Origin of the sequence: Terracoccus sp. 273MFTsu3.1, from assembly GCF_000383675.1 — a bacterium.
Taxonomy (GTDB): Bacteria; Actinomycetota; Actinomycetes; order Actinomycetales; family Dermatophilaceae; genus Terrabacter.
This window is the reverse complement of the sequence record NZ_KB911825.1, coordinates 286,857-343,922: the sequence shown is the minus strand read 5'-3', so window position 1 is coordinate 343,922 and position 57,066 is coordinate 286,857. Positions and strand designations below refer to the sequence as shown.

The 57,066-nt window shown below is 72.4% G+C and carries 48 protein-coding genes and 2 tRNA genes (2 of these 50 running past the window's edge); 33 read left to right on the top strand and 17 right to left on the bottom strand.

The genetic code is table 11. The annotated features are described in order from the left end of the window. Positions 1–443 carry the 3' portion of a penicillin acylase family protein gene (locus H283_RS0118355; RefSeq protein ID WP_051103687.1) on the top strand. Its footprint begins 2,089 nt before the window's first position, so the window shows 443 of its 2,532 coding nt (coding positions 2,090–2,532); its start codon lies off the left edge, out of view; it ends in the stop codon at positions 441–443. A 167-nt stretch (positions 444–610) separates the two neighbouring features. On the opposite strand, the gene H283_RS0118350 is transcribed toward H283_RS0118355, so the two are convergent. Next, entirely contained in the window at positions 611–1,225 is a 615-nt protein-coding gene (locus H283_RS0118350; RefSeq protein ID WP_020144989.1) for a 5-formyltetrahydrofolate cyclo-ligase, read from the bottom strand. Between the two features lie 59 nt (positions 1,226–1,284). Between H283_RS0118350 and glp the strand changes: the two genes are divergently transcribed. From glp to H283_RS0118325, 5 genes are all read left to right on the top strand, one after another. Then, a complete protein-coding gene (gene glp, locus H283_RS0118345) occupies positions 1,285–3,927 on the top strand; it encodes a gephyrin-like molybdotransferase Glp (protein ID WP_020144988.1) in 2,643 nt (880 codons plus the stop codon). Continuing rightward, positions 3,927–4,430: a cyclic pyranopterin monophosphate synthase MoaC gene (moaC, locus tag H283_RS0118340; RefSeq protein ID WP_020144987.1), complete on the top strand. Its 504-nt coding sequence runs from the start codon at positions 3,927–3,929 to the stop codon at positions 4,428–4,430. The genes glp and moaC overlap by 1 nt, the downstream gene beginning before the upstream one ends. Then, positions 4,423–4,917, top strand: coding sequence for a molybdenum cofactor biosynthesis protein B (locus H283_RS0118335; protein WP_028785721.1), 495 nt, complete (start codon positions 4,423–4,425; stop codon positions 4,915–4,917). Before moaC ends, H283_RS0118335 begins: the two co-directional genes overlap by 8 nt. 75 nt (positions 4,918–4,992) lie before the next feature. After that, the gene (locus H283_RS0118330) at positions 4,993–5,625 is read left to right on the top strand and encodes a GNAT family N-acetyltransferase (RefSeq protein ID WP_020144985.1); all 633 of its coding nucleotides are present in this window, start codon (positions 4,993–4,995) and stop codon (positions 5,623–5,625) included. A gap of 70 nt (positions 5,626–5,695) precedes the next feature. Beyond that, on the top strand, positions 5,696–6,811 hold the full coding sequence (locus H283_RS0118325; RefSeq protein ID WP_156023296.1) for a hypothetical protein: 1,116 nt from the start codon (positions 5,696–5,698) through the stop codon (positions 6,809–6,811). A gap of 618 nt (positions 6,812–7,429) precedes the next feature. Here H283_RS0118325 and H283_RS0118320 read toward each other — a convergent pair. Then, the gene (locus H283_RS0118320; protein ID WP_231372321.1) at positions 7,430–8,647 is read right to left on the bottom strand and encodes an AI-2E family transporter; all 1,218 of its coding nucleotides are present in this window, start codon (positions 8,645–8,647) and stop codon (positions 7,430–7,432) included. Positions 8,648–8,836: 189 nt separating this feature from the next. Here H283_RS0118320 and H283_RS0118315 point away from each other — a divergent pair, with 189 nt between their 5' ends. After that, positions 8,837–9,709 (top strand): SDR family oxidoreductase, encoded by an 873-nt coding sequence (locus H283_RS0118315; RefSeq protein WP_020144983.1) that lies wholly within the window; start codon positions 8,837–8,839, stop codon positions 9,707–9,709. A gap of 60 nt (positions 9,710–9,769) precedes the next feature. Here the strand turns inward: H283_RS0118315 and H283_RS0118310 are convergent, their stop codons facing one another. From H283_RS0118310 to H283_RS0118295, 4 genes are all read right to left on the bottom strand, one after another. Continuing rightward, positions 9,770–10,927: an acetate/propionate family kinase gene (locus tag H283_RS0118310; protein ID WP_020144982.1), complete on the bottom strand. Its 1,158-nt coding sequence runs from the start codon at positions 10,925–10,927 to the stop codon at positions 9,770–9,772. Continuing rightward, positions 10,924–13,029, bottom strand: coding sequence for a phosphate acetyltransferase (pta, locus tag H283_RS0118305; protein WP_020144981.1), 2,106 nt, complete (start codon positions 13,027–13,029; stop codon positions 10,924–10,926). Before pta ends, H283_RS0118310 begins: the two co-directional genes overlap by 4 nt. Before the next feature lie 9 nt (positions 13,030–13,038). Beyond that, on the bottom strand, positions 13,039–13,554 hold the full coding sequence (locus H283_RS0118300; RefSeq protein WP_020144980.1) for an OsmC family protein: 516 nt from the start codon (positions 13,552–13,554) through the stop codon (positions 13,039–13,041). A gap of 211 nt (positions 13,555–13,765) precedes the next feature. Then, positions 13,766–14,596, bottom strand: a complete 831-nt coding sequence (locus tag H283_RS0118295; protein WP_020144979.1) for a DUF72 domain-containing protein — start codon at positions 14,594–14,596, stop codon at positions 13,766–13,768. Between the two features lie 407 nt (positions 14,597–15,003). On the opposite strand from H283_RS0118295, the gene H283_RS0118290 reads away from it, so the two are divergent. The 3 genes from H283_RS0118290 to H283_RS0118280 all read left to right on the top strand — a co-directional run bounded on the left by H283_RS0118290 (position 15,004) and on the right by H283_RS0118280 (position 16,819). Then, entirely contained in the window at positions 15,004–15,405 is a 402-nt protein-coding gene (locus H283_RS0118290) for an SHOCT domain-containing protein (RefSeq protein WP_020144978.1), read from the top strand. Between the two features lie 14 nt (positions 15,406–15,419). Then, positions 15,420–16,640: a peptidoglycan-binding protein gene (locus H283_RS0118285; RefSeq protein WP_020144977.1), complete on the top strand. Its 1,221-nt coding sequence runs from the start codon at positions 15,420–15,422 to the stop codon at positions 16,638–16,640. Positions 16,641–16,746: 106 nt separating this feature from the next. After that, positions 16,747–16,819 (top strand) — tRNA-Ala (locus H283_RS0118280). Between the two features lie 113 nt (positions 16,820–16,932). Here H283_RS0118280 and H283_RS0118275 read toward each other — a convergent pair. The 3 genes from H283_RS0118275 to H283_RS0118265 all read right to left on the bottom strand — a co-directional run bounded on the left by H283_RS0118275 (position 16,933) and on the right by H283_RS0118265 (position 21,350). Beyond that, positions 16,933–18,531: a phospholipase C gene (locus H283_RS0118275; protein ID WP_020144976.1), complete on the bottom strand. Its 1,599-nt coding sequence runs from the start codon at positions 18,529–18,531 to the stop codon at positions 16,933–16,935. Between the two features lie 281 nt (positions 18,532–18,812). Then, a complete protein-coding gene (locus H283_RS0118270) occupies positions 18,813–20,408 on the bottom strand; it encodes a dolichyl-phosphate-mannose--protein mannosyltransferase (RefSeq protein ID WP_020144975.1) in 1,596 nt (531 codons plus the stop codon). Positions 20,409–20,474: 66 nt separating this feature from the next. After that, a complete protein-coding gene (locus tag H283_RS0118265) occupies positions 20,475–21,350 on the bottom strand; it encodes a CPBP family intramembrane glutamic endopeptidase (protein WP_020144974.1) in 876 nt (291 codons plus the stop codon). A 64-nt stretch (positions 21,351–21,414) separates the two neighbouring features. On the opposite strand from H283_RS0118265, the gene H283_RS0118260 reads away from it, so the two are divergent. Together H283_RS0118260 and H283_RS0118255 are read left to right on the top strand one after the other, a co-directional pair. Further along, the gene (locus H283_RS0118260; protein WP_020144973.1) at positions 21,415–22,152 is read left to right on the top strand and encodes a dienelactone hydrolase family protein; all 738 of its coding nucleotides are present in this window, start codon (positions 21,415–21,417) and stop codon (positions 22,150–22,152) included. A gap of 58 nt (positions 22,153–22,210) precedes the next feature. Continuing rightward, on the top strand, positions 22,211–22,591 hold the full coding sequence (locus tag H283_RS0118255) for a hypothetical protein (protein ID WP_020144972.1): 381 nt from the start codon (positions 22,211–22,213) through the stop codon (positions 22,589–22,591). 383 nt (positions 22,592–22,974) lie between these two features. On the opposite strand, the gene H283_RS0118250 is transcribed toward H283_RS0118255, so the two are convergent. Both H283_RS0118250 and H283_RS0118245 read right to left on the bottom strand, forming a co-directional pair. Beyond that, entirely contained in the window at positions 22,975–23,583 is a 609-nt protein-coding gene (locus H283_RS0118250; RefSeq protein WP_020144971.1) for a DinB family protein, read from the bottom strand. Positions 23,584–23,597: 14 nt separating this feature from the next. Continuing rightward, the gene (locus tag H283_RS0118245; protein ID WP_020144970.1) at positions 23,598–24,176 is read right to left on the bottom strand and encodes a DinB family protein; all 579 of its coding nucleotides are present in this window, start codon (positions 24,174–24,176) and stop codon (positions 23,598–23,600) included. A 61-nt stretch (positions 24,177–24,237) separates the two neighbouring features. On the opposite strand from H283_RS0118245, the gene H283_RS0118240 reads away from it, so the two are divergent. After that, the gene (locus H283_RS0118240) at positions 24,238–25,203 is read left to right on the top strand and encodes a YafY family protein (RefSeq protein WP_028785716.1); all 966 of its coding nucleotides are present in this window, start codon (positions 24,238–24,240) and stop codon (positions 25,201–25,203) included. A gap of 69 nt (positions 25,204–25,272) precedes the next feature. On the opposite strand, the gene ppc is transcribed toward H283_RS0118240, so the two are convergent. Further along, on the bottom strand, positions 25,273–28,110 hold the full coding sequence (gene ppc, locus H283_RS0118235; RefSeq protein ID WP_020144968.1) for a phosphoenolpyruvate carboxylase: 2,838 nt from the start codon (positions 28,108–28,110) through the stop codon (positions 25,273–25,275). Between the two features lie 196 nt (positions 28,111–28,306). On the opposite strand from ppc, the gene rsmI reads away from it, so the two are divergent. After that, positions 28,307–29,137 carry a 16S rRNA (cytidine(1402)-2'-O)-methyltransferase gene (gene rsmI, locus H283_RS0118230; RefSeq protein WP_020144967.1) on the top strand — a complete coding sequence of 277 codons (831 nt, stop codon included), beginning with the start codon at positions 28,307–28,309 and terminating at the stop codon, positions 29,135–29,137. Between the two features lie 130 nt (positions 29,138–29,267). Beyond that, complete coding sequence (locus H283_RS0118225) at positions 29,268–29,693, top strand: OsmC family protein (RefSeq protein WP_020144966.1); 426 nt, start codon at positions 29,268–29,270, stop codon at positions 29,691–29,693. Between the two features lie 118 nt (positions 29,694–29,811). Here the strand turns inward: H283_RS0118225 and H283_RS0118220 are convergent, their stop codons facing one another. Continuing rightward, positions 29,812–30,243, bottom strand: coding sequence for an SRPBCC domain-containing protein (locus tag H283_RS0118220; RefSeq protein WP_020144965.1), 432 nt, complete (start codon positions 30,241–30,243; stop codon positions 29,812–29,814). 137 nt (positions 30,244–30,380) lie between these two features. On the opposite strand from H283_RS0118220, the gene metG reads away from it, so the two are divergent. From metG to H283_RS0118185, 7 genes are all read left to right on the top strand, one after another. Next, positions 30,381–32,297 (top strand): methionine--tRNA ligase, encoded by a 1,917-nt coding sequence (gene metG, locus H283_RS0118215; RefSeq protein ID WP_020144964.1) that lies wholly within the window; start codon positions 30,381–30,383, stop codon positions 32,295–32,297. After that, a complete protein-coding gene (locus H283_RS0118210; RefSeq protein WP_020144963.1) occupies positions 32,294–33,175 on the top strand; it encodes a TatD family hydrolase in 882 nt (293 codons plus the stop codon). Before metG ends, H283_RS0118210 begins: the two co-directional genes overlap by 4 nt. A 185-nt stretch (positions 33,176–33,360) precedes the next feature. Next, positions 33,361–34,506, top strand: a complete 1,146-nt coding sequence (locus tag H283_RS0118205) for a resuscitation-promoting factor (RefSeq protein ID WP_020144962.1) — start codon at positions 33,361–33,363, stop codon at positions 34,504–34,506. Between the two features lie 144 nt (positions 34,507–34,650). Then, the gene (gene rsmA / locus H283_RS25700) at positions 34,651–35,574 is read left to right on the top strand and encodes a 16S rRNA (adenine(1518)-N(6)/adenine(1519)-N(6))-dimethyltransferase RsmA (RefSeq protein ID WP_020144961.1); all 924 of its coding nucleotides are present in this window, start codon (positions 34,651–34,653) and stop codon (positions 35,572–35,574) included. Positions 35,575–35,604: 30 nt separating this feature from the next. Continuing rightward, complete coding sequence (locus H283_RS0118195; RefSeq protein ID WP_028785715.1) at positions 35,605–36,546, top strand: 4-(cytidine 5'-diphospho)-2-C-methyl-D-erythritol kinase; 942 nt, start codon at positions 35,605–35,607, stop codon at positions 36,544–36,546. A 144-nt stretch (positions 36,547–36,690) separates the two neighbouring features. Further along, positions 36,691–38,559 (top strand): ABC-F family ATP-binding cassette domain-containing protein, encoded by a 1,869-nt coding sequence (locus H283_RS0118190; RefSeq protein ID WP_020144959.1) that lies wholly within the window; start codon positions 36,691–36,693, stop codon positions 38,557–38,559. A gap of 62 nt (positions 38,560–38,621) precedes the next feature. Continuing rightward, positions 38,622–38,984: a VOC family protein gene (locus H283_RS0118185; protein ID WP_020144958.1), complete on the top strand. Its 363-nt coding sequence runs from the start codon at positions 38,622–38,624 to the stop codon at positions 38,982–38,984. Between the two features lie 14 nt (positions 38,985–38,998). Here H283_RS0118185 and H283_RS0118180 read toward each other — a convergent pair whose 3' ends face one another. Then, positions 38,999–39,532 carry a MarR family winged helix-turn-helix transcriptional regulator gene (locus tag H283_RS0118180; protein ID WP_028785714.1) on the bottom strand — a complete coding sequence of 178 codons (534 nt, stop codon included), beginning with the start codon at positions 39,530–39,532 and terminating at the stop codon, positions 38,999–39,001. Positions 39,533–39,587: 55 nt separating this feature from the next. Between H283_RS0118180 and H283_RS0118175 the strand changes: the two genes are divergently transcribed. Beyond that, on the top strand, positions 39,588–40,478 hold the full coding sequence (locus tag H283_RS0118175) for a methyltransferase domain-containing protein (protein WP_020144956.1): 891 nt from the start codon (positions 39,588–39,590) through the stop codon (positions 40,476–40,478). 12 nt (positions 40,479–40,490) lie between these two features. Here the strand turns inward: H283_RS0118175 and H283_RS0118170 are convergent, their stop codons facing one another. Continuing rightward, positions 40,491–41,972 (bottom strand): cryptochrome/photolyase family protein, encoded by a 1,482-nt coding sequence (locus H283_RS0118170; protein ID WP_020144955.1) that lies wholly within the window; start codon positions 41,970–41,972, stop codon positions 40,491–40,493. Between the two features lie 573 nt (positions 41,973–42,545). Here H283_RS0118170 and H283_RS0118165 point away from each other — a divergent pair. Further along, entirely contained in the window at positions 42,546–44,342 is a 1,797-nt protein-coding gene (locus tag H283_RS0118165) for a sigma-70 family RNA polymerase sigma factor (protein ID WP_196806018.1), read from the top strand. A gap of 166 nt (positions 44,343–44,508) precedes the next feature. Here the strand turns inward: H283_RS0118165 and H283_RS0118160 are convergent, their stop codons facing one another. Continuing rightward, on the bottom strand, positions 44,509–45,114 hold the full coding sequence (locus H283_RS0118160) for a TetR/AcrR family transcriptional regulator (RefSeq protein WP_020144953.1): 606 nt from the start codon (positions 45,112–45,114) through the stop codon (positions 44,509–44,511). Between the two features lie 396 nt (positions 45,115–45,510). Between H283_RS0118160 and H283_RS26875 the strand changes: the two genes are divergently transcribed. From H283_RS26875 to H283_RS0118135, 4 genes are all read left to right on the top strand, one after another. Next, on the top strand, positions 45,511–47,796 hold the full coding sequence (locus tag H283_RS26875; protein WP_020144951.1) for a sigma-70 family RNA polymerase sigma factor: 2,286 nt from the start codon (positions 45,511–45,513) through the stop codon (positions 47,794–47,796). Between the two features lie 53 nt (positions 47,797–47,849). Then, positions 47,850–47,928 (top strand) — tRNA-Gln (locus H283_RS0118145). Positions 47,929–48,319: 391 nt separating this feature from the next. Beyond that, positions 48,320–49,816, top strand: a complete 1,497-nt coding sequence (glmU, locus tag H283_RS0118140) for a bifunctional UDP-N-acetylglucosamine diphosphorylase/glucosamine-1-phosphate N-acetyltransferase GlmU (RefSeq protein WP_028785712.1) — start codon at positions 48,320–48,322, stop codon at positions 49,814–49,816. Next, positions 49,813–50,793: a ribose-phosphate diphosphokinase gene (locus H283_RS0118135; protein ID WP_020144949.1), complete on the top strand. Its 981-nt coding sequence runs from the start codon at positions 49,813–49,815 to the stop codon at positions 50,791–50,793. The genes glmU and H283_RS0118135 overlap by 4 nt, the downstream gene beginning before the upstream one ends. Positions 50,794–50,869: 76 nt before the next feature. On the opposite strand, the gene H283_RS0118130 is transcribed toward H283_RS0118135, so the two are convergent. Continuing rightward, on the bottom strand, positions 50,870–51,430 hold the full coding sequence (locus tag H283_RS0118130; RefSeq protein WP_020144948.1) for an ABATE domain-containing protein: 561 nt from the start codon (positions 51,428–51,430) through the stop codon (positions 50,870–50,872). Between the two features lie 139 nt (positions 51,431–51,569). On the opposite strand from H283_RS0118130, the gene H283_RS0118125 reads away from it, so the two are divergent. The 5 genes from H283_RS0118125 to mfd form a co-directional block, all read left to right on the top strand. Next, positions 51,570–52,586: a DMT family transporter gene (locus H283_RS0118125; RefSeq protein WP_231372320.1), complete on the top strand. Its 1,017-nt coding sequence runs from the start codon at positions 51,570–51,572 to the stop codon at positions 52,584–52,586. Positions 52,587–52,653: 67 nt separating this feature from the next. Then, entirely contained in the window at positions 52,654–53,787 is a 1,134-nt protein-coding gene (locus H283_RS0118115) for a metallophosphoesterase (RefSeq protein ID WP_043650105.1), read from the top strand. A gap of 287 nt (positions 53,788–54,074) precedes the next feature. After that, the gene (locus tag H283_RS0118110; RefSeq protein WP_020144945.1) at positions 54,075–54,758 is read left to right on the top strand and encodes a 50S ribosomal protein L25/general stress protein Ctc; all 684 of its coding nucleotides are present in this window, start codon (positions 54,075–54,077) and stop codon (positions 54,756–54,758) included. Positions 54,759–54,917: 159 nt separating this feature from the next. Beyond that, positions 54,918–55,511, top strand: coding sequence for an aminoacyl-tRNA hydrolase (gene pth / locus H283_RS0118105; protein ID WP_020144944.1), 594 nt, complete (start codon positions 54,918–54,920; stop codon positions 55,509–55,511). Between the two features lie 102 nt (positions 55,512–55,613). Further along, positions 55,614–57,066 carry the start of a transcription-repair coupling factor gene (gene mfd / locus H283_RS0118100; protein WP_020144943.1) on the top strand. It continues 2,228 nt past the right edge of the window, so the window shows 1,453 of its 3,681 coding nt (coding positions 1–1,453); it begins with the start codon at positions 55,614–55,616; its stop codon lies beyond the right edge, outside the window.

The window sequence follows — 57,066 nt, the reverse complement described above, 5'->3', positions numbered from 1 at the left end:
GTCTCGACCTCGCCCGCGAGCTCGGCAAGGTGCCCGCGACGTGGCGCTGGGGCCGACTGCACTCGCTCGACCTGACGCACCAGGTCATGGGCGCCGACGGCGTGCCCGAGCTCGTCCAGAACCTCTTCAACCGCAACGACATCGAGCTCGGCGGCGGCAACTCCATCGTCAACGCCAACGCGTGGAACGCCTCGAAGCCCGGCTACGACGTCACGAGCGGCCCGTCGATGCGCATGGTCGTCGACCTCGGCAACCTCGACGCGTCGCGCTGGGTCAACTCGACCGGCCAGTCGGGGCACGCCTACGACGACCACTACTCCGACCAGATCGACGCCTGGGCGGCCAACGAGACCTTCGGGTGGCCGTTCAGCGCGACCGCGGTGCGCGAGGCGACCGACGACGAGCTGACCCTCGTGCCGCCGTCGCCGACGTCGAACCCGTAGCCCTGCGGGCCACGGGCTGGCGGGCCCCGGGCCTTCGGGCCGGGTCAGGGGTCGGCCGGGTCAGGGCCGGGTCAGCGACGTCGGCCGCGCACGGATGGCGTATGCCGGGTGCTCGGGTCCCGCGGTCGGGCTCGGCTCCCGCGGTCGGGCTCGGCTATGTACGCGCGTCAGCGCAGCCGCACGACGCGTCCGGTCGTCGTGACGTAGCCGTCGACCGGGAGGTCGTGGGCGTCGGCCGGTAGGTCGGTGTCGCTCTGCTCGCCCTCGTGGAGCAGCGTCACGACGGGTGTGGCCGGGTCACGGTGGAGCAGGGCCCGGTCGTAGCAGCCGCCGCCCTGGCCGAGGCGCGTGCCGTGCTCGTCGACGGAGAGCCCGGGCGTGACGACGAGGTCGCACGTGGCGAGGGCGTCGGTGCCGAGCCAGCCCCGTCGCTCGTCGGCGTCCGGTGCGTGGCCGCCGTGGCCGGGGCGGCGCACGGTCGCGTGGTCGCCCGAGGCGCCCGGGACGGCATACCTCCACTCGAGCGAGAAGTCGTCGAGCACGACGGGCACGATGACCTCGTGGCCGGCCGCGAGGAGCGCCTCGACGAGGCGGCCGGTCGGCGGCTCGTCCGGGAGGGACTCGTAGACCGCGACCCGGGACGGGTCGGGCACGAAACGCAGCACGGCCTCGGCGATCGCCGCCGCGGCGGCGTCGCGCTCGGCCGGGGTGAGGCGCGCCGCGATCTCACGCCGCCGGGCCCGCGCGGCGTGACGCAGGTCACGCTTGCCCGGGCCGCTCACGGGGAGCACATTCCGCGCACTCGGGTGACGCACATGCGGCCCATCGTAAGGTGATGCCCATGAGTGACCAGGGGCTCCACGCGTCCGTCGCACTGATGCGCGACCGGGGCCTCGGTCCTGAGGCGATCAGGGTGTTCGAGCACTACTACGAGCAGTTGCAGGCGGGCGCGCTCGGCACGATCCCCGAGGAGTCGATCGAGCCCCTCGGTGAGGTGCAGACCCTCCGCGGTGTCCAGGTGTCCGACGAGGAGGCGCGCGAGGCGCTGTCGCGCACCGCCGTCATCAAGCTCAACGGTGGCCTCGGCACCGGGATGGGCATGACGGGGGCCAAGTCGGCGCTCGAGGTCAAGGACGGCCTGACCTTCCTCGACATCATCGCCCTGCAGGTGCTGGCCCTGCGTGAGCGCTGGGGCGTCGAGCTCCCGCTCGTGCTCATGAACTCCTTCCGCACCTCGGAGGAGTCGCTCAAGATCCTCGCGAAGTACCCCGACCTGCCGGTCGAGGGGCTGCCGCTCGACTTCATCCAGAACGCCGAGCCCAAGCTGCGCCCCGACGACCTCATGCCGGTGCAGTGGCCCGACGACCCCGAGCTCGAGTGGTGCCCGCCGGGCCACGGCGACATCTACGTCTCGCTCGTCACGTCCGGTGTGCTCGACTCCCTGCTGGAGAAGGGCATCCGTTACGCGTTCCTCTCCAACTCCGACAACCTCGGCGCGACGTGCGACCCCGACGTCGCCGCGTGGATGGTCGAGCACGGCCTGCCCTACGTCGCCGAGGTGTGCAAGCGCACGAAGAGCGACCGCAAGGGCGGTCACCTCGCGGTGCGCAAGTCCGACGGCCGGATCGTGCTGCGCGACACGGCGATGGTCGCCGAGGGGGAGGAGCGCTACTTCCGCGACATCAAGCGGCACAACACCTTCAACGCCAACAACGTGTGGATCAACCTCGAGGTCCTGCGCGAGCGGATGACGGCCAAGCAGGGCGTCCTCGGCCTGCCGATCATCGTCAACCACAAGAACGTCGACCCCGCCGACCCGAGCTCGCCCGAGGTCATCCAGATGGAGTCGGCGATGGGCACGGCGATCGAGGTGTTCGAGGGGTCCGAGGCGATCCTCGTGCCGCGCACCCGCTTCCGTCCGGTCAAGACGACGAACGACCTGCTCGTCATCCGGTCCGACTTCTTCACCCTCGACGAGGGCTACCACGTCGTCGCGACCGTCGACGGGCCCGAGCCCTACGTCGACCTCGACTCGGCCTACCGCTTCGTGTCGGGCTTCGAGCAGCGCTTCCCCAAGGGGGTGCCCTCGATGCGCGACTGCACGAGCCTGCGCGTCATCGGTGACCCCGTCTTCGGCCGCAACGTCCGCTGCGTCGGCGACGTGCTCATCGACGGCTACCGCCGGGTCCTCGACGACGCGGTGCTCGGCGAGCTGCCGACGCCGACGCCGGCGCCCGTCACGACGCCGGGCGACGTGCGCACGGTCGACGAGCACCTCAAGGCCATCCTCTCGACGCTCGAGCCGTCGCCGACCGAGTGGACGCCGCTCACCGAGGCCCTCGGCCTCGTCGTGGCCCGCGACGTCCGGGCCAAGGTCAACCTGCCGCACTTCGACAACTCGTCGATGGACGGGTATGCCGTCCGCGCCGAGTCGCTCGCATCCGCCGGTGAGTCGCCGGTGCGCCTGCGCATCGTCGGCGAGGTCGCCGCGGGTGCCAGCCCGACCTTCTCCGTGGGCGTCGGAGAGGCGGCCAGGATCATGACGGGCGCCCCGATCCCCGAGGGGGCCGACGCCGTCATCGCCGTCGAGGACACCGACGCGGCCGCGACGGGCGACGTGGAGTGTCGCGTGGCGGTGCCGCCGGGTCGGTTCATCCGTCCGCAGGGCGAGGACGTGTCGTCGGGCGCGGTCATCGTCTCGGCGGGCGAGGTCGTCGGCGCCCGCACCATCGCGCTGCTCGCGGCGTGCGGTCATGCTGAGGTCGAGGTCCACCGGCGGCCGCACGTCGTCGTGCTGTCGACGGGTGCCGAGCTCGTCGAGCCCGGAAAACCCTTGCAGCCCGGGCAGATCCACGACTCCAACTCCTCCATGCTCTGGGCGGCCGCCGTCGGCGCCGGAGCCTCGGCCGAGATCCGCGCCGCGGTCGGAGACTCCGACGAGGAGCTGCTCGCCGTGCTCGACGAGGTCGTCGCCGTGGCCGATGTCGTCATCACGAGCGGCGGTGTCTCGATGGGGGCCTACGACGTCGTCAAGAGCGCTCTCCGTGGTGAGGGCATCGACTTCGTCAAGGTGGCGATGCAGCCCGGCAAGCCGCAGGGCTACGGGCTGCTGACCGGGCCGGGTGGCAAGCAGGTGCCGCTCTTCGCCCTGCCCGGCAACCCGGTGTCGTCGTTCGTGTCGTTCGAGGTCTTCGTGCGCCCGGCGCTGCGCCGGCTCATGCGCCTGACCCCCGAGAAGCGACGCCTGCGGCCCGCCACGCTCATCTCCGGCGTCGAGTCCTTCGGCGGCCGGCGCCAGTTCGGTCGTGCCGTCGTGTCACGGTCGGCCGAGGGCACGCTCGTCGCCGTGCCCGTCGCGGGCCAGGGCTCGCACTTCGTCGCCGACCTCTCCCGGGCCAACGCGCTCTTCGTCGTTCCCGAGGACGTGACCGAGCTCGTCGCCGGCGAGGTCGTCGACGTCCTCGTCCTCGACAGGGAGGCCTGATGAGCGAGGCCACCGAGGACTTCGGAGCGCGCGAGGCGCCCGGCCTGACCCACGTGCGCGCCGACGGCAGCGCCCACATGGTCGACGTCTCGGCCAAGGCCGTGACCGCCCGCGAGGCCAGCGCGGCGGGACGCGTCCTGCTCAGTGCCGACGCCGTCGCAGCGTTGCGCTCGGGGACGGTCCCCAAGGGCGACGCCCTGGCGGTCGCCCGCATCGCCGGCATCCAGGCCGTCAAGCGCACGCCCGAGCTCATCCCGCTCGCGCACCCGATCGCCGTGCACGGTGTCGAGGTCGACGTGACGGTCGCCGACGACGGCGCCGACATCACGGCGACGGTGCGCACCGCCGACCGCACGGGCATCGAGATGGAGGCGCTCACCGCGGTGACGGTCGCCGCGCTCGCCCTCATCGACATGGTCAAGGCCGTCGACAAGCACGGCCGGATCACCGACGTCCGCGTCACGGCGAAGTCCGGTGGTCGGTCGGGGGACTGGCATGAGTGAGGCTCCGGGCGTGGGGCGCCGGGCCGTCGTCGTCACGTCCTCGACCCGAGCCGCCGCCGGTGTCTATGCCGACAGGTCCGGCCCGGTCATCGTCGAGCGCCTCCGCGCCTGGGGCTTCGAGGTGGGCGAGCCGGTCGTCGTGGCCGACGGCGACGAGTTCGGCCTGGCGCTTCGCGAGGTCCTCGCTAGCGAGCCCGAGCTCGTCATCACGACCGGGGGGACAGGCCTCACCCCGACCGACGTCACCCCCGAGCAGACCGCACCGCTGCTCGACCGGCTCGTCCCCGGCGTCGCCGAGGCGATCCGCGCGGCCGGCGTCGGCAAGGGGGTCCCGACGGCCATGCTCTCGCGCGGCCTCGTCGGCCTGGCCGGGCGCACCTTCGTCGCCAACCTCCCCGGGTCGCGCGGCGGTGTGACCGACGCCCTCGACGTGCTCGAGCCGGTCCTGGGTCACGCCCTCGACCAGATCCCTGGCAGTGACCACTGACGTGAGGACGCGGATCCCGTTGCGCCGCTTCGTGATCCGGCGTCGACCGAGGTCTGGGGGATCCGTCGGATGAGGATGCCGTGGCGCCCACACCGGGACGGTCAGGCCCGCTGGCCCGTCGTCCTGCGTGATGCCTCGTCCGAGCCCGCGATCGTGCTGCGGCCCCTGCGTCTGGACGACGAGCGCGACTGGCAGCGGGTGCGGCGTGACAACGCGGCATACGTCCAGCCGTGGGAGCCGACCCTCCCGCCGGGCTCGCCCGCGCGGGCTCCGGTCTCCTTCCGGCAGTTCGTGCGCGACCTCGACACCGAGGCGCGCGCCGACCGTGCCATGCCGTGGTGCATCGAGGTCGGCGGTCGCATCGTGGGGCAGGTCCACCTCTTCGGGATCGTCCGCGCCGCGCAGCAGTCGGGTGCTGCCGGCTACTGGCTCGACGAGTCCGTCACCGGGCAGGGCATCGCGACCCGCGCTCTCGCACTGGCGGTCGACCATGCGCTCGGCGCGGGTGGGCTGCACCGCATCGAGGTCAACATCCGGCTCGACAACGTGCCCTCGCTGCGCGTCGTCGAGCGACTCGGCCTGCGTGACGAGGGCGTGCGCGAGCGGTTCCTCCACATCGACGGCGCCTGGCGGGACCACCGCTCCTTCGCCATCACGAACGAGGACCTGTGCGGATCGACTCTCACGGCTCGCCTGTCACAGGTGTAACACCAGCCTCTTGCGCGACACGCCTCGAATGTGCGGGGCCGTTACCGAACCGCGTCCTACCGTGGGTCACGTGCCAGTCAGCAGCCTCATCTTCGTCGTCATCGTGGCGATCTGGGCTGCCTATCTCGTGCAGCACTGGGCCCGCCGTCGCGAGGACGCTGCCGCGACCCGGTCGGTCGAGGGCTTCTCCGAGGCCATGCGCGTCCTCGAGAAGCGACCGGCCCTGCCGACAGCGGCGCTCAGCACCCCGCGCCCGCACTCGTATGCCGTCAAGCCCGCGAGCACCGGCCGTCCCACCGTCGACGTGAAGCGGGCCGTGCCCGCCGGCACGTCGCGCCGGCACTCTCCGCTCGTCGCGCGTCGCTCCGACGAGCGGGTGCTGGCGAGCGCGCTTGTCGCGTCGGGCTCCTCGTCAGACCCGAGCCAGACCGACCACGACATCGCCCCCTACTCCGCCGAGGTGGACCGCATGCCCGAGTCAGCGCGACCGACGAGCCACGCGGACCGGAGGCCGGCTCGACCCACGGCGTCTGCGCGGGTTCCGCTGGCACAGCGCCGCCTTCGCGCGGCGCTGCTCCTCGTCGCGGTCGCGTGGCTGCCGGTCTCCGTCGTGCTGACGGTCACCGACGTGCTCATGTGGATCTCCATCCCGTTCGCCGTGCTCACCGTCGCCGCCGTGCTCGTGTGGCTGCGGGCCGAGGCCCAGGCCGACCGCCTGCGCACCGGCTCGGATGCGGGGGAGCGCCGCGGTCAGGGTGGCCGGCGGGGTCGTCGCCACGCCAGGTCCTACGACGCGCACGACGCTGCGCACCAGGTGCCGCTCCTCTCGAGCGACGACACGCAGGTCATCCGCAGCACCGCCGCGGCAGCGCAGTCGGAGGTCGTGGCGGTCTCGCAGGAGTCGCAGATCGTCGTCGCCCAGCACGTCGAGTCCGGCGTCTTCGACGTCCAGGCGCCGATCACCGGTGAGGTGCCGGTCGCCGCGGCCGCCGTCGAGCCGCCCGCGGAGGGCAGTTGGAGCCCCGTCCCGGTGCCGCGCCCGACCTACTCGCTCAAGGCCAAGGCCGAGCCGCGCTACACCGAGTCCGGCATCCCGGCCGACGTCTTCGACACGCCGGAGTTCGCCGAGGAGGCCGAGGAGCTCGACGACCGGGCCCTCTTCGCCCGCCGCGCCGTCTCCCAGTAAGGCGGGGTTCGCCCCGCCCCACGGACGAGCGCCAACTCGGCCAGGGCGGACCTGGTCAGCGGACCGGTCCCGCCAAGCCCGCGCCAACTCCGCCCAGGCGGACCTGGCGACTGGACCGGTCCCGGCAAGACCGCGCCAACTCGGCCAGGGCGAAGCTGGCGACTGGATCAGGGCCGGCAAGGCCGCGCCAACTCGGCCAGGGCGGACCTGGCGACTGGACCGGTCCCGGCAAGACCGCGCCAACTCGGCCAGGGCGGACCTGGCGACTGGATCAGGGCCGGCAAGGCCGCGCCAGCTCCGCCAAGGCCATGTTGGCGGATTGCGCAGGATCCACCCGAAACCGTTTTGGGCACCCCGGCGCCTGGTCGGGCTCGGGTGGGATGCCCGGGTCGACGGTTTGGGGGCCGTGGCGCTTGGTCGTGCGTGGGTGGGGTGCCTGGGTCGACGGTTTGGGGGCCGTGGCGCTTGGTCGTGCGTGGGTGGGGTGCCTGGGGCGTCGGTTTGGGGGCCGTGGCGCCCTTACGTGGGGCGCGCTCGACATTGGCCTGGTACGCGTCCGGCCGGGTCTGCGCTCTGGGCGCGGACCCGGCCGGACGGCATACGACCCCGGGTGACCGGTCAGGCGTTGGCTGGGGCTCCGCCCTCGTCGGCGGACGCCGCCATCTCCCGGTCGAGCTCGCCCTCCGACTCGTCGCTGAAGAGGTGCTTGCCCACGGCGTTGAGCACCGCGGCGAACGGGACGGCGACCAGCGCACCGACGATGCCGGCGATGATCGAGCCGGTCGCGATGGCGAGGATGACGGCGAGCGGGTGGACGCTGACGGCCTTGCCGAGCAGGAACGGCTGGAGCACGTGCGACTCGAGCTGCTGCACGCCGATGACGACGGCGAGCATGATGAGCGCGACGCCCGGGCCGTGCGCGACGAGCGCGAGCAGCACCGCGACGGCCCCCGAGAGCAGCGCTCCGACGATCGGGATGAACGCGAGGATGAAGACGAGGATGCCGATCGCGAACGCGAAGGGGACCTTGAGGATCGCGGCGCCGACCGAGATGCCGACCGCGTCGACGAAGGCCACGATCATCGTGGCGCGCACGAACGCCGACAGCTGGTGCCAGGCGATGACGCCCGAGGAGTTGACCCGGGGGCGGGTGGCGCGTGGGAAGAGGCGCACGACCCAGCCCCAGATGCGCGGGCCCTCGTAGAGGAAGAAGAAGAGCGAGAAGAGCGCGATGAACAGGCCGGCGACGAAGTGCGTCGCGGTCAGGCCGACCGAGGTCGCGGTGTCACCGAGGTTGCCCGACTCGCTCACCTTGTCGCGGATCGTGTTGAAGTACGCGTCGAACTGCGCGTCGGTGATATTGAAGGTCGTGCGCACCCAGTCGCGGATGCGCTCCAGTCCGGTGGCGACCTGGCTCGTCAGGTCGGACAGGCCGCTGCTGAACTGCGTCCCGACGAGCGTGAAGAGCGCGCCGATGAACAAGATCGTGCCGACGAGCGTGATGCCGGCGGCGGCTCCCGGCTTCATCCGGTGGTGCAGCCACGTCGCGACGGGGCGCAGCAGCGCCGTTAGGAGGATGGCGATGGCGACCGGCACGACGATCTCGGAGACCGAGCGCACCGCCAGCGAGAGCAGGAAGATGGCCGCGCCGATGAGCAGGAGGCGCCACGCCCACTCGCTCGCGACCCGGATGCCGGGCGGCACGGCCGCCGCCTCGATACCCGGCAGCTCCGGGGCGAAGGGAGGATCGACCTGCAGGGTGTCGCCGTCGTGGGTGGAGACGGGCTGGGTGGCGGCGGAGGGCGTGCCGGAGGGGTTGGCATGGTTGTCGGTCACGACCACACCGTATGCTGCCGGGCCTCGCTTCCGGGGGATCGCCCTGCGCGGTGGCGTCACGCGGGTGCGTGCTGGACCGTCATCACCGTCGTGCGACCGGCGCGTCCGAGGCGGTGATGTCCCCGACGGTCATGACCGTTCGAGCCCGCCACTGTCGGCGCCGCGCTCCGGCTGCGTACGCTCGAGGGCATGGAACCCGACGCTCGTGCCGACCGGCCCGTCCTCGCCGTCACCGGCTCGACCGGGTGGCTCGGTGGGCTCGTGGCCCGGGACCTCGCCGACCGCGGAGTGAGCCAGCGGCTGCTCGTGCGTGACGTGGCTAGGGCACCAGAGCTGCCGGGCTCCGTCGCGGCGCCGTGCAGCTACCGCGACGCCGATGCGGCCCGCGCTGCCCTCGAGGGTGTCGAGACCCTCTTCATGGTCTCGGCCGCCGAGAACGAGGACCGGCTCGCCGAGCACCGGGCCTTCGTCGATGCCGCTTCGGCTGCCGGGGTCGCGCACGTCGTCTACGTCTCGTTCTTCGGCGCCGCGCCGGACGCGACGTTCACCCTGGCGCGTGACCACGCGGCCACGGAGCAGTACCTCCGCGACTCCGGCATGGCATGGACCTTCCTGCGCGACAACCTCTACCTCGAGTTCATGGACCACATGGTCGGCGAGGACGGCGTCGTCCGAGGTCCCGCGGGCGACGGCCGGGCCGCGGTGGTCGCGCACGACGACATCGCCCGTGTCGCGGTCACCGTCCTGCTCGACCCGGCCGCGCACGCAGGCGCGACGTACGCCCTCACCGGGCCCGAGGCGCTGACGTTCACCGAGATGGCGGAGGTCATCACCGACGTCACCGGGCGCGAGGTGCGCTTCCACGACGAGACGGTCGAGGAGGCGTACGCGTCCCGCGCGGTCTACGGGGCACCGGACTGGCAGGTGGACGCCTGGGTGTCGACGTACACCGCCGTCGCCGCGGGTGAGCTCGACGGCGTCAGCGGCGATGTCGAGCGGCTGACCGGTCGCCGACCCACGTCCCTGCGCGAGTACCTCGAGTCCCAGCACCCGTCGGGGTGATCGCGGCACCCACGTGGGTGGCGACATGACCTCGAACCCGTGGGAGGGCGCGGCTGGACGTCAGCCGACGAGGTCGGCCGTCTGCCGGGCGATGGCGAGCTCCTCGTTGGTCGGCACGACCGCGACGGCGACCCGTGACCCGTCAGGAGAGATGACGCGTGCGTCGCTCGATCCCGACGCGTTGAGGTCCACGTCGACCGCGATCCCCAGCTCGGCGAGTCCGTCGGCGACCGCTGCCCGGACCGGGGCGCTGTGCTGTCCGATGCCCGCCGTGAAGACGAGCACGTCCGCCCCGCCGAGGATCGCGAGGTAGGCGCCGACGTAGTGCTTGAGCCGGTGGACGAAGACGTCGAACGCGAGACGCGCATGCTCGTCGCCGGCATCGACCTGCTGCACGAGCTCGCGGAAGTCGTTGACGCCGCTCAGGCCGAGGACCCCGGACCTCTTGTTGAGGAGGGTGTCGATCTCGTCGAGCGTCATCCCCGCCTCGCGGGCGAGGTATGCGTGCAGCCCGGGATCGACGTCGCCGGAGCGGGTGCCCATGACGAGCCCCTGCAGCGGCGTCAGTCCCATCGACGTCTCGACGGCCTGCCCGCCGCGCACCGCCGAGGCCGAGCACCCGTTGCCGAGGTGGAGGATCACCTGGCGCAGGTCGGCGAGGGGGCGTCCCAGCAGGTCGGCGGTCGCCTGCGCGACGAACTGGTGCGAGGTGCCGTGGAAGCCGTAGCGGCGGATGGAGTGCTTCGCGGCGAGGTCGCGGGGCACGGCATACGTCGACGCTGCGGCGGGCAGCGAGGAGAAGAAGGCGGTGTCGAAGACGGCGACGTGGGGCACGTCGTAGTGCTGCCGAGCGGCCTCGATGCCGATGACGGCAGCCGGGTTGTGCAGTGGCGCAAGGGCGCTCAGCACCTTGATGCGGTCGAGCACGGCGTCGTCGATGACGACCGGCTCCGAGAAGTCAGGGCCACCGTGGACGACCCGGTGGCCGACGGCGCGAAGCTCCACCTCGTCGAGGTCGACACCGTCGGCGCGCAGCTGGGCCGTCATGGCCTCGAGCGCGGCCGAGTGGTCGGCGACGTCGCTGCCGGCCTCGCCGATGCGCTCGACGATCCCACCGGCGCGGACGTCGCCCGACTCCGGCACGACGAGCTGGTACTTGAGCGATGACGAGCCGGCGTTGAGGACGAGAACGGGCTGGTCGTCTGTGGGGTCGGTCACTCGCCGCCTCCCTGCTGCTCGGTCGAGACGCCTTGCGCCTGGACGGCGGTGATGGCGACGGTGTTGACGATGTCGTCGACGAGGGCGCCGCGGGAGAGGTCGTTGACCGGCTTGCGCAGACCCTGGAGCACCGGGCCCACGGCGACGGCGTGGGCGCTGCGCTGCACCGCCTTGTACGTGTTGTTGCCGGTGTTGAGGTCGGGGAAGACGAAGACCGTGGCGTGGCCGGCGACGTCGGAGTCGGGCATCTTGGCCCGGCCCACGACGGGGTCGATGGCGGCGTCGTACTGGATCGGGCCGGCCAGCGCGAGATCCGGTGCCCGCTGGGCGATGAGCTCCGTTGCGGCACGGACCTTCTCGACCTCGGCGCCGGAGCCGCTCGTGCCGGTCGAGTAGGAGAGCATCGCGACCCGCGGCTCGATCCCGAACTGCTGGGCGGTCTGTGCCGAGGAGATCGCGATGTCGGCCAGCTGCTCGGCCGTCGGGTCGGGGATCACCGCGCAGTCGCCGTAGACGAGCACCCGGTCGGCGAGACACATGAGGAAGACGCTAGAGACCGTCTTGACCCCGTCGGCCGTCTTGACGAACTCGAGTGCCGGACGGATCGTGTGCGCCGTCGTGTTGACCGCGCCGGACACCATGCCGTCGGCGAGGCCGAGGTGGACCATCATCGTGCCGAAGAACGAGATGTCGGTGACGACCTCCCGGGCGCGCTCGACGGTCATGCCCTTGTGGGCCCGCGCGGCGGCATACTCCTGCGCGAAGCGCTCGACGAGGTCGGTGTCGGTGGGGGAGACGACGGTCGCGGCGTCGAGGTCGAGCCCGAGCGCCGACCCGCGGGCCCGCACCTTCGTCTCGTCGCCGAGCAGCGTCAGGTCGGCGACACCACGTCGGAGCAGCACGTCGGCGGCCTCGAGGATGCGGTCGTCCTGGCTCTCGGGGAGCACGATGTGCTTGCGGTCCGAACGAGCCCGCTCCATGAGCTGGAACTCGAACATCAGCGGCGTGCGCACCTCGGAGGCCGAGACGTCGATGGCGGTCAGCAGGGCGGACTGGTCGACGCTCTCGGCGAAGAGCCGGCGTGCCGTCTCGATCTTGTTGCGTGATCCCTTCGTCATCGGCCCGCGCACCTGCATGAGCCGCTCGGCGGTGCGGAAGGTGCCGTCGTCGGTGAGGGCGATCGGCAGGTCCTGCTGGACGCCGGCCGACAGGCGCGAGATCGTCTCGGGGATCGGGTAGCCGCCGGTGAGGATGATGCCCGCCAGGGTCGGGAAGGTGCCGGACTGGTGGGCGAGCAGGAGCCCCGGGATGAGGTCGGTGCGGTCGCTCGGGGCGATGACGGTGACGTCCGGGCCAAGTCGGGCGAGCACGTTGGGCAGGCTCATCGCCGCGACGACGAGCCCGAGGCTGTCGCGGTCCATCCACGACTCGCTGCCGAGGACGAGCCGCGCCCCGATCGCGTCGGCGAGGGCCCGGAAGCTCGGCGCGGAGAGGAGCGGGTTCTCGGGGATCGCGGCGGTGACCGGGAACGGCAGGGTGCCGAGCACGGCCCGCACCTCGTCGAGGTCGGCCGGGTCGACGCGGTTGGCGACGACGGCGACGGTCTGGGCGTGGTTGGCACGCAGCTCGGTGATGGCGCTGTCGGCGGCCACCCGGATCTGGTCGGGCGTGCGGTCGCGGCCGTGCACGACGAGCACGACGGCCGAGCCGAGGTTGGCCGCCACCCGCGCGTTGAAGGACAGCTCGGTACCGGTCGAGATGTCGGTGTAGTCGGAGCCGAGCACGATGACGACCTCGAAGCGCGCGCTCAGCGCCCCGAACCGCTCGACGATGAGGTGGAGCGCTTCGTCGGGGTCCTCGTGGGCCTGGGCGTACGTGACGCCCAGGGCCTCGTCGTAGGTCTGCTCGACACCGGGCTGGCTGACGAGCATCTCGACGATGTGGTCGACCTCGTCGTCGGGGCCGGTGCCGCCGAGCGTCGTCAGCGGGCGGTAGACACCCACCGAACCGACCTCGCGCAGCAGGGCGTCGAGCAGCCCGAGGGCCACGGCGGACTTGCCCGTCAGCCCCTCGGGCGAGGCGACGTAGACGCTTCGGCTCACGCCACGAACCTATCGGTCCCGCGGCTCCCGGCGCCGCACCTCGATCGACGGAGGCTCCCGGAGCGACTGTCCGACGACGCAGTAGCGCTCCGTGGCGGTGGCGAGGCGTTGCAGCGTGGTGTCGTCGGCGTCCGTCGTGACCTCGGCGACCACTCGCGGGCCGAGGATGCCGACCGGTGCCGTCCGGTCGACACCGAGGGTGCCGCGCGCGTCGAACGTCGCCTCCGCGCGGACCACCACCTCGCGCAGGTCGACGCCGAACGCGACCGACACGGCGTGGAGCGTCACCCCGGCGCACGCGACGAGCGCCTCCATGAGCATGTCTCCCGAGCACGCGTCGGACCCGTCACCGCCCGCGGCCGGGTGCAGCCCGGCGCGGACCGCCCCGGCGGCGGTGCGCACCTCGACCGCGACCGGCTCGGCGAAGACGGCGCTCGCCGACACCGGGTGCACGGCCGAGGCCGGGTCCTCGCGGTAGCGGGCCTTGAGGGGCTCCTGCGCGGCCCGGAGCTCGTCGCGGTTCACGGCGCCGCACCCGGGTGCTGCTCGGTCATGGCTGTCTCCCGTCGTCCGAGGACTCTCGTGACGACACCGTATGCCGCGTGGCCGGGTCCCGGGCTCCCCGAGTCCCGGGCGCCGGGCGCCGGGTGCCGGGCGCCGGGCGCCGGGTGCCGGGTGCCGGGTGCCGGGTGGCGGGTGCCGGTGCCAGGCGCCGGCTCGACCGGCGTCTGCCGGTTCAGGCCGACGTGGACAGTCCGAGCCGCCGGACGAGGCGCACGGCGTCGTGCGGCGCGTGACCCCTCGCGTCGTTGTCGAAGTAGACGTGGACGTCGTGACCCTCGTCGAGCCAGTCCCGGCACGTGCCTGCCCAGCGGTCGAGCGAGGCGTCGGTGTAGCCACTCGCGTAGAGCTCGCTCTCACCGTGCAGCCGCACGTAGCGGAAGTCGCTCGTCGCGTCGCGCATCACCGGCCAGCGGCCCGCGCTGTCGGCGACGACGAGCGCCACGCCGTGCTCTGCGCAGAGGGCCCGTGCCTCGTCGGACTCGAAGCTCTCGTGACGCGGCTCCAGGGCGTGGCGCACCGGCGCCTCGACGTCGCACGTCGTCAGCACCCGGTCCTCGGGGAGCTTGTCGTCGTGGCCGGCCGCGAGCCGGGCGGCCTCACCGGTGGAGCGTGGGAGCAGCTGGAAGAAGCGCGTCAGGCGTTCCCGGTCGAAGGACAGTCGTTCCGGGAGCTGCCAGAGGACCGGCCCGAGCTGGGCGCCGAGGGCCAGGACCCCGCTGGCGAAGAAGTTCGCGAGCGGGGTCTCGACGTCGCGGAGGGACTTCATGTGGGTGATGAAGCGTCCGCCCTTGACGGCGAGCACCACGTCAGCGGGCACGGCCGCCCGCCACGCGGCATACGAGCTCGGACGCTGGAGGGAGTAGAAGGACCCGTTGACCTCGATCGACGTCATCCGCTCGGCCGCATACGTCAGCTCGAGCCGCTGGGGGAGACCCTTGGGGTAGAAGTCGCCGCGCCACGACGGGTATCGCCACCCGGAGACGCCGATCCATGCGTGGGGCATGCCTGTCCCTTACCCAGCCGTCGGCGAGCGCCGAGACCACCGGAGCACGTCCGTGGCGGGTGTGGCGTCCGGCGGAGGTCGTGCTGCCCCGAGCGGACGGTGTCATCCGGTCCACGCGCCGCCCGGGGCCCCACGAGAGCCCTCCCACCATCTCCACGGTCAGGGCTCGGCCGGAGGTGAACATCACCCCAAGAGGATGAAAGACCTCGCGGCGTGCCGGCCCCGGACCGGGCGTCCGGCGGGGGCGTGAGGTCGTGGACCGGATCGCGGGCCGCCACCCCGGCCGGAAATCGTCGAAACGGTTCACCCTCAGCGGCTGAGGCAGCACCCCGACTCCGTGGGCAGGCTGAGGTCAACGGCGCACGTCAGCGCCCTGATCACCGCCACACCGCACCGAGGGGACTGACATGGACAACATCACGACCAACTTCTGGGACGTCCTGCTGTGGAGCTTCTGGTTCTTCATCTGGATCGCCGCGATCACCGTGTGGTTCCGGTGCATCTTCGACCTGTTCCGCGACCGCGAGCTCAGCGGATGGGGCAAGGCGGGATGGGCCGTCCTGCTCATCCTCGTGCCCTGGCTGGGCGCCCTGATCTACCTCATCGCTCGCGGCCGCAGCATGACCGAGCGTCAGATGACGGAGATGGCCCAGATGAAGGCCCAGCAGGACGAGTACATCCGTCAGGCAGCCGGCACGCAGGCGGCGGAGAGCCCGGCGGCGCAGATCGCCAACGCGAAGGGACTGCTCGACTCCGGGACCATCACCCAGGACGAGTTCGACGCTCTCAAGGCCAAGGCGCTGGCCTGACGGGGTGAGCCGCCGTGCTGCCCCCGAGCGGCCCGTCCGACACCTCCGACCGCACTGACGTCGACGGGCGTCCGCCCGGCGCGGGTCATCGGGGTCGGGTCCGCGTCGGGGGCTGCACCGTGGCGCTGGTGCTGGCCCTCGGAGCCTGCAGCACCGGGACGGCACTCCCCGATGCCCAGGTGTCCGTCAAGGAGCAGGCCCTGGACCGGGCGCGGACGGACGCCGCGGCGGCAGCGGCGCACTTCTGCACCACTGCTGCCGACTACGTCACGGCGGTCGACCGCTACGGGGACGTGCTGACGACGACGGCCCCGACGGTGGGGGACGTCCAGACGGCAGGCGCCGACCTCGAGCAGCCCCGCGCGGACGCCACCGCAGCCGCGACGGCCGCGGTCGACGCCAAGGCGGCGGTGGTGACGGCAGAACAGGAGCTGGCGGCCGCCCAGGCGGCCGCGGCCGCGGCGAACACCACGGCCGGGTCGTCGTCGAGCTCCACGACTCCGACGGCGAGCCAGAGCCCGACGCCGACCGTGCCGCCGGCGACGGTGAACCGGGTCATGCAGGCCGAGACCGAGTTCACGGCAGCCCAGGAGGGCATCGGCGCCCAGACGCCCCTGCGCCAGGCCTCCCAGCAGTTCAACGCCGCCGCCGTGGCGCTCGAGATGTCGTGGCTGGCCCTCTTCGCCGACGCCGGATGTCTGACGGACGAGGCACAGAAGTCCGCCCAGACGGCCGTGCACGACTACACGGCCACGCTGCAGCGCTCCCTCAGCGAGGCCGGATACTTCGCCGGCACGGTCGACGGCGTCTACGGGCCGTCGACGGTCGACGCCGTGGAGGCGCTGCAGAAGGCCCACGGTCTGCCGGTCACCGGCACCGTGGACAAGGCGACGCAGGCGGCCCTCCAGTCCGACCTGCAGGCGAAGGGGGGTGCGGCCGCGCAGGAGGAGCTCGCCTCGACCGCAGCCGTGCAACAGACCCTCAAGCTCGCCGGCTTCTGGGACGGTCCCGTCGACGGACGGTGGACACCCGCCCTGACGGACGCGCTCAAGGAGTTCCAGTCCGAGCTCGACGTCCCTGCCACCGGGACGGTCGATGCCGCGACCGTCGCCGCACTCGAGAAGGCCATCGCCGAGGCCGGCACGCCGACGCCCGCGCCGAGCCCCTCGGGGGCCGCATCGTCCACGGCGCCGGCGCCGTCCGCGACCACGCCGAGGGCGTCCACGACGTCCTAGTCACGGTGCTTCGACGGCGCGGTGAGCCGACGATCCAGCACGGTGCGTGGGGCGCGGGTCGATTGGGTATGCCGGTCGGCGTGGTGTTATCGTTCCTTCGCACCAAGGGGCTGTGGCGCAGTTGGTAGCGCGTCTCGTTCGCAATGAGAAGGTCAGGGGTTCGAATCCCCTCAGCTCCACCGAAGCCAGAAGGCCGGACGCGTTCGTCGTCCGGCCTTCTGGCATTTCTGATGGGGATCGGGGAGGAGACGGAGCGACGGCTCCCCTCGGCTTCACCCACGGAACGGGCTCGTCACAGGGCCTTGGGCTGACCGGTCTCCGGGTCGAGGGTGAGGCGCGGGGCGCGGGCGCCGTGGCCGTCGTCACCGTGGGTCCGGAAGGTGAAGAGGTTGGTCAGGGATCCGGCCTTCTCGTCGAAGGAGAAGTTGCCCACCCGCCCGGTGTTCCAGTTGTCCTCGATGAACCTGAGGATCGAGGTCTGGTCGGTGACCGAGTGGTCGACGAAGTTGCGCTTGGCGAACGGCGAGATGACGAGCAGCGGCTGCCGTGGACCGTAGCCACACCGGTCCAGATAGCCACCGGCGATCCGGGCAGGGTTGGTGCCGCAGGCGCCGGGCCCGGTCAGCGCGTCGTTGGCCTCCCGGGACTGGTTGACGATCGGCGACATCTGGTGGTCGTACCAGCCGTCGCTGTCGTCGTAGGCGATGACCACGGCGGTGTGCTCCCACTGGGGCGACTTCTGGAGCTGGTTGAGCGTCTCGACGAGGAAGCGCTGCTCGTCGAGCGGCGTGGAGTATCCGGCGTGCCCGTCCTGGTAGGCGGCTGCCTTGAGGAAGCTGACCGACGGCAGGCTGTGAGCTCGCACGGCGGACCAGAAGTCGGTGAGGTCGTACTGGTGGTTGGCGGGTCCGGCGTGTCCGATCTCGGCCGTCGACGCCGGACGCGTGTGGGCGGGGTTCGCCGTGCTGGCGTAGTACTGGAACGGCTCGTGGTGGGGGATGTAGTCCTTGCTCACGACCCCGCCGGCGTCGGTGTGCGAGGCGGCGCAGTCGGCGAAGCCTCCCTGGAACCAGCCCCAGCTGACTCCCTGGGCGTTGAGCAGGTCGCCGATGTTTCGGTTGCGGGGGTCCACAGACGAGCTCGTGTCGCGGGTGTCGCAGACGTCGCCCGTCGGCTGGGGGTCGCCGATCATGGTGCCGCTGGCGGCCGGCACCGCCCCGCCGTCCGGGCTGAAGCCGTGGGTCTGCCCCGAGACGAGGTTGATGGCTCCGGGCGTGGAGGGCCCGAAGGTGCTGCTGAAGGAGTTGTCGCTCATCGCGAAGTGCTGGGCGTAGTTCCAGAGCGCCGTGACGGTGTTGCCGTCGTAGTAGCCCATGACCAGACCCTTGCCGTGGCCGTAGTCGGCGCAGGCGCCGGCCCCTCGGCCGACCGTCTCGACGAACTTGTCCATCAGCCCGTGGTCGAAGGCCAGCTGCTCGTCCTTGTAGTTGTGGTCCTGGTCGCAGGTCTGTGCCTGGGATCGGGCCAGGCGGAACGGCTGGACGGAGTTGGGGTTGTTGGGCGACTGCAGGGAGACGCCCAGCCCGTTGACGCTCGGCGTGCCGGGTGCCGCTCGGAACGAGGGTTCGCCGGCGGTGTTCACGGCCTCCGGGTAGGTGGCGAAGTAGTGGTCGAAGGAGACGTTCTCCTGGTAGATGACCACGAGGTGCTCGACCGGCGTGGTCGTGCCCGAGTGCGACCCTGCTGCGACCGGGTGCACCTCGGAGACCGCACCCGCGTCCGCGACGAGGGGATGCGAGGCCGTGGCCGGCCCCGACGCAGCGAGGAGGGCGAGGGCGCCGACTGCCGCCGCGACTGGCGCGTGGGCTCGGCGTAGGGGAAGGAACGTCATCAGGACTCCTTTGAGAAGGGACAGCGCGCTTCTGGGGAGCGGTCTTCCGCGCTCTCGTCCGCAGCTGAGGGGTCTCCTCACCTGCTCCCGAACCGGGCGTGGGCGCCGGCCGTACCTCTAGCAGACGGTGGGTCCGAGGGATGGGTCAGATGAACGGTGGTGCACCGTTCAGAGTAGACCGTTCTGCCCCGTTGGTCCGGGTCGCGCACTGACCGGTTGTGACCGAGGACCGGCGCCTCCGGCAGCCGTCCCCCCCTCGGCCACGGCCGGCCGCCGCGGGTTCAGACCCAGCTGGGGAACCACATCCGAGCCTGCCACTCCGACAGCGGGATGACGTCGGCCACGTAGATCGGGTGGAAGAACGCGAAGAGGCCGATGGTGACGAGCACGAACGCGCCCATGACGCCGTAGCCGATGCGGCGGCGCGTCGGTGAGACGTCGCGGCCGCCGACGACGAGCCCGAGGACGTAGACGCAGGCGAGCACGACGTAGGGCACGAACGCGACCTCGTAGAACGAGTAGATCGTCCGGTTGCCGAGGAAGAACCACGGCAGGTAGCCGGCGAAGAGAGCGCAGAGGATCGCGCCGGCCCGCCAGTCGCGCCGCAGCGCCCACATGAAGAGCAGGACGAAGATCGCGAGCGTCGCTCCCCACCAGATCGAGACGGTGCCGATCGAGGTGATCGCCTTGCTGCACTGGTCGACGAGGCACCCGTCGGCGCCCTTCTTCGGGCCCTCGTAGAAGAAGGACGTCGGCCGGCCCTGGATGAGCCAGGACCACGGGTTGGTCTGGTACGGGTGGGAGCTCGTGATCGCCTGCGTCGACGCATACATCTGCTGGTGGTAGGCCCAGAGGGACCGCCACCAGTCGGGCAGCCAGCCGTGGTCGGTGTCGGGGTTGTTCTGGGCCCACGTGCGGAACGAGCCGCCCTTCGTGAGGATCCAGCCGGTCCAGCTCGCGACGTACGTGACGACGGTGGTGAGGACGAGCTGCACGAACGCGTACGGTCCGTCCTTGACGACGCCGCCGACCGACCAGCCGCGCACGCCGGCGGCTCGGCGCGCCCCGATGTCCCAGAGCACGGTGAGCAGCCCGAAGAAGACGAGGAAGTAGAGCCCCGACCACTTCACGCCGGCCGAGAGACCGAGCATGATGCCCGCGACCCACCGCCAGGGGCGCCAGCCGAGCCACGGTCCCAACCACGAGGTCGCGGCCCGGGCGCGGTCACCGACCTTGAGGGCCAGCACCTCTCGCGTCCTGTCGCGGTCGATGAGCAGGGCTCCGAACGCGGCGAGCCCGAAGAACATGACGAAGATGTCGAGCAGGCCGGTGCGCGAGTGGACGAAGTGGTGGCCCTCGAAGGCGAGGAGCGCGGCCGCGACGGTGCCGAGCAGGTCGGAGCGGAAGAGCCGGCGGGCGATGCGACCGAGCATGAAGATCGAGATCGTGCCGGCGAGCGCGACGGCGAAGCGCCAGCCGAAGGAGTTGAGGATGCCGAACGGCGCCTCGCCCCAGCCGATGAGCCACTTCCCGACGGGTGGGTGCACGACGAAGTCGCCCTCGGTGCCGTAGACCATCGGGTCGTTGGCGGTGAAGTGCTGGTCGACCACCTTGGCCTGCTGCAGCACGTCGTCGTTCTTCATCTCGAACCAGTACAGGACCATCGACCAGCCCTGCTTGACGTAGTACGTCTCGTCGAAGATCAGCTGGTGCGGGGCGCCGACGTGCCAGAAGCGCATGAAGCCACCGACGAGCATGAAGAAGAGCGGCCCGGCCCAGCCGAGCCACGCGATGCGACCGGCAGTGCGGCGGGTCAGCCGGTAGTCGTCGGCCGGGTCCCCGAGCAGGCGAGCGCGCACCTGTCTGGCCGAGTTCATGGGCGCCATCGTATGCAGTGGGGCTGGGTGGGCCGCGCAGCGCTCCGACGGCGGCCCGCAGGACGGTCAGATCGAGACCCCGCGCGCCCGCAGCACGGAGTAGCCGACGAAGGCCACGGTGTCGAGCACGGCATGGCACACGACGAGGGGCATGACGCGTCGGGTGCGTACGAAGACGAGGCCGAGGACGAGCCCCATGACGATGTTGCCGGCGAAGCCGCCGAAGCCCTGGTAGAGGTGGTAGCTGCCGCGGATCAGGGCCGAGAGCCCGATGACGAGCGGCCACGACCACCCGGTCTGGCGCCACCGCGTGAAGAGGTAGCCGACCATGATGACCTCCTCGAGGAGGGCGTTCTCGATGGCCGCGAGGACGAGCACGGGAGCCGACCACCACACCGCCTCGAGGTTCGCTGCCGACACCTGGGTGTTGATGCCGATCGCCTTGGCGAGGAAGTAGAAGCCGAGTCCCGGGATGCCGATGACGGCGGCGAGGCCGAGGCCGCGGAGCAGGTCTCGGCCGGGCTCGCGGCGGTCGAGGCCGACGAAGTGGCCTGCCCGCACGTCGACGGCGGGCCTGCGGACCTGGTTGAGCAGGTAGAGCGCCAGGGCGACGGCGACGAGCGGCAGGACGATGCCGGCCAGCTGGTAGGCGAGGTCGAGCCAGGGACGTCCCGGCGTGGCCGACTGGTTCATGGCCGTCGTCTGCTGTGACAGCGGGACCAGGCGCGTCAGCTTCTCGATGATGCTGAGGACGGCGTAGACGGCCGAGGAGCCGAGACTGACGCCGAGGACGAGGACGGTCTCCCAGCGGAGACCGCGCCGCGCGGCCGGATCGGTGACGGGCGACGGGTCCCGTGGCGACGGCCGGGACAGGAACCGCGAGAGGGCGCTGCCGACGGGGGCTGGGGCCTCGGTCGGTGCCGCACCGGCGTCGCTCGACATGGCGTCACTGTAGTCGCGCGGTGGACTCCGCCCACGGGAGCGCCGACCGCCGTAGGGTCTGTGCATGTCGTTGCTGGCGGGCTGGGCAGGCGGGGAGTTCACCGCGGACGGCTTCGCCTACCCCGTCTACGAGCGTGGCGAGGGGCCGGGGATCGTCGTCGTGCACGAGAGCCCGGGCCTGACGCCGGAGGTCATCGAGCTCGGTGACGAGCTCGTCGAGGACGGCTTCACCGTGACGCTGCCGCACCTGTTCGGCTCGTCGCACGCACCACCGCACACGTGGGAGGCGCTCCGCGTCGTGCCGCGGCTCTGCGTCACCCGCGAGTTCACGATGTTCGCGACCGGTCGCACGGCACCGCTTGCCGGGTGGCTCCGTGCCCTCGCGCGGGACCTGCACCGCCGCGCGGGCGGCCCGGGAGTGGGTGCGATCGGCATGTGCGTGACCGGCGGTTTCGCGCTCGCGATGATGGTCGACCCCGTCGTGGTGGCGCCCGTCGTCGCCCAGCCGGCGACACCGCTGCCGCTCGGACGACAGCGGGCTGCAGACATCAACCTGGCGGCTGCGGACCTCGAGGTGGTGCGACGCCGCGTCGCGCAGGGGTGCCCGGTGCTCGGTGTCCGCTACCGCGGTGACTGGGCCACGGGCACGCGGTTCGAGACGCTGCGGCGTGAGCTCGGCGACGGCTTCATCGCGGTCGAGCTCGACGGTCACGACCATGCGACGCTCACGGACCACAAGCACCCGGAGGCCGTGGCGGCCGTCCGCGACTTCTTCCAGGAGCGGCTTCGTCCGCGGGACTGAGCTCAGCTGGGGCGAAACTCCTTGGCGCACAAGGCCGACAGCGGCATACGGTCTCGGCATGTCATCGGCACTCTGCACCGTCCTGCGCTCCCGACTGATGACGGCCATGCGCGAGCGCGACCGGGCGGCCGCCAGCGTGCTGCGCACCGCCGTGGCCGCTATCGAGAACGCCGAGGCCGTGCCGGTCGACGACGGCCGAGCCGTCGCGACGTCGGCCGACGTGGCCGGGGCGGCCGTGGGGCTCGGGGTGACGGAGGCCGAGCGCCGTCGGCTCGACGACGCCACCGAGCGCTCGCTCGTGGCCGCCGAGGTGCGGTCGCTCGTCGAGGCGGAGGCCGCGTATGCCGCCGCCGGGGACCGCGAGCGGGCCCGGGACGCGGCGGCCGGGATCGCCCTCCTGCGAGCCGTTCTCGACGAGTCGGGCGGGTCCCGCGGCTGAGCCCGCCGTCCACAGGGGTGGTGCACAAGCTGTGCACCGCTGCGTGCAACCGGTGGAGAAACGGACCCTTCCTGTGGACGACACGCCGCTGGCCTGTGGACCGCGGAAATGTTTGGCGAAAGCCCTTGCGGACCCCGTCGGTGCGGGATAGAAATCTCTCACGCCCTCCCCTCGGGGAGAGCGGGACAACTCGGAGACGAGGGTCCACACGGTGGGGCAACCCACTGCGGCAGCCGGGTGACGAGGCGGCCGGGACCCAAGACGACGAGGAGTCGATCGGGAGCGTCACCATCGACCGATCAACCAGAAGGGCCCTTGAGACTCATACTCCCAAGGGCCCTTCGCCTTTGTGCTGCCAGCCTTGTGCTGCAACGGAACTCGGGTCAGGCGCTGCTCTGGGCCGCCGGCCGCCACGGCGTGAGCCACGGCGTCTCGGGCCAGCCCTCCCGGGCGGCCACGAGCTCGTACATCGTCGCGCCGTCGATCGACTCACGCACGATGTCGGCGTGCCCCGCGTGCCGGGCGAGCTCCTCGACGAGGTGCATCGCGACCCAGCGCACCGACCACGCGTCGACGTCCCGAGGGAACCACGGGGCATCGCGCGGCACCGGCACGGCGGCTCCGAGGTCGGCCCGTCGGAGCACCTCGCGGGTCGTGTCGCCCTGGGCCGCGAGCGCGGCCAGGAGCGACTCGAGCGAGTCGGCATCGGTGACGCGGAAGTCGTCGCCCCAGGCGGTGGCCTGCTCCTCGAGGGACCGGTCCGGCGGGGCCGGCGCCTCGGGCGCCGCAGCCATCCGCTCGGTCCAGCCACGCTCGCACGTGGTGACGTGCTTGACGAGTCCCCCGATGCTGAGGGTGCCCGCAGTCGGCGCGAGGCGGATCTGGTCCTCGGTGAGGCCGAAGGCCACGGTGGCGAAGGCGTCGCGCTGCTGGTCGAGGTAGGCGATGAGACTCTCGCGCTCGTCGGCGACGGGTGGGACGTGGGCTGCCATGTCGGGTCCTTCTCTCAGTCGTTGCGGTGGGCGTAGAGGTCACGGAGCAGGGCGACCTCGGCTCCGTGGTGGATGAGCTCCCGGTTGATGTGGAGCACGAGCGTGGCCCGCGACGCATCGCTGAAAGGGCCCTCGGCCGGGCCGCACGGCTCCACCAGCCCGTCGGCGCCCCAGCCGCGCACGCCGTCGAACCAGGCGCCATACGCGCTGTCGAGCTGTACGAGGGCCTGGTCGGCCGTCGCGGCGTAGTCGAACGTGAGGTAGTCGGCCTCGGGGGCGCCGAAGTGGTTGTGGGCGCGCGCGCCGAGCACGCCGACGATGATGTGGGCGAGCCGCCACGCGATCGTCGTCACTGGCGCGGGCTCGGGGGCGGGGTACGCCCAGTCGATCGTCATCGCGCCGGTGCCGCCTTGCATCTCGGTGCTGCCCTCGCCCCGGCGATGGACGTTCCAGGCGCCGGGGGTGGGCTCCCAGAGGTACTCCTCGTCGGTGAGCCCGTCGAAGCGGGCGCGCAGCTGGTGCTGCCAGTGCCAGTCGGCCTGCTCGACGAGCGTCTCGCTCCAGTCGATCGTGGTCTTCGTCGTTGCTGTCATGAATCGATGGTGTCAGCCATATAGGACAGAAACTGTCCGCAGTGGCTGGCAGACTGCGGTCATGTCCACGACAAGCGATCGCAACGGCACGACGGCGCGGGTGCTGCGGCTGCTCGACCTGCTCCAGAGCCGGCCCGTCTGGAGCGGCACCGAGCTCGCCGACCGCCTGGGTGTCACGACCCGCAGCGTGCGCCGCGACGTCGAGCGGCTGCGCGACCTCGGCTACCCCGTGAACGCGGCGCACGGAGCCGGTGGCGGCTACCAGCTCGGCGCCGGGCGCCGCCTGCCGCCGCTGCTGCTCGACGACACGGAGGCGGTCGCGGTGGCCGTGTGCCTCCGGCTCGCTGCCGGTGGCACGGTCGAGGGGCTCGGGGAGGCGGCGGTGCGCACGCTCGCCAAGCTCGACCAGGTGCTGCCGGGGCGGCTCCGCGCGCAGGTCGAGGCCATCCACGAGGCCACGGTGACCCTCGACAGTGGCGCGGCGCCCGTCGACGCCGCGACCCTCCTGCTGCTCGCCCGCGCCTGCCGCGAGACGGAGCGGGTCACCTTCGCGTATGCCGGCCCGCGCGGTTCGGGGGAACGCCGCGTCGAGCCCTACCGCCTCGTGGCCACCGGACGCCGCTGGTACCTGCTCGCCTACGACCTCGACCGCGAGGACTGGCGCACCTTCCGGCTCGACCGGATGGCCGACGCCGAGACCCGCGGCTGGCGCTTCCGCCCGCGCGACGACGCGCCGGATGCCGCCGAGCACGTGCAGCGGGCCATCAGCCGTGACGCCTACGACCACGTCGCGCGCGTGCGGATCGAGGCGCCGAAGTCAGCGGTGGACCAGCAGGTCCCGCCATCTGTCGGCACCGTCACGGCAGACGGTCCGGACCGCTGCATCTTCGAGGCCGGCGGCAACCACCTCGGCGCGATGGCGATGCACCTCGGCGCGCTGCCGTGGGAGATGACCGTCCTCGACCCACCCGAGCTGCGCGAGGTCATGCGCGAGCAGGCGGCTCGGATGCTCCGCGCCATCACCTGACCGAGCACGAGCTCTCGCCGGGGAGGGCGGCCTACGCGGCCGAATCAACCGCGGGCCGGAACCCATGCCTCAGCCGGTGTTGCGCAGGCCCGCAGCGATGCCGTTGATGGTCAGCAGCAGCGCGCGCTGCACGTCCCCGTCCGGTTCGACGTCATCGGGGACCGCACGTGACCGCGCGAGGAGCGAGGTCTGGAGCGCGTGGAGCGGGGCGAGGTAGCTGTCGCGCAGGTCGAGCGTGCGGCGCAGGACGGGGGCCGCCTCGAGCAGCTCCTTCTGGCCGGTGACCCGCAGCACCTCCTCGACCGTCCGCGCGTGCTCCTCGCGGATCGTGTCGAAGACCCCGGCGACATCGTCGGGCACGAGGGCCCGGACGTAGCCGGCGGCGATGTCGAGGTCCGACTTGGCCAGCGTCATCTGGACGTTGGACAGGAACGTGCGGAAGAAGGCCCACGAGCCGTACATCTCGCGCAGCGTCTTCTCGCGCCCGTCCTCGCGAGCCGCGGCGAGACCGGAGCCGACGCCGAACCAGCCCGGCAGGATGATCCGCGACTGGGTCCAGCCGAAGACCCACGGGATCGCTCGGAGGTCCTCCAGGCCACCCTCGCCGCCGGGGCGCTTCGACGGCCGCGAGCCGATGTTCATCTTGCCCAGCTCGTCCACCGGCGTCGCCGACACGAAGAAGGGGACGAGCCCGGGGTCGCGCACGAGCGACCGGTACGCGTCCTGGCCACGCCCCGCGACGAGGTCCATCGTGCCGTTCCAGCCGTCGAGGACGTCCTGGGGGAGCAGCGACCTCCGGTGCAGGACCGAGGCCTCGAGCACCGCGGCGAGGGCGACCTCGAGGTTGAAGCGCGCGAGTCCCGGCAGGGTGTACTTGTCGCTGATGACCTCGCCCTGCTCGGTGATCTTGATCGGGCCGTCGAGGCTGCCGTAGGGCTGGGAGAGGATCGCCTCGCCCGTCGGACCGCCGCCGCGCCCGACCGAGCCGCCGCGGCCGTGGAAGAGCCTCAGGACGACGCCGTGCTGGCGGGCGACGTCGCGCAGCGCCCGCTGGGCCCGGTGGATCTGCCACTGCGAGGCGGCGATCCCGGCGTCCTTCGACGAGTCGGAGTAGCCGAGCATGATCTCCTGCACGTCGCCGCGGGCCGCGACGACGCGACGGTAGGAGGGGTCGGACAGCAGCGCGTCGAGGAGCGGCCCGGCGGCCTCGAGCTCGGCGACGGTCTCGAAGAGCGGCGCGAAGCCGATGCGCGCGGTGGCCGGGGTCGAGTCGGTGCCCGTGTCGACGAGCCCTGCCTCGCGGGCCAGGACGACGACGGCGAAGAGGTCGTCGACGTCGTGGGTCATCGACACGATGTAGGTCTCGATCGCCTCGGGGCCGTAGGTGTCGAGCGCTCGCCCGATCGCCGCCATGAGCGAGAGGGACGCCTGCGCGGCCTCGCCGACGTCGTGGACGCCGACACCGGTGAGCGGACGGCGCGAGGCCATCTCGCGGGACAGCACCGTGATGCGTGCTGCGTGGTCGAGCTCGCCGTAGGGCGTGTCGAGGCCGCCGATGCGGTCGTAGAGGTCGGCGAGGGCCGCGTGGTGCTTCGCGCTGTGCTCGCGCACGTCGAGGGTCGCGAGGCCGGTGCCGGTGGCGACGGCCGCGCGGATGAGGCGCAGGATCGCACCGTCCGCCGTGAGCGTGTCGCCGGCCGCGAGCATCGAGTCGCGCATGAGGACGAGGTCGTCGAGCAGCTCGTCGAAGCCCGCGTAGTCGCGGCCGGGCTCGTGCGCGGTCCCGTGCGTCAGGCGGTCGCGCGTGCGCAGCAGCCGGACGCGCACGAAGCTGAGCTTGAGGCGGTAGGGCTCCTCCGCGTTGAGGCGGCGCACCGCGGCATACGTCACCGGCAGGGCCTCGGCGTCGCGCTCGAGGCTCTCGCGCAGAGCGTCGCTGACCTCGACGAAGCGGGTCGACGACGACAGCTCGTGGAGCATGTGGTCGAGCTTCTCGACGAGCTCGGCGAGGCCGGCGTCGTGCTGCATGCCGATGACCGCGAGGGTCACCTCGGGCGTGACGTTGGGGTTGCCGTCCCGGTCGCCGCCGGCCCAGGCGCCGAAACGCAGCGGCCGGGCCGACGGCGGCAGCTCGACGCCGATGCCGGCGAGCGTCCGGTCGAGCTCGGCGAGCAGGTCGGGCACCACCTGGTCGGCGAGGAAGCGGAGCGTGTGCATGGCCGTGCGGGCCTCGTCGGTCGGCTCGGGCCGGACGATCCGCAGCTCGTCGGTCTGCCACATCATGTCGACGAGCTCGGCCAACCGGCGCTCGGCGCGCGGTCCGTCGGAGACGGGACGGCGCGGGTCCTCGAGCTCGTCGACGGTCACGGCGATCCGGCGGAGCAGGTTGAGGACCGTGCGTCGCGTCGCCTCGGTGGGGTGCGCCGTGAAGACGGGGCGGTACTCCAGCCGGCCGAGTATCGACTCGAGCTCGTCGCGCTGCAGGGTGCCGGCCTCGAGCGCGGCACCGATGCGCCCGACCGTCGCCTCCAGCGGGGTCTGCTCGACGGCGCTCAGCTCCTGCCAGCGGTGCAGCTGCTCGGTGACGTTGACGAGCTGGAAGTAGGCCGTGAAGGCCCGGGCCAGCACGACGGCGGTCGGGGCGTCGACGCCCTCGAGGAGCGCCCGCAGCTCGTCGTCCTCGGGCTCGCGGGCCAGCCCGCGCACCTTCTCGACGAGCGCGAGCAGGTCGGCGCCCTCGTGGCGTTCGAGGGCCTCGCCGAGCAGCGCGCCCAGCTGCCGCACGGACGCGCGGAGGGCGGCGTGCTGCTGCGCCGACGAGACGCCGGAGGCGAACGTCGCCGCGTTCGGCTCGCGCCGGTCGGCCTCGAGGAGCTGCTCGGTGGTGGCGGGGCCCTGGCTCGTCATGGGTCTGTCGTACCGCGTCGAGGTTTCGTCGGCGTTTCGAGTCCACGATGGGGACCATCCCGTGGACACCGAAGTCCACCACGTGGACGGTTGTCGAGGGCCCCAGCGGCTCGGGGCCGCGACGAGCTGCCACGTGGCGGGTTGTCGTGACGCACGGTCGCGACGGGGCACGTCGGTGCCCTGCGAGGATGACGGCATGACCACCGGCACCCTCGTCCTCGCGGCCACCCCGATCGGCGACCCACGGGACGCGGCACCCCGACTGGGGCAGGAGCTCGCCACCGCCGACGTCGTTGCGGCCGAGGACACCCGTCGCCTGCGCCGCCTGCTCACCGACCTCGCCGTCACCCCGACCGGGTCGGTCGTCAGCTACCACGAGCACAACGAGGCCGCCCGCACGCCCGACCTCGTCGCCCGGCTCGTGGCCGGCGAGCGCGTCGTCGTGGTCACCGACGCCGGTATGCCGTCCGTCTCCGACCCCGGCTACCGCCTCGTCGCCGCCGCGGTCGACGCAGGCGTACGCGTGACGTGCGTCCCCGGTCCGAGCGCGGTCCTCATGGCGCTGGCGGTCTCGGGCCTCCCGGTCGACCGCTTCTGCTTCGACGGCTTCCTCCCGCGCAAGCCGGGCGAGAAGGCGAAGGTCCTCGCCGAGGTGGCCGACGAGCGGCGCACCATCGTCTTCTTCGAGGCGCCGCACCGGCTCCCGGAGACGCTCGCCGCGATGCGCGACGCCTTCGGCCCCGACCGCCGGGCCGCCGTGTGCCGCGAGCTGACGAAGACCTACGAGGAGGTCCGACGCGGCACGCTCGGCGAGCTCGTCGAGTGGGCCGAGGGCGGCGTCAAGGGCGAGATCACCGTCGTCGTGGCCGGTGCCGAGCGGGTGGTGCCGTCCCTCGAGGAGGCCGTGGCCGGCATACGCACGCGGGTCGACGCGGGGGAGCGGCTCAAGGACGTCGCCGCCGACGTCGCGTCCCGCACGGGCCTGTCCAAGAAGGCGCTCTACGACGCGTCGCTCGCAGCTCGCTGACCGCCCGCCGGGGCGTCTCGACAGGCGAACCCCTTGCCTCCGGGGGAACAGCGGGCAAGGCTGCTCTCGTTCCCCCTTCGGAGGCCGGCGACCGTCCGGCCGAGTCGACTGCACAGCGAAGGAGCAAGGCATGGGCACCACTCGCACCGCCAGCACGCACTGGGAGGGCTCGCTCTTCGAGGGCTCCGGCCAGGTCAGCCTCGAGAGCTCGGGCATCGGCACCTACGAGGTCAACTGGCCCTCGCGCGCGGAGTCGGCCAACGGCAGGACGAGCCCCGAGGAGCTCATCGCCGCCGCGCACTCCTCGTGCTACTCGATGGCGTTGTCGAACGGTCTCGCGAAGGCCGGCACACCCCCGACGACGCTCGACACCACGGCGAACGTCACGTTCGTCCCCGGCACGGGCATCACCGAGATCGCGCTCAGCGTCGTCGGCGACGTGCCCGGCATCTCGGCCGAGGACTTCCAGGCCGCTGCCGAGGACGCCAAGGCCAACTGCCCCGTGAGCCAGGCGCTCAAGGCCGTGCCGATCTCGCTCGAGGCCCGCCTCGGCTGAGCCGTCTCGGCTGGGCCGCCTCGGCTGAGCCGCCACCGCTGGACGCCATCGGCGCCGACCCGTCCGGGTCGGCGCCGATTCCGTTGGCGTGGTGGGTGGTTCGTGAGGACGACGATCGTCAGCCCGACTCGACGGTCGACTTGAGGGACTCGAGCATGCCCTGCCAGCTCTGCGAGAACTGGTCCGCCTGCTCCTGCGAGTCGTTGCCGTCCTGCTCGAGCGCCAGCGTGGTGCGCCCGTCCCTCGTCGGGGTCAGCGTGTAGGTGACGGTGTGGTAGTTCTCGGGCCGGTCCTCCTGGCCCATGAGCGGGCTGTAGTGCGTCATCGAGAGGCGGTGCCCCTCCTCGACCTCGAGCACCTCGCCCTTGTCCTCGTAGGGCTTGCCGTCCATCTCGCCCTGCCAGGTGATGGGACTGCCGACCTGCCAGTCGGTGGTCAGGGTGGTGCCGGCCATCCACGACCTCACCCGGTCCGGCTCCGTCAGCGCGCCCCAGACGGCACGCGGCGGCGCGTCGACGATGACCTCTGCCTGTGCGATGTGTCCAGTCATGTCTCTGTCGTACCCGCCGGAGGACTCCTCGCGCTAGAAGGAAGCCGACAGCAGCGCGACCGCTCCCGGGCGGCCGAGCCGGGCCCACGGCATACTCCCGCGCGGCGGCGCCACGGGCCCGCCTAGGATTGCTCGCCATGAGCCATGTCCTGTCTGCCGTCGCCTGGCCGTACACCAACGGCCCGCGCCACATCGGCCACGTGGCCGGTTTCGGCGTGCCCTCCGACGTCTTCAGCAGGTACATGCGGATGGCCGGACACGACGTCCTCATGGTCTCCGGCACCGACGAGCACGGCACGCCCATTCTCGTCCTCGCCGAGGAGGAGGGGCTGACGCCGCAGGAGCTCGTCGACAAGTACAACGCCGTCATCGCCCAGGACCTCGCCGACCTCGGCCTGTCCTACGACCTCTTCACCCGCACGACGACCCGCAACCACTACGCCGTCGTGCAGGAGATGTTCCGGCAGGTCCACGCCAACGGCTACATGATCGAGCAGACGACGCGCGGCGCGATCAGCCCGTCGACCGGCCGCACCCTGCCCGACCGCTACATCGAGGGCACCTGCCCGATCTGCAGCTTCCCCGAGGCCCGCGGCGACCAGTGCGACAACTGCGGCAACCAGCTCGACGCCGACGAGCTGATCAACCCGCGCAGCAAGATCAACGGCGAGACGCCCGAATTCATCGAGACTCAGCACTTCTTCCTCGACCTGCCGGCTCTCGCGGGTGCGCTCGGCGAGTGGCTCGCGGGCCGGGAGGCGTCGGGCACGTGGCGCCCCAACGTCATCAAGTTCTCCGAGAACCTCCTCAAGGACGTCCGCCCCCGCGCCATGACCCGCGACATCGACTGGGGCATCCCCGTTCCGCTCGAGGGCTGGGAGGACAACCCGAGCAAGCGGCTCTACGTCTGGTTCGACGCCGTCATCGGCTACCTCTCCGCCTCCATCGAGTGGGCCCGCCGGGTCGGTGCGCCCGAGCGCTGGCGCGAGTGGTGGAACGACCCGTCGGCCGTGTCCTACTACTTCCAGGGCAAGGACAACATCACCTTCCACAGCCAGATCTGGCCCGCCGAGCTCCTCGGCTACGCCGGCAAGGGTGACAAGGGTGGCGAGCCGGGGGAGTACGGCGTGCTCAACCTGCCCACCGAGGTCGTGGCCTCGGAGTTCCTCACCCTCGAGGGCAAGCAGTTCTCGACGAGCCGCAAGCACGTCATCTACGTCCAGGACATCGTCGCGCGCTACGGACCCGACCCGATCCGCTACTTCATCTGCGCGGCGGGCCCCGAGAACCAAGACGCAGACTTCTCCTGGGCCGAGTTCGTCCAGCGCAACAACAGCGAGCTCGTCGCCGGCTGGGGCAACCTCGTCAACCGCACGGCGGCGATGATCGCCAAGAGCTTCGGCGAGATCCCGAGGGCGTATGCCGTCGAGCCCGTCGACGAGGAGCTGCTGAGCACCGTGCGGGGTGCTTTCGCGACCGTCGGCGGCTCGCTCGAGCGGCACCGACAGAAGGCCGCCCTCGCCGAGGTCATGCGGGTCGTGGGGGAGGCCAACGCCTACGTCTCGAAGACCGAGCCCTTCAAGCTCAAGGGCGACGACCAGCGCGAGCGTCTCTCCACCGTGCTGCACACGCTGGCCCAGGCCGTCTCAGATATCAATACGCTGATCTCACCCTTCCTGCCCCACGCCGCAAACCGCGTCCATGCCGTCCTCGGCGGCGAGGGCGAGTTCATGCCGATGCCTCGTCTGGAGGTCGTCCCCGACCTCGACGACGACGCCCGGAGCTATCCCGTCATCACCGGCGAGTACTCCGCGACACCTCGGTGGGAGTCGCGCCCCGTCGTCGTCGGGACGCCCGTCGCCAAGCCGTCCGGCGTCTTCGTCAAGCTCGACGCCGAGCAGGTCGTCGAGGACGAGCGCGCTCGCCTCGGCGACAGCGCGCCGGGTGGCACGCGCCACCACACCGACCCGCTCGCGGCGCCGAAGATGAGTGCGCCGAAGGGGGCCGGTCGGGGCGCCGGGAGCGCCACCGGCGCCGAGGCGCCGACCGCATGACCCCGCACGCGTCGGGGCAGCGGGGCCTGCCGGAGACGGCGCCGGACCCGCTGCCCATCGACGTCGTCGACAACCACGTCCACCTCGACATCACGCGCGAGGGCGACGAGCCGTTCGACGTCGCCGACGCGATCAAGGCCGCCCGCGCCGTCGGTGTGACCCGTCTCGTCCAGGTCGGGTGCGACCTCGACGGGATCCGCTTCACCATGGACGCGATCGACACCCATGACGAGCTGGTCGGCGGAATCGCCTTGCACCCCAACGAGGTTCCACGCCTCGCGGCGAACGGTCGGCTCGAGGAGGCGTACGCCGAGGTGGAGCGCTGCGCCGCCCACGACCGCGTCCGCGTCATCGGTGAGACCGGTCTCGACTACTTCCGCACCGGCCCCGAGGGGGTGCCGGTGCAGCAGGACGGCTTCCGCTGGCACATCGACCTCGCGAAGCGGCTCGGCAAGGCCCTGCAGATCCACGACCGCGACGCCCACGCCGACGTGCTCCGGATCCTCGAGGAGGAGGGGGCCCCCGAGCACACCGTGCTCCACTGCTTCTCCGGCGACTTGACGATGGCGCGCGAGTGCGTCGACCGGGGCTACTACCTCAGCTTCGCGGGCACCGTGACCTTCAAGAACGCGCGCGGCCTGCGCGACGCGCTGACCGCGATCCCGCTCGACCGCATCCTCGTCGAGACCGACGCGCCCTACCTCGCCCCGGCCCCGCACCGGGGCGCCACGAACGCCTCGTTCCTCGTGCCCGTGACGGTCCGGGCGATGGCCGCGGTGCTCAACATCGACGTCCCCGCGCTGTGTCGCGCGGTCTCGGAGAACAGCGAACGGGTCTACGGCCCGTGGGGCGCGGAGCGAACCGGGCAAACCGCCTAGCGCACCGCCGAACGTCGCGTCCACCGACACCGGTCTCCGTTACCGAAATTTGACCTTTCCGTGGTGTGTCGGTCACTGTGGACGACTGTTGGCCGGTTGCCACCCCGCATCGACCTCCTTCCGACGACGTGAGGAGGACGGATCGAGAGCGCGTTGCACCCGGGTCGTTCGACGTTCGGAGTGTTTTGATTTCTCGCAACGCCAAGATCCTGGCCGCCGCTGGCGCGGCCGTCGTCCTCACCGGTGGCGCCGTCGGCGCGACCCAGCTCGACAAGGCCGTCAACCTCTCCGTCGACGGCACGGCCAGCTCGGCCCACGTCTTCGGCAGCACGGTCGGCGACGTCCTCGACAGCCAGGGGATCACGGTCAAGCCGGGCGACGTCGTCGTCCCTGCCGCGGACGCCCCCATCAGCGACGGCGACACGATCACCGTCAAGTACGCCCGCCTGCTGACCCTCACGGTCGACGGCAAGACGCGACAGCTGCGCACGACCGAGACCACGGTCGACGGAGCGCTCCTCGCGCTCGGCCTCCGCGGTGAGGGCGCACGTCTGTCCGTCTCGCGCTCGCAGACCATCGGTCGCCAGGGCCTGACCGTCAGCATCGTCACCCCGAAGGCCGTCACGGTCGTCGTCGACGGCAAGACGACGAAGAAGACCCTCGCCGCGGCCACCGTCGGCGAGGCGCTGACGCAGCTCGGCGTCCGGGTCGGCAAGACCGACAAGGTCAACCCGCCCGTCACGACCCGCCTGACCTCGGGTGCCAGGATCGCCGTCCAGCGCGTGCAGACCAAGGACAAGAAGGTCAACGAGTCCATCGCCTTCGGCACGACGAAGAAGAAGACGAGCGACCTCTACGTCGACCAGACCAAGGTCTCGCGTGCCGGTGTCGCCGGCGTGCGCACCGTCACGGTCCGCACCACCGTCGTCGACGGCAAGGTCGTCTCCACCAAGGAGATCTCCTCGAAGGTCACCAAGGCGCCCGTCGACCGCATCCTGCTCGTCGGCTCCAAGGCCCGCCCGGCCGCGGCGCCGCGCACGACGAGCACGGGCAGCACCGGCAGCACCGGTGGCTCGACGTCGGGTGCGGGCATCAACCTGGCCCGCGCCGCCATGTGGGACAGCATCGCCCAGTGCGAGTCGACCGGTAACTGGCACATCAACACCGGCAACGGCTACTACGGAGGCCTGCAGTTCCTCACCTCCACGTGGCTCGCCTACGGCGGTGGCGACTTCGCCTCCCGCGCCGACCTCGCCTCGCGCGAGCAGCAGATCACCGTGGCCAACCGCGTCTACGCCGACAACGGCACGTCTCAGTGGAGCTGTGGCTGAGCCCACCCTCCCCACGTCCGCACGAGGCCCCCGACCGTCACGGTCGGGGGCCTCGTCCGTTCGCCGGCGGGCGCGCGAGCCGGCGCGACCTCGACACCCGCCCGGCGGCATACGCCATCGGGTACGGCCCCATAGGGTGAGCGCATGAGCAAGAAGGACGCGCCGGCCGTCGACGATGCCGCGCTCCTCGGGCCGGCGCAGGTGCGTGAGCTCGCCGAGCGCCTCGAGGTGCGGCCGACGAAGCAGTGGGGCCAGAACTTCGTCGTCGACGCCAACACGGTGCGCAAGATCGTCCGGGTGGCCGGCGTGGGACCGCACGACGTCGTCGTCGAGGTCGGGCCCGGGCTCGGTTCGCTCACCCTGGCGCTGCTCCCGGTCGTCAAGCACGTCACGGCGGTCGAGGTCGACCCGCGGCTCGCCGGCGCGCTCGAGGAGACGGTCCGCTCGCTCCAGCCGGACAACGCCGAGAAGCTGCGCCTCGTCGCGGCCGACGCGCTGACCATCACGAAGCTCCCCGGCCCCGATCCCACCGCGCTCGTCGCCAACCTGCCCTACAACATCTCGGTCCCCGTCGTGCTCTCCTTCCTCCAGCACTTCCCGACGATCGATCGTGTGCTCGTCATGGTGCAGCTCGAGGTCGCCGAGCGACTCGCGGCCAAGCCGGGGAGCAAGATCTACGGCGTCCCGAGCCTCAAGGCCGCGTGGTACGCCGATGTCGAGCTGGCCGGTCGGGTCGGGCGCAACGTCTTCTGGCCTGCGCCCAACGTCGACTCGGGCCTCGTCGCGCTGCGCCGGCGCAAGCCGCCCAAGACGACCGCGAGCCGCGAGGACGTCTTCCGCTGCATCGACGCCGCGTTCCTCCAGCGACGCAAGTCCCTGCGTGGGGCGCTCGCGTCGTGGGCGGGGTCCGCCGACGCTGCCGAGCAGGCGCTCGTCACGGCCGGGGTCGACCCCCGCACCCGCGGCGAGCAGCTCGACATCCTGACCTTCGCGCGCATCGCGGAGGCCCGGCCGGAGGGCGTGGGTCCTGCCGAGCCGCGCGCACGCCGTCGGGGCCATACGTCCTGACGCCGGCGGGTCGGCCCATAGGGTGGGCGCATGACTGTCGCTCCGACCCTGCCCGGCGCGGTGACCGTGCGGGTCCCGGCCAAGGTCAACCTCGAGCTGCGCGTCGGTCCCCGGCGCCCTGACGGCTTCCACGCGCTCGCCACCGTCTACCAGGCGGTCTCGCTGCACGACGAGGTCTCCGTCGCACGCTGGGACGAGTGGCAGGTCGTCGCCGCGGGAGCGTATGCCGACCGCATCCCCACCGACGGCGACAACCTCGCCGTCCGCGCCGCCCGTCTCGTCGCCGACCGCTGGGACGTCGACGAGCGCCTCTCGATCCGCATCGACAAGGACATCCCGGTCGCCGGGGGCATGGCGGGCGGCTCCGCCGACGCCGCCGCGACCCTCGTGGCGTGCGACCAGCTGTGGGGCCTCGGCCTCGACCGCGACGAGCTCGCCGAGCTCGCGGCCACCCTCGGCAGCGACGTGCCGTTCATCCTCTCGGGCGGCAACGCCATGGGCTCGGGCCGCGGGGAGCAGCTAGCGCCGGTGCTGGCGCGCGGCACCTTCCACTGGGTGTTCGCCATCAGCGACACCGGGCTGTCGACCCCGGAGGTGTATGCCGAGTGTGACCGCCTGCGCGAACGTGACGGCGTCGACGTGCCCGAGCCGCAGGTCAGCTCCGAGCTCATGGCCGCCCTGCGCTCGGGTGACCCCGCCCTGCTCGGCGCGGCCCTGCACAACGACCTCGAGCCGGCGGCCTTCTCGCTCCGGCCCCAGCTGCGCGAGCTGCGGGACGCGGGCGTCGAGTTCGGTGCGCTCGGCGGCATCGTGTCGGGCTCGGGCCCGACCATCGCCTTCCTCACCGAGAGCCACGAGGCCTCGCTCGACCTGTCGGTGTCGCTCGCGGCCTCGGACCTTTGCCGCGACCTGCGACGCGCCAAGGGCCCGGTCCACGGCGCCCACGTCGTCACCTCGCCGCGCGGGGACTGAGTCGCGGGGCCCAACAGCGGGCCTCCGGCTCACGGGCGCCGGAGCACTGCGGCGCCCCTGAGCCGGACCGGCGCTGGTGCGCGTGACCGGTGTCGCTGAGCGGGATTCGGTGGGCGCCCCCGCAGGCCGTAGGGTCAGTCAGCGATGGCAAACCTGATCTCCCTCGAGCGCGTGTCGCTCGTCTTCGGCACCTCCCACGTCCTCGACGACGTCAGCCTCGGCATCCTCACGGGCGACCGCATCGGCGTCGTCGGCGTCAACGGCGGCGGCAAGTCGACGCTGCTGCGCGTCATGGCCGGCCTCCAGGAGGCCGACTCGGGCCGCATCACCAAGCAGGGCGGCGCCGACGGCATCCGCATCGGCATGCTCGCCCAGGAGGACGCGCTCGACCCCGAGTGGACGATCCGCGAGGCCGTGCTCGGCGACCTTCCCGAGCACGTCTGGGCCGGCGACCCCCGCATCCGCGACGTCCTGACGGGCCTGCTCGGCGGCATCGAGGCGCAGAACGTCGGTGGCCTCGACAGCCGGGTCGGCCCGAAGTCCGGTGGCGAGCGGCGCCGGCTCGCGCTGGCCCGCCTGCTCGTCTCGGACCCAGAGCTGCTCCTGCTCGACGAGCCGACCAACCACCTCGACGTCGAGGGCGTCGCCTGGCTCGCGGACCACCTCGCGACGAAGCGTCCCCGACCCGGCAACGCGACCGTCGCGATCACCCACGACCGCTGGTTCCTCGACGCCTACGCGACGAACACGTGGGAGGTCGAGGGCGGCAAGGTCAGCGCCTTCGAGGGAGGGTATGCCGCATACGTCCTCGCCAAGGCCGAGCGCGACCGCCTCGCCGGGGTCGTCGCCGACCGGCGCTCCAACCTCATGCGCAAGGAGCTCGCGTGGCTGCGCCGCGGGGCGCCGGCGCGCACGAGCAAGCCGAAGTTCCGCATCGACGCGGCCAACGCCCTCATCGCGGACGAGCCCGCCCCGCGCAACAGCGTCGAGCTCGCGTCGTTCGCGAGCCGACGCCTCGGCAAGGACGTGCTCGACCTCGAGGACGCCACGGTGTCCGTGGGCGAGCCGCCCCACGAGCGCCGCCTCCTCGACCACGTGACGTGGCGCCTGGCGCCGGGGGAGCGCATCGGCATCGTCGGGGTCAACGGTGCCGGCAAGTCGACCCTCCTGCGCGCGCTGACGGGCGAGATCCCGCTCGACGCCGGTCGCCGCAAGATCGGCAAGACCGTCGCCATCGCCCACCTCACGCAGGAGGTGCGCGAGCTCGAACGCTTCGAGCAGTGGCGCGTCATCGAGGCCATCGAGGACGTCAAGCAGTGGACGACGCTCGGGGACAAGGAGATCAGTGCCAGCCAGCTCGCCACGCGCCTCGGCTTCCCGGGCGGCCGCCAGCAGTCACGGGTCGGCGACCTCAGCGGTGGCGAGCGACGCCGGCTCCAGCTGACCCGCCTGCTGCTCACCGAGCCCAACGTGCTCATCCTCGACGAGCCGACCAACGACCTCGACATCGAGACCCTGACCTCGCTCGAGGACGTCCTCGACGGCTGGGCCGGCACCCTCGTCGTCGTCTCGCACGACCGATACCTCCTCGAGCGGGTGGCCGACAAGCAGCTGGCCCTGCTCGGCGACGGCAAGGTGCGCGAGCTGCCGGGCGGTGTCGAGGAGTACCTCCGGTTGCGCACGGCGGACATCGCGGCCCAGGTCGCGCGCGCGGCCGCTCCCTCCGGCCCGAGCGGTGGTGCGACCGCCGCGTCGAGCTCGCCGGACGGCATACCTGCTCAGTCGACGACCGCGAGCCCCGCCGAGGTGCGGGAGGCGCGCAAGTCGATGGCGCGCATCGAGAAGCAGCTCTCGCGGCTGCAGGACCGTGAGGAGCGCCTGCACGGCGACATGGCCGAGAAGGCCACGGATCCCGCGGCCCTCGCCGACCTCAACGCGAAGCTGCAGGCCGTCGTCACCGAGCGCGAGGAGCTCGAGCTCGAGTGGCTCGAGGCCGCGGAGGTCGTCGGCTGACCCCGAGAGCCCGGGGTCGCCGGGCTCTTGAAAGTATCTTGATGTCAAGATACTTTGGGGGCATGGAGATGTTCCTGCACCACGTCCAGGTGTCCGGTCCGGCCGGGTGTGAAGCCGCCATGCGCGACTTCTACGTCGGCGTCCTCGGGATGAGCGAGGTCGACAAGCCCGAGCAGCTGCGCGCCCGGGGCGGTGCGTGGTTCCGGGCCGGCACCGCCGAGGTCCATGTCGGCATCGAGGAGGGCTTCGTCCCGGCGCGCAAGGCCCATCCCGGCATCGCGGTCGGTGACGTCGACGCGCTCGCACGCGCCGTCGGGCAGGCGGGCGCGCCCGTGACGTGGGACGAGAACATCCCGGGCCTGCGCCGCTTCCACACCGTCGACCCCGTCGGCAACCGGCTGGAGTTCCAGCAGGCGCAGCGGTGACCTTGGTGAGGACCTCAGCCGTGCGAGTCGCGACGCGTCTCGCGCCGTTCGAGCGGGGCCAGCATCCGCCGCAGCAGCCCGGCCAGCTGGGTCCGGTCGGTCGCCGACAGCTCCGAGAGCAACGACTTCTCCTGCTCGATGAGGTCGGCCATCGCCGAGTCGACGACGTCGCGACCCGCCGGGGTGAGGCGCACGAGCACGCCGCGCCGGTCACCGGGGTCGGGACGCCGCTCGACGAAGCCGCTGCGCTCGAGACGGTCGACGCGGTTCGTCATCGTCCCCGACGTGACGAGGGTCTGCTGCACCAGCTGGCCGGGCGACAGCTCGTAGGGTTCTCCGGCCCGGCGCAGCGCCGACAGCACGTCGAAAGCCCATCCGTCGAGCAGGTGCTCGGAGAACGCCGAGCCGCGGGCGAGGTCGAGCCGTCGCGCGAGCCGCGACACCCGCGAGAGCACCTCGAGCGGCGACACGTCGAGGTCGGGGCGTTCCCGGCGCCAGGCCGCGACGATCTCGTCGACGTCGTCGGCGGGCCTGCGGTCGGCGCTCATGCCCACAACTGTAGTCGCCGTCAAGACTCTTGACATCGAAAGAAAGCGAGACGACATGACCGAGCCCACCACCCCGCCTGCTGCTGATGGAGTCGAGGCCGCCCCCGACCGTCCGGTCGCCCCGGGCGCCGCTGCTCGCTCGACCGACTCCGCCTGGGACCCGCGGCAGTATGCCGTCTTCGCCGGCCACCGCGGACGCCCCTTCGCCGACCTGCTGGCGCGCGTCGACGCCGACGACCCCACGCTCGTCGTCGACCTGGGCTGCGGGCCCGGAGAGCTGACGCTCGGGCTCGCCCAGCGCTGGCCCGGCGCACGAATCATCGGCGTCGACAGCTCCCCCGAGATGCTCGAGCGCGCCCGGGCCCTCGACACCGACGACCGTGTCGAGTGGGTCGAGGCGAGCGCCGAGGACTGGGACCCCACCGAGTCCGGCGGGCCGGTCGACGTCCTCGTCACGAACGCCACGCTCCAGTGGGTCCCGAGCCACCTGCGTCTCATCCCCGCGTGGCTCGAGAGCCTCGCGCCCGGAGGCACGTTCGCCATGCAGGTCCCCGCGAACTTCGACGCGCCGTCGCACCGGCTCATGCGCGAGGTCGCGGAGCGCCACCCCCGCGCCGCCGACCTGCGCCCGGGACTCGACCGGGCCCAGGCCGTGGCCCGCCCGGAGACGTATGCCGCCCTCCTGCTCGACCGCGCCGCTGACGTCGACGTGTGGCAGACGACCTATCAGCACGTCCTCGGCGGCGAGCCCGGCGGCCCGCACCCGGTGCTCGAGTGGGTGCGCGGCACGGGCCTGCGGCCGGTGCTCGGCGTCCTCGACGGTGAGGAGCGAGACGCCTTCGTCACGGACTACGAGCGCGAGCTCGAGACGGCATACCCGCGTCGTGCCTTCGGCGTGCTCTTCCCCTTCACGCGGACGTTCGCCGTGGCCCGCACCCCGCGCTGACCCGGTCTCGTCTCAGGGTGCTGCGTCGCCGCGCTGCCGCTCCTGCGCGACGACCTCGGCGAGGTCGGCCAGCCGCTGGCGCCCCTGCAACGGTCGGGCCATCCGGTGGTTGCCCTCGAGACGCTCGGCGTTGCGGTCGAGGTAGGCCCAGTAGCCGGCGGTGAAGGGGCAGGCGTCGTCGCCGACACGCTTCCTGGGGTCGTAGCGACAGTCGCCGCAGTAGTCGCTCATCCGGTGGATGTAGGCACCCCCCGAGACGTAGGGCTTCGTCGCCATCGCGCCGCCGTCGGCGTGCTGGCTCATCCCGACGACGTTGGCCGGCATGACCCAGTCGTAGCCGTCGACGAACCGCGTCTGGAACCACTCGGTCAGCGAGTCGGGGTCGTAGCCGCGCTGCGCCGCCCAGTTGCCGAGCACCATGAGGCGGGGGATGTGGTGCACCCAGCCGCGGTCGCGCACGCCCGCCACCGCGTCCTTCAGGCACGCGGCCTCGACGGCGTCGGCGTCGAGGCGGTCGAACCAGTCCGGCAGCGGCGACCGGGCCTGCAGGGCGTTGCGACGGCGGTAGGTGGGTCCGAAGTGCCAGTAGAGGTGCCAGACGTACTCACGCCAGCCGATGACCTGGCGCACGAAGCCCTCGACCGAGGCGAGGGGTGCGTCGCCGTCGCGGTAGGCCTGCACGGCGCGGTCGGCGACCTCGACCGGGTCGAGCAGCCCGAGGTTGAGCGGCACCGACAGGAGGCTGTGCGCCATGGCCCAGTCGCCGCGGAGCATCGCGTCCTCGTGCGGACCGAAGGCGCCGAGCCGGTGCGTGACGAATCGTTCGAGGGCCGCCAGGGCCTCGCGACGGGTCACGGCGAAGAGGCGTGGCCCGTCGACACCCGTGGGCCGGACGTGGCCTTCGCGCGTCCAGCGGTCGAGGTCGTCGCGCACCTCGGCGTCGATGTCGTCCTCGCGCGGCCGGTAGGGCGCGGGCACGTCGAGACGCTCGGCTCCCTTGGGCGGGGGCTCGCGGTTGTCCTCGTCGAACGACCAGCGACCGCCGACGGGCCGGTCGCCCTCGACGAGCAGGTCGAGCCGCTGCCGCTGGAAGCGGTAGAAGTCCTCCATCCGCAGCCGTCGCCGCCCGTCGGCCCACCGGGCGAAGTCCTCGCGCGACAGGCTGTAGCCCGGCGTCGGGTCGACGGACTCGACCATCCCCGAGGCGAGCAGGCGGCGCACGAGGCGCTCGGCGGCATGCGAGGTCGGCTCGAAGACGCGCACCGGCTCGCCCACCTCGAGCAGCGCGTCGGTGTAGGTCTCGGTGCGCAGGAGCGTCGCGGAGTCACCGAGCTCGGCTGCCCGGTGACGCAGCGCCGAGAGCACGAGGTGCAGCTTCTGACGGTGGAACGGTCGCCGCGCCAGCGCCCGACGGCTCTCGACGAGCAGGACGCCCCCACGCCCCACGTCGAAGTGCGGGCCGAGCTGGTCGGCGAAGAGCCAGCGCCTCGTCATCGGGTCGGCGGCGTCGTCGGGGGCACGGCCCCATCATGGCCGAGGCCGGCGACAGCAGGGGGCGCTCACCGGCACGGATGGGCGTCGCATCGCCGGGTAAACCGTGGGTCTCGCCGGGTTAAGGCCAGGGTCTCGTCGACGCCAGCCATCTCGCTCGGGGAGAAAATCTGAGTCAATTTCCGGCATTTCGGCCCATTTCGGGAAACCGTGTCATGAAATGGGTCCCGGCACGTCATACAGATGACGGCACCGCAGGGGTCTCCCGCTTGGTCAGGGGAGGGAGTGGCCCCTACGGGTTGTCTTCGGTGGTGCCGCCAGGTTTCGTCCTTCCGCGTGGTTTCGTGGAGGGGATCATTCGGAAGGACGAAACCTGCCCACCGCGCGCCTCGACGGGGCTCCGACCGAGGTGCTGGCGCAGGGCCCGATCCGGACTGTTTCGTCCTGATCTCGGACGCGCCCGCGCTCCGACTCGACGCCTGCCCCGCCGGTTGGCAGACTGACCCGCACCGGGGCAGGAGAAGGGCGAGAGGGTTGTCGGCAGACGCGACCTTGTGGTCGAGCGAGGCGTGGGCCTTGGCCCCTGACGTGTCCCTCCTCGCCCGGACCCGCGAAGGCTCCGCCGAGGCGTTCGGCGAGCTGTGGCGTCGCCACCTGCCGGCCGCGTATGCCGTCGCGGGACGTCACCGGGCCCGCTCGGCCCCGGAGGACATCGTCGCCGAGGCCGCCGCGCGGGTCCTCGCGCTGATCCGCGCGGGCAAGGGACCCGACGAGCACTTCCGGGCGTACTTCCTCTCCGCCGTGCGGTCCGTCGCCATCGACCAGGGCCGACGCGACCTGCGCGTCGTGCCGACCGAGGCCGACGACCTCGAGGTCCTCGCCGACCCGGTCGACGACCCCTTCGCGGGGCTCGCGACCGACGACGAAGGGCTCGCCCTCGTCCGGGAGGCCTTCGCCGGGCTCTCCGAGCGCGACCAGCGGGTCCTGTGGCACACCACGGTCGAGGGTGCCGCCCCGCGCGCCGTCGCGCCGGCCCTCGGCATGACCGCCAACGCCGTCAGCGTCCGGGCCATGCGGGCCCGTGAGTCGCTGCGTGCGCTCTACCTCGACGCCAGGGCCGAGCGCGGCCTCGCCGCGGCCGACACCGACGAGTGCCGCTGGACCGTGAGCCATCTCGGGGCGCTCATCCGCGGGCGCTTGCCCAAGCGGCAGACCGAACGCGCCGAGGCGCACGTCGCCGAGTGCCCGCACGCCGCAGCCATCGCCGCCGACCTGCGGGTCATCCACGACGGCTTCCCTGCCCTCGTCGTGCCTCTCGCTCTGCTGGCCGGGCTCGGGACGCCGGGCTTCGTCAGCCTGTCCGCGGTCGCCGGCCTCTCCGGCGCAGCGGGCTCGGCGGGTGCGGCGGGGGCTGCGGGTGCGGCTGCTGCGAAGGGCGGGGGAGCTGCCTCGTCCAGCGCCGGGGGGCGTGCGTCCTCATCGTCCTCCTCGTCGTCCGGCACGTCGGTCGACGTCGTCGCACAGGTGGCGAGTCGGGTCACCGGACTCGTCGCGGGGCTCGCGGTGTCCGCGGGCGTCGCCGGCGCGCTGGCCCTGCCCGGCGCCTCGCTGGCGGCGCCATCGGCGACGGCCCCACCGACTCCGACCGTGACGAGCGCCGCGCCCGGGACCGTCGGGGGGTCGGGTGCACGCGCCGTCCCGGGGGCCTCGCCTCGTTCGGTCGTGAAGTCGAGTCCGACCTCTCCGACCGGCCTGCCGACCCGGACCATCAGCGCCTCGGCCATCCCGTCGGCCGTGAGTCGTGCGACGTCCTCCGACGGCGCCGTGGGCGACTCCGGTCAGTCTCCGTCAACGGTCGACGGCACCCCCGTGCCTCGGGGTGTGACTCCCGCGGACAGCCGTGGAGCGCCCCCGGCGCCCGCGACGGGCACGGCCACGGGCCAGCCCGCGACGCCCCCGACGACCACGCCGCCGGCCCCGCCGACGACGAGACCACCGTCGCCCAGCCCGACGCCGCCGGCGCCGAGCACGACGCCCCCGGCACCCCCCGCGCCGCAGCCGGGTGGCGCCGCGCCCACCATCACCGTCCGCCTCGTGTCCGGTCGCGACCCGGCACGGATCTCCGTGCGCGTGCGCTCCCAGGTCGAGGGCTCGATGACGGTACGCATCAGCAACGCGTCCGGCGCGGGCACGCTCTCGGTGCGCAACTCCAGCTGGACGTGCGCCCAGACGAGCGCGGAGGCGGTTCGCTGCACGGGCGAGCGGGGTCAGGCGCTGCTCGAGCAGTCCGGCACCGGCGGGGTCCAGTCCGTCACCGTGCGCGTCACCGACGCCGCAGGCGACACGTGGACCGAGACCCTCCGCCCCACCTGACCGCCCACCCCGTCGAGTGAGCGCCCAACCACACTCGAGTGAGCGCCCAACCACACTCGAGTGAGCGCGCAACCACACTCGAGTGGTGCCGTCGTCCCTTTCGTCACATGGCGGTGGGCGGGGCGCTCACTCGTGTGTGACGGGGCGCTCACTCGAGTTGCGGGGCTCAGCGGTGGGGGACGGTGACGAGCCGCGGCGTGCGGTCGAGGCCCGAGAGACCGTTCCAGGCGAGGTTGACGAGGTGCGCTGCGACCTGGTCCTTCTTGAACTTGCGCCGATCCAGCCACCACTGCCCGGTCAGGGCCACCATCCCGACGAGCATCTGCGCGTGGATCGGTGCGGACCTGGGGTCGAGGCCGCGCTGCTTGAACTCGGCGGCGAGCAGGTGCTCGACCTGGACCGCGACGTCACCGAGGACGCTCGCGAACGATCCGGTCGACTGGCCCGGCGGCGAGTCCCGCACGAGGATGCGGAAGCCCGACGGGTCGCGTTCGATGTAGTCGAGCAGGGCGAGCGTGGCCCGCTCGAGCAGGACCCGCGCCCCTTCCGGCTCCTCGAGCGCCGTGCTGATGCCGCCCATCAGCGCCTGGATCTCTCGGTCCACGACGACGGCGTAGAGGCCCTCCTTGCCGCCGAAGTGCTCGTAGACGACCGGCTTGGAGACGCTCGCCTTGGCGGCGACCTCCTCGACCGTCGTCGCCTCGAAACCCTTGTCGGCGAAGAGCTTGCGGCCGACTGCGATGAGCTGCTCTCGACGTTCCGGACCGGTCATCCGGGCGCGAGGGCGGGAGCGGTCGGCGCGGTTTGAACGGTCGGCGGTCACGCCGCCATTGTGCCTGTCCCGGTCTCGTCGGCCGGGGCGGACGAGACCGGACTCGACTTTCTTGCCGAATCCCGTCATGAAACGGGTCCTCGACACGTCTATGTCATTGGTAGGGAGGAGGCGGTTCGCGCCCGGCGCCGTGTGGGGACACGGTGCAGGCGAGACCGCCGGTGAGGTCGATCTCGACGCGAAAGGGGCGGGCGCGGATCGACCTCACCGTCATGCCCGCCGACAGTTCGGCAAAGAGCCCCACGGGGCGGTCGCCGTGGCGCACACTGGTGAGGCACATCCGGCGAAAGGTGCCGCAGAGTGTCAGCACACACGATGGGACCACGGTCCGACACCATGACCGCCGAAGCCGCGACGGCTGGGGTCGAGGAGTCCGATGTCGTGCTGCTCGCGCGGGCACGCTCGGGCGACGAGGAGGCCTTCGCGGCGCTCTGGCGCAGACACCTGCCCGCCGCCCACGCAGCCGCAACGCCGTACCGCGGCCGCGTGTCCGCCGAGGACCTCGTGGCGGAGGCCTCTGCCCGTCTCTTCCGTCTCCTGAGCGAGGGGAGGGGGCCGTCGTCGAACTTCCGGGCGTACTTCGTGTCGACGGTACGCACCGTCGGCGTCGACGCGATCCGCCGCGAGATGAGCGTCGTCCCGACGTCGACGACGGACCTCGACCTGCTGCCCGGCCCCGACGAAGGACTGTCGGCCCTCAGCGCGCAGGGTGTCGACACGGACCTCGTCCGAGAAGCCTTCCTCCGGTTGAGCGAGGGAGACCGACGGCTGCTCTGGCAGACGATGGTCGAGGGCCATCCGCCGAGGGTGGTCGCTCCCGAGCTCGGTGTCTCGGCCAACGTGGCCAGCGCGCGTGCGAAGCGCGCCCGGGACGAGCTACGGGACCGCTATCTCGACTCCTGGGTGCGGCGCCGGGTGCCGGTCTGCAGCGCCCGCGACTGCCGCTGGACCCTCGACCATCTCAGCGGTCACGTGAGAGGCCGACTCACGGAGCGGCAGCGAGCGCGCGTCGAAGCGCACCTGGCCTGCTGTCCTCGTGAGGCGGGACTCGCCGTGGAGCTGCAGCGCGTCTATGACGGGTTCGGTGCCCTCACCGGTCCTCTCCTCCTCGCGGCCGGAGCGACGATGCTCGCCGGGCTGCCCTCTGGGGCGTTCGCCGCCATGGTCGGGTCGAGCGCGACGGGCGCGACGACAGGTGCGACCGCCGGTGCGACGACGGGTGCGACGGGTGTGACCACGGGCGCGGCCACGGGTGCGACCACGGGTGCGACCACTGGTGCGACCACTGGTGCGACGGCGGGTGCCGGTGCTGCGGGCGGAACGGCAGGCGCGGGTGCCGCGGGCACGAGTGCGGTCGCCTCGGTCGGCGCCGGGTCCACGGTCGGAGGTACGGCTGCAAGCAGCGTCGGTCTCGGCGGCACGCTCACCGCGAGTGGTGCCGGCGCGACGGCATCCGGCGCGGCGGCGGCAGGAGCGGGCATCACCACCGGGGCGACCTCCGTGTCTGCCGCCACCGCCGCCGGTACGGCCGCTGCGGGTACGGCCACGTGCGCGGGCGCAGGCGGCGCGGTCCTCGCGGTCCCCGCTGCGGCAGGCGTGGCCGGGACCACTGCCCTGGTCTCGAGTGCCGCCATCGTCACTCCCGTCGCCGCGTTGACGGGCGGGTCGATCCTGGCGGGGACGGCGATCGGCCCACCCCTCGCCACCGCGATGGCCGGCCTCGTCGTGGGGCTCGGCCTCTCGGTCGCACCGGCGGCAGCGCACGACCTTGGTACGACCACGACGTCGGCGGTCGCCTCGGTCGACGGCGCCACGGCGGTGCCAACCCCTGGCTCAGGGGCCCCGGCCGATTCCGGCACGACGCCGGTCGACGTGCTCCACCTCTCCCTTCTCCCTGCGCCCCCCGACCCCGCGCCGGTCGACCCGGCGCCCGCGGCCCCGGCGCCGTCCGATGCGACGCCCGTCGACCCCGCGCCTGCATCCCCGTCTCCTGTGGACCCGGCACCTGTGGACCCGGCACCTGCTGCTCCGGCACCTGCTGCTCCGGCACCTGCGGACCCGGCACCTGCTCCGGCGCCTGTGGACCCGGCACCGGCCGCTCCGGCACCGCCGGACCCCACGCCAGCCGACCCGTCGCCCGCGCCTGCCGCTCCGGCACCCGACGCTCCGGCACCCGACGCGCCGGCACCGTCCGACGCGACGCCTGCCGACCCGACGCCCGTGGATCCGGCGCCTGTGGCTCCGTCCGACCCGACGCCCGTCGACCCGGTGCCGGTGGACCCGACGCCTGTCGACCCGGCACCTGCCTACCTGGCTCCGTCCGACCCGACGCCCACGGATCCCGTTCCGGCTGAAGGTGATTCGGAATCCTCGACATCGGACCCCGTCTCCGCGCCGGGTGACGGAGATTCGGCGGACCCCGCGTCGACCAGCGCGGCGTCCAGCCCAGCGGCCGAGAACGGCCAGCTGCGTTCCACGGGTCCGGGAGCCGACCAACCAGCGGATCCGCCGGCCGATCCGACATCGGTCGTCGCCGCACCGGCCCAGGGCTCAGACGGTCCTGCGACCGGTGAACCGACGCCGGAGACGCCGACCGGCGAGGCGCACCCGGCAGGTGCATGAGTCCGCGACGGAGCGACCCGGGGTCTGCACTACCCTGTCCACGTCCACGACGATCCCCGGTTGGTCTGCCGGCAGGGCCCGCCTGACTTTGAATCAGGACAAGCGACGCAGGTTCGACTCCTGCCCGGGGAGCAGGGGCCGGTGACGGTCCCGGACGAGCGGCGTCGCCCGACGTGCGTGGGGGTCCGCGGTCGAGCGACGCCTTGGCCGCTCGGCAGGGAGTTGGTGCCAGAGCCAGCCCCGGGTCCGCCAACTTAGGGGGGGACTGACGGGCCCGTACTCCATGGTCGCACGGTTGGCCGAGATCGGCGCCGGTCTGCGTTTTGCACCCGACCACGCCGTGAGCCACACGGCATACGCCGTCGCCCGGGAGGGTCGATGTGAGTGGGGTCACGGCGCGCCCGTGGCCGGGACGGCACCCCCGCTCCCCACGAGTAGCATGGCCGAGGCGCACCCCGGCGCCCGCGTGGGCCGGGGTCGTACGCACCCGAGTGCACCCCGATCCAAAAAGGAGCTGCGCCCTGTGAGCGATCTACGGCCGACCGCCGTGATCGTCCTCGCCGCCGGTGAGGGCACACGCATGAAGTCCACGACCCCCAAGGTCCTCCACACGATCGGGGGCCGCAGTCTCGTGGCCCACGCGATCCGGGCGGCCCGGGGCACGAGCCCGCACCACCTCGCCGTCGTCGTGCGCCACGAGCGCGACCGCGTGGCCGAGCACGTGGCGCAGGTCGACCCGGAGGCCGTCGTCGCCGACCAGGACGACGTCAAGGGGACGGGCCGCGCCGTGGAGTGCGCGCTCGAGGTGCTGCCCGGCGACCTCGCCGGCACGGTCGTCGTCACCTACGGCGACGTGCCCCTGCTGACGAGCGCGACGCTGGAGGGGCTCGTCGCTGCGCACCAGGCGGCCGGCAGCGCCGTCACCGTCATCACGGCGACGCTCGAGGACCCCACGGGCTACGGCCGGGTCATCCGTGACGCGGAGGGCGCGGTCGTCGCGATCGTCGAGCAGAAGGACGCCGACGAGGAGCAGCGCGCCATCCGCGAGGTCAACAGCGGGCTGTATGCCTTCGACGCGGCGGTGCTGCGCGAGGCCCTCTCCGAGGTGGGCACCGACAATGCGCAGGGCGAGAAGTACCTCACCGACGTCATCGCCATCGCCCGCGGCCGCGGTCTCGGGGTGCGCGCGCACCTCGTCGCCGACCTCTGGCAGACCGAGGGTGTCAACGACAAGGTGCAGCTGGCCCGTCTCGGTGCCGAGCTCAACCGCCGCACCGTCGAGCAGGCCATGCGCGACGGCGCGATCGTCATCGACCCGGCGACGACCTGGCTCGACGCCGACGTGACGATCGGGCCCGACACCGTCGTGCGCCCCGGCACGCAGATCCTCGGTGCCAGCACCGTCGGCCGCGACTGCGTCATCGGCCCCGACACGACGCTGACCGACGTCGAGGTCGGTGACGGAGCGAGCGTCGTGCGGACCCAGGCCGAGCTCGCCGAGATCGGGCCCGGCGCCACCGTCGGGCCCTTCTCCTACCTGCGCCCCGGTACGCGACTCGGGGCGAAGGGCAAGATCGGCGGCTTCGTCGAGACGAAGAACGCCGACATCGGCGCGGGCGCCAAGGTGCCGCACCTGACCTACTGCGGCGACGCGACGATCGGCGAGGGCGCCAACATCGGCGCCGGCACGATCTTCGCCAACTACGACGGCGTCACGAAGGGCCACACGAACGTCGGGGCGCACAGCTTCGTCGGCAGCAACTCGGTCATCGTCGCGCCCCGGACGATCGGTGACGGCGCCTACGTCGCCGCGGGATCGGCCGTCGTGAGCGACGTCGACCCGGGCCAGCTGGCCGTGACCCGGGCGCAGCAGCGCAACGTCGACGGCTGGGTGGCCCGACGACGGGCCGGCACGAAGACCGACGAGGCGGCCCGCGCCGCGCAGGAGCGGTCCACCGTCGCGCAGACACCCGAGCAGAACCCCGCGCAGACCTCCGAGACGAAGGACGCCCAGCGATGAGCGGCATCAACAAGACGACCGAGAAGCACCTCATGGTCTTCTCCGGCCGGGCCCACCCGCAGCTCGCGCAGGAGGTCGCGGCGGCGCTCGGCACCGACCTCGTCCCGACGTCGGCCTACGACTTCGCCAACGGCGAGATCTACGTCCGCTACGAGGAGTCCGTCCGCGGTTCCGACGCCTTCGTCATCCAGAGCCACACCGCTCCGATCAACGAGTGGATCATGGAGCAGCTCATCATGATCGACGCGCTGAAGCGGGCATCCGCCAAGCGCATCACCGTCGTCCTGCCCTTCTACGGCTACGCCCGCCAGGACAAGAAGCACCGTGGCCGCGAGCCGATCTCGGCCCGGCTCATGGCCGACCTGTTCAAGACGGCCGGCGCCGACCGGCTCATGGCGATCGACCTGCACACCGCGCAGATCCAGGGCTTCTTCGACGGCCCCGTCGACCACCTCATGGCGATGCCGATCCTCGCCGACTACGTCGGCAGGAAGTACGGCCACCTCGACCTCGCCGTCGTCTCGCCCGACGCCGGGCGCATCAAGGTCGCCGAGGACTGGAGCTCGCGCCTAGGTGGTGCTCCGCTCGCCTTCATCCACAAGACCCGCGACATCAACCGGCCCAACGAGGTCGTCGCCAACCGTGTCGTCGGTGAGATCAAGGGCCGCGTCTGTGTGCTCGTCGACGACATGATCGACACGGCGGGCACCATCACCAAGGCCGCCGACGCGCTCATGGACCAGGGTGCCGCCGGGGTCATCATCGCCGCGACGCACGCGATCCTCTCGGGCCCGGCCGTCGACCGCCTCAAGGCCTGCAAGGTCGAGGAGGTCATCGTGACCAACACGCTCCCGATCCCCGACGACCGCCGCTTCGACAAGCTCGAGGTCCTCTCGATCGCACCGCTCGTCTCGATGGCGATCCGGGAGGTCTTCGAGGACGGCTCGGTGACGAGCCTCTTCGACGGCAAGGCCTGAGGGGCCACCACACGACGAGGGCGTATGCCGCCGGGACCCACCCGGCGGCATACGCCCTCCGTGCGTGGTGGGCTCGTCAGGCGTGCGCGGCTCGGCGAGCGCGGTAGGCGGCGGTGTGGGCGCGTGCCGCGCAGCCGCCCTCGCAGAAGCGTCGCGAGCGGTTGCGCGAGAGGTCGACGACCACGTCGTCGCAGTCGGCGGCCTCGCAGACGCGCAACCGGGCGAGCTCGCCGGCGCGGACGACGTCGATGACCGCGATCGCGGCCTCGACGGCCATCCGCCGGGGGAGCGGGGCGTCGGACGGGGTGGCGTGGACGTGCCACCCCACGTCGTCGTGGTCGACGAGCTGGGGGACGGCGCGAGCCTCGGCGAGGAGCTCGTTGACGAGGGCCACGACGCCGGCCTCGTCCTCGACCCAGAAGCCGCGCAGCCGGGGCCGCAGCGCCCGGACCGCCGCGAGCTCCGCCGCGTCGCGGTCGAAGCGGCCGGTCCACCCTTGGTCGCGGTAGAGCGACTCGAGCTCCTCGAGGGAGGTCAGGCGGTCGGGGTCACCGTCACCGGGGACCGAGCCCGGCATCGTGTTGACGAGGGCCGCGGCGGCGGCGAGCGCGACATCGGTGTCATGGGTGAAAAGCATGTTGACTCCTGACGGACGAGATCGCTACTGTCATGAGTGTAATCAATTTCGGTGCTGACATGATGCTCGGACGCGAGCATGTCGGCGGGAGCGGCGAGGAACTGTCATGGCGGAGCGGGTCGTGGTCGGAGAGCCTGCGGTGGGCGATGCCCTGGAGAGCGCCGGTACCGGAGGGGTCGCGGTGCCGCCGTCGCGGCCGGTCCGCCACCCGCTCGTCGGCCTCGGGGTCGCCCTGGCGTCGGCCGCGGCCTTCGCGACGTCCGGTGCCTTCGGCAAGTCGCTGCTCGTCGGTGGCTGGTCGCCCGGTGCGGTCGTGACGATGCGCATCACCCTGGCCGCCCTCGTGCTCCTCGGCCCCGCCCTGTGGTCGCTGCGCGGCCGGTGGGCGGCGCTGCGCCGCAACGGCTGGGTCGTCGTCGGCTACGGCCTCACCGGTGTCGCCGGCTGCCAGCTCGCGTACTTCAACGCCGTGACCCACCTGTCGGTCGGGGTGGCCCTGCTGCTCGAGTACCTCGCGCCGGTGCTCATCGTCGGCTGGCTCTGGCTGCGCCACCGGCAGACCCCCCGCCGCCTCACGATCGCCGGGGTGGCGCTCGCCGTGGCCGGGCTGCTCCTCGTCCTCGACGTCGTCGGTGGTGGGGCGAGCGTCAGCGTCGTCGGGGTGCTCTGGGGCCTCGGTGCTGCCGTCTGCCTCGTGCTCTACTTCCTCCTCGCCGACCACGTCGACGACGATGTGCCGCCGCTCGCCCTCGCCGGCGGTGGCCTCGTCGTCGGTGCGGCGTCGCTCGGCCTGGCAGGGCTCGTCGGTGTGCTCGACATGTCACGGGGTGCGGCCCGCGTGCCGCTCGGCGGCGTCGTCGTCGACTGGTGGGTGCCGGTCCTCGTCATCGCGATCGTCGCCGCCGCCTTCGCCTACGTCACCGGCATCGCGGCCGTGCGGATGCTCGGCCCCAAGGTGGCCTCCTTCGTGGCCCTGACCGAGGTGCTCTTCGCGGTGCTCTTCGCATGGCTCGTCCTGGCCGAGCTGCCGACCCCGGTCCAGCTCGTCGGCGGACTGCTCATCGTCGCCGGCCTCGTGGCGGTCCGCGCGGACGAGTCCCGCGGCCCGGGCCTCGTGGTCGACGAGCCCGTCACCGGACCGGCCGCGCGGCCCTAGCCGCCGGCCCGCACACCCCGCTCGGCCCGGCGCGCCGGGTCCGCCGGTGCGCCCTAGAGTGACCGGCATGCAGTGGCGTCGCGGCGTGGTGTGCGTGTTGGGGATGCTCGCCCTGGTCGGCGGCGCTGCCTGCACCTCGCCGTCCCCGACCACCCAACAGCCTCCGGCCGTGGCCGCGCTGACGTCCGACCCGGGAGCGACGGCGTCCGTGGCGTCGCCACCGACTGGCGCCCTGCGACCGCCCGGCACCGCCGGTGCTCCCGCGCCCTCGCCCCGTGTGCACCTGACCGCGGCCGGTGACTACGCCGCGAACGTCGCGACGACCGGAGGCGTGCTGCGCGCCCTGGCGCTCTCCGGCTCCGAGGCGCACCTGGCCCTCGGCGACCTCTCCTACGGGTCGCCGGGCGGGGAGAGCGCGTGGTGCTCCTTCGTGACCTCGCGCGTCGGCACGTCGTTCCCGTTCGAGCTGCTCTCCGGCAACCACGAGAGCAACGGCACCAACGGCTCCATCGACCGCTTCGCGAGCTGCCTGCCCAACCGCCTCGGTGGGGCCGTCGGGGACTATGCCCGCCAGTACTACGTCGACCTGCCGCGCTCGAGCCCGCTCGTCCGCGTGGTGCTCGTCTCGCCGGGGCTCACCTTCCCCGACGGCACGTGGAGCTATGCGGCGGGGTCGGCCCGCTACGCGTGGACCGCAGCGGCCATCGACGGAGCGCGGCGGGTCGGCATCCGCTGGGTCGTCGTGGCCATGCACGAACCGTGCCTCTCGATGGGCCGCTACGGCTGCTCGAGCGGATCCGACCTCCAGCACCTGCTCGTCTCCGAGCGCGTCGACCTCGTGCTGTCCGGCCACGAGCACCTCTACCAGCGCACGAAGCAGCTGCGCGAGGGCACGGGGTGTGCGCGGATCACCGTCGGGTCCTACTCACCGGCCTGCGTCGCCGATGCCGACACCTCCATGGTCGCCGGAGCGGGCACCGTCTTCGCCACGGTCGGGACCGGTGGTGTGGCGCTGCGTCAGGTCGCGGCGACCGACCCGGAGCGCGGCTACTTCGCCGCCTCCTCGGGCGTCGGTACCAACCCGACCTACGGCTTCGCCGACCTGCGCGTCACACCTGACGAGCTGCGCTTCTCCTTCGTGCGCGGCGCCGGGGGCAGCTTCACGGACTCGTGGGTGCTCCGGCGTGCGCCGTCCCCGTGACCCACGGACGTCCGGACGTCCGTGGGCCGCGGATTTCACCGCCCGGGCGTCCGTCCCGTAAGATCGAGCAGTTGCCTCGGCGAGGGACGGTGCACGGCTGCCACGGCAGGGCGTGACGAGGTCCGTGATCGACGCGGTGGCCTGACGTGGAGCACTTCATGGTCGGGTTCGCCTCTGCGTGCGGCCCTGAACGACCGTCCCGCTCCGTCACTGCCGATAACCGCGCGTCGTCCCGCGTCGAGGCCGACCACAGAGACCGCCTCACCCGAGATACCCAGGAGACCCCCGTGTCCGACAACACCAAGCTCGTCGCCGAGAAGCGCACCGACTTCGGCAAGGGCGCCGCCCGCAAGATCCGCCGCGCAGGCAACATCCCCGCCGTCATGTACGGCCACGGCACCGAGCCCGTGCACATCTCGCTGCCGGGCCACGACACGATGATGGCCCTCAAGCAGGCCAACGCCCTGCTGACGATCGTCGTCGACGGCAAGGAGCAGCTCGCCCTCGCCAAGGACGTCCAGCGCGACGCCATCAAGCCGGTCATCGACCACGTCGACCTCGTCGTCGTCCGCAAGGGCGAGAAGGTCACCGTCGACGTCGCCGTGCACCTCGAGGGCGAGGCCGCTCCCGAGACCGTCGTCACGCTCGACCACAACACGCTCCAGGTCGAGGCGCTCGCCACGAACATCCCCGAGAACGTCGTCGTCTCCGTCGAGGGCCTCGAGGCCGGCACGCAGATCCTCGCCGGCGCCGTCGAGCTGCCCGAGGGTGCGACGCTCGTCACCGACGAGGAGGCGCTCGTCGTCAACGTGACGCAGGCCATCTCCGCCGAGGCCCTCGAGGCCGAGCTCGCCGAGGCCGAGGCCGAGGCCGGCATCGAGCGCGAGGAGTCCGACGAGGAGGCCGCCGAGGCCGCCGAGGGCGAGTCCGCCGAGGGCGACGACGCCAAGGGCGAGGGCGACGAGGCCTGAGCCTCCGCTCCCTTCCGTGGCGCCGCGCGCCACACCACGCGTCCACGGGTCCCGCCCGAGCTCCGGCTCGGCGGGGCCCGTGCCCGCACCGTCAGCACGACCGCTCCTGACCCGTGGGCGCCTCGCCCACCCACCCACCACCCACCGATCGAGGACCGCATGGACACCTGGCTCGTCGTCGGACTCGGCAACCCCGGGCCCGGATACGCCGGCAACCGGCACAACGTCGGTGCCATGACGATCGACGAGGTCGCCGGTCGGGCAGCGGGTGGTCGGGCCACGTTCAAGGCGCACAAGGCCGCCCGGGCCCGCGTCGCCGAGGCGCGACTGCGGGTCGGCGGCCCCAAGGTGGTCCTCGCCGTCCCGTCGATGTTCATGAACGAGTCGGGGTCGGCCGTCGCGGGTCTCGCGAAGTACTACGACGTGCCCGTCGACCGCATCGTCGTGCTCCACGACGAGCTCGACATCGACGCGGGCCTCGTCCGGCTCAAGCAGGGTGGCGGCGAGGGCGGCCACAACGGCCTGCGCTCCATCTCGCGGTCGCTCGGCACCCGTGACTACCTTCGCGTCCGCCTCGGCATCGGGCGCCCGCCCGGCCGTCAGGACCCGGCCGACTTCGTGCTCAAGGACTTCTCCAAGGCCGAGCGCGCCGAGGTGCTGCCGTTCCTCGTCGACGAGGGGGCCGACGCCGTCGAGGCGCTCATCGAGGTCGGGCTGCTCGACGCCCAGCAGCGCTTCCACGCACCGCGCTGACGGCCCGTCACCGTCGGGCCCTCAGGCCCGTCGACCTCCGTCGAGCCGGCGCCCGCACCCGCGTCACGGCTGTCGCCGCAGCGACCTAGACTGGAGGACCTGATGCCGCACCCACTGCTGTCCGCCTTCAGGGCGCTTCCCGATGTCCGCCACGTCCTCGACCAGGTCGGGCGGGCCCGCCTCGTCGACGTCTCCGCGAGCGACGGCACGCGGCCGTTCCTCGTCGCCGCGCTGGCCCAGCGGGCCGACGGGTCCGCGGCCGCGTCGACCGACCCGTCGGCCACCGAGCCGGCCCCTCTCGTCGTCGTCACGGCGACGACGCGCGAGGCCGACGACCTCGCGACCGCCCTGGGCCTCTTCCTCCCCGCCGATCGCATCGCCGTCTTCCCGTCGTGGGAGACCCTGCCGCACGAGCGCCTCTCGCCCCGCAGCGACACCGTGGGCCGGCGCCTGGCCGTGCTGCGTCGACTCGCCCACCCTGATCCCGACGACCCGGCCTACGGCCCGCTCTCGGTCGTGGTGGCTCCGGTCCGCGCCCTTCTCCAGCCGCTGACCAAGGGGCTCGGCGACCTCGTGCCCGTCGCGCTGCGTGCCGGGGACGAGCGCCCGCTCGAGGACGTCGTCGACGCCCTCGTCGGCGCCGCCTACACCCGCACCGACCTCGTCGAGCGACGCGGCGAGTTCGCCGTGCGTGGTGGCATCCTCGACGTCTTCCCGCCGACCGAGGAGCACCCGGTCCGCATCGAGTTCTGGGGCGACACCGTCGAGGAGGTCCGCTGGTTCAAGGTCGCCGACCAGCGCTCCCTCGAGATCGCCGACCACGGGCTGTGGGCCCCGCCCTGCCGCGAGCTGCTGCTCACCGACGACGTGCGCGCCCGGGCGCGAGCGCTCGCCGACCAGCTGCCCGGTGTCGCCGAGATGCTGTCCAAGGTCGCCGAGGGCATCGCCGTCGAGGGCATGGAGTCCCTTGCCCCGGCGCTCGTCGACGGCATGGAGTCGGTCCTCGACGTCCTGCCCGAGCGCTCGATCGTGCTGCTCGCCGACCCCGAGCGGGTCCGTCGACGCGCCCACGACCTCGTCGCGACGAGCGAGGAGTTCCTCGAGGCGAGCTGGGCCAACGCCGCCGCCGGCAACCAGGTGCCCGTCGACCTCCAGTCGCTGCTCGGCAGCGCGTCCTACTGGTCGCTCGCCGACGTCCGCGCCCTCGCCGAGCGGTCCGGTCGCGCCTGGTGGACGCTGACGCCCTTCGCCGCCGACGCCGAGCTCGTCATCGAGGACGACGACGTCGACGAGCGCCTCGCCGTGCGCACCACCGACCCCGAGGCCTTCCGCGGCGACACCGACCGCGCCGTCGAGCACCTGCGTGAGCGGGTCGCCGACGGCTGGGCCGTCGCCGTCGTCACCGAGGGTCCCGGCCTCGCCAAGCGTGTCGCCGAGGTGCTCGGGGAGCACGAGGTCGCCGTGCGTCCCCTCGACACCACGCGCGACGACGCGCTCGAGCCGGGCTGGGTCCACGTCACGACCGCCACGCTCGGCCGCGGCTTCGTCCACGAGG

What these genes read in the sequence shown, in the direction of transcription:
- H283_RS26875 (WP_020144951.1), top strand. Translation starts at nt 45,511, where the DNA reads ATGACCGCCGAAGCCGCGACGGCTGGGGTCGAGGAGTCCGATGTCGTG.
- H283_RS0118135 (WP_020144949.1), top strand. Translation starts at nt 49,813, where the DNA reads ATGAGCGGCATCAACAAGACGACCGAGAAGCACCTCATGGTCTTCTCC.
- H283_RS0118175 (WP_020144956.1), top strand. Translation starts at nt 39,588, where the DNA reads ATGACCGAGCCCACCACCCCGCCTGCTGCTGATGGAGTCGAGGCCGCC.
- H283_RS0118160 (WP_020144953.1), bottom strand. Translation starts at nt 45,114, where the DNA reads ATGACCGGTCCGGAACGTCGAGAGCAGCTCATCGCAGTCGGCCGCAAG.
- H283_RS0118240 (WP_028785716.1), top strand. Translation starts at nt 24,238, where the DNA reads ATGTCCACGACAAGCGATCGCAACGGCACGACGGCGCGGGTGCTGCGG.
- H283_RS0118170 (WP_020144955.1), bottom strand. Translation starts at nt 41,972, where the DNA reads ATGACGAGGCGCTGGCTCTTCGCCGACCAGCTCGGCCCGCACTTCGAC.
- H283_RS0118130 (WP_020144948.1), bottom strand. Translation starts at nt 51,430, where the DNA reads ATGCTTTTCACCCATGACACCGATGTCGCGCTCGCCGCCGCCGCGGCC.
- H283_RS0118290 (WP_020144978.1), top strand. Translation starts at nt 15,004, where the DNA reads ATGGACAACATCACGACCAACTTCTGGGACGTCCTGCTGTGGAGCTTC.
- H283_RS0118115 (WP_043650105.1), top strand. Translation starts at nt 52,654, where the DNA reads ATGCAGTGGCGTCGCGGCGTGGTGTGCGTGTTGGGGATGCTCGCCCTG.
- H283_RS0118335 (WP_028785721.1), top strand. Translation starts at nt 4,423, where the DNA reads ATGAGTGAGGCTCCGGGCGTGGGGCGCCGGGCCGTCGTCGTCACGTCC.
- H283_RS0118210 (WP_020144963.1), top strand. Translation starts at nt 32,294, where the DNA reads ATGACCCCGCACGCGTCGGGGCAGCGGGGCCTGCCGGAGACGGCGCCG.
- H283_RS0118270 (WP_020144975.1), bottom strand. Translation starts at nt 20,408, where the DNA reads ATGAACTCGGCCAGACAGGTGCGCGCTCGCCTGCTCGGGGACCCGGCC.
- rsmI (WP_020144967.1), top strand. Translation starts at nt 28,307, where the DNA reads ATGACCACCGGCACCCTCGTCCTCGCGGCCACCCCGATCGGCGACCCA.
- H283_RS0118190 (WP_020144959.1), top strand. Translation starts at nt 36,691, where the DNA reads ATGGCAAACCTGATCTCCCTCGAGCGCGTGTCGCTCGTCTTCGGCACC.
- H283_RS0118315 (WP_020144983.1), top strand. Translation starts at nt 8,837, where the DNA reads ATGGAACCCGACGCTCGTGCCGACCGGCCCGTCCTCGCCGTCACCGGC.
- H283_RS0118185 (WP_020144958.1), top strand. Translation starts at nt 38,622, where the DNA reads ATGGAGATGTTCCTGCACCACGTCCAGGTGTCCGGTCCGGCCGGGTGT.
- H283_RS0118275 (WP_020144976.1), bottom strand. Translation starts at nt 18,531, where the DNA reads ATGACGTTCCTTCCCCTACGCCGAGCCCACGCGCCAGTCGCGGCGGCA.
- H283_RS0118195 (WP_028785715.1), top strand. Translation starts at nt 35,605, where the DNA reads ATGACTGTCGCTCCGACCCTGCCCGGCGCGGTGACCGTGCGGGTCCCG.
- H283_RS0118295 (WP_020144979.1), bottom strand. Translation starts at nt 14,596, where the DNA reads ATGCCCCACGCATGGATCGGCGTCTCCGGGTGGCGATACCCGTCGTGG.
- H283_RS0118255 (WP_020144972.1), top strand. Translation starts at nt 22,211, where the DNA reads ATGTCATCGGCACTCTGCACCGTCCTGCGCTCCCGACTGATGACGGCC.
- H283_RS0118220 (WP_020144965.1), bottom strand. Translation starts at nt 30,243, where the DNA reads ATGACTGGACACATCGCACAGGCAGAGGTCATCGTCGACGCGCCGCCG.
- glp (WP_020144988.1), top strand. Translation starts at nt 1,285, where the DNA reads ATGAGTGACCAGGGGCTCCACGCGTCCGTCGCACTGATGCGCGACCGG.
- metG (WP_020144964.1), top strand. Translation starts at nt 30,381, where the DNA reads ATGAGCCATGTCCTGTCTGCCGTCGCCTGGCCGTACACCAACGGCCCG.
- rsmA (WP_020144961.1), top strand. Translation starts at nt 34,651, where the DNA reads ATGAGCAAGAAGGACGCGCCGGCCGTCGACGATGCCGCGCTCCTCGGG.
- H283_RS0118180 (WP_028785714.1), bottom strand. Translation starts at nt 39,532, where the DNA reads ATGAGCGCCGACCGCAGGCCCGCCGACGACGTCGACGAGATCGTCGCG.
- H283_RS0118265 (WP_020144974.1), bottom strand. Translation starts at nt 21,350, where the DNA reads ATGTCGAGCGACGCCGGTGCGGCACCGACCGAGGCCCCAGCCCCCGTC.
- ppc (WP_020144968.1), bottom strand. Translation starts at nt 28,110, where the DNA reads ATGACGAGCCAGGGCCCCGCCACCACCGAGCAGCTCCTCGAGGCCGAC.
- H283_RS0118330 (WP_020144985.1), top strand. Translation starts at nt 4,993, where the DNA reads ATGCCGTGGCGCCCACACCGGGACGGTCAGGCCCGCTGGCCCGTCGTC.
- H283_RS0118245 (WP_020144970.1), bottom strand. Translation starts at nt 24,176, where the DNA reads ATGACAGCAACGACGAAGACCACGATCGACTGGAGCGAGACGCTCGTC.
- H283_RS0118260 (WP_020144973.1), top strand. Translation starts at nt 21,415, where the DNA reads ATGTCGTTGCTGGCGGGCTGGGCAGGCGGGGAGTTCACCGCGGACGGC.
- pth (WP_020144944.1), top strand. Translation starts at nt 54,918, where the DNA reads ATGGACACCTGGCTCGTCGTCGGACTCGGCAACCCCGGGCCCGGATAC.
- moaC (WP_020144987.1), top strand. Translation starts at nt 3,927, where the DNA reads ATGAGCGAGGCCACCGAGGACTTCGGAGCGCGCGAGGCGCCCGGCCTG.
- H283_RS0118250 (WP_020144971.1), bottom strand. Translation starts at nt 23,583, where the DNA reads ATGGCAGCCCACGTCCCACCCGTCGCCGACGAGCGCGAGAGTCTCATC.
- H283_RS0118225 (WP_020144966.1), top strand. Translation starts at nt 29,268, where the DNA reads ATGGGCACCACTCGCACCGCCAGCACGCACTGGGAGGGCTCGCTCTTC.